Origin of the sequence: Pseudomonas sp. NPDC089408, assembly GCF_044749445.1 — a bacterium.
Lineage (GTDB): Bacteria > Pseudomonadota > Gammaproteobacteria > Pseudomonadales > Pseudomonadaceae > Aquipseudomonas.
Genome location: NZ_JBIVHY010000005.1, coordinates 1 through 57,671, shown reverse-complemented (window position 1 = coordinate 57,671; position 57,671 = coordinate 1). Strand labels below are relative to the sequence as shown.

Annotated in this window: 41 protein-coding genes and 3 pseudogenes (1 of these 44 running past the window's edge); 23 read left to right on the top strand and 21 right to left on the bottom strand. The window is 62.3% G+C overall.

The window, feature by feature from the left end:
* From ACIP02_RS10185 to ACIP02_RS10100, 18 genes are all read right to left on the bottom strand, one after another.
* Nucleotides 1-499: the 5' end (the start) of an MFS transporter gene (locus ACIP02_RS10185; protein WP_400615830.1), read on the bottom strand. It extends 1,151 nt beyond the left edge of the window; the window shows 499 of its 1,650 coding nt (coding positions 1-499); the start codon lies at nt 497-499; its stop codon lies beyond the left edge, outside the window.
* A gap of 117 nt (nt 500-616) precedes the next feature.
* On the bottom strand, nt 617-3,124 hold the full coding sequence (locus tag ACIP02_RS10180) for an excinuclease ABC subunit A (protein ID WP_400615828.1): 2,508 nt from the start codon (nt 3,122-3,124) through the stop codon (nt 617-619).
* 165 nt (nt 3,125-3,289) lie between these two features.
* Nucleotides 3,290-4,387: a type VI secretion system protein TssA gene (tssA, locus tag ACIP02_RS10175; RefSeq protein WP_400615826.1), complete on the bottom strand. Its 1,098-nt coding sequence runs from the start codon at nt 4,385-4,387 to the stop codon at nt 3,290-3,292.
* 94 nt (nt 4,388-4,481) lie between these two features.
* A complete protein-coding gene (locus ACIP02_RS10170) occupies nt 4,482-5,000 on the bottom strand; it encodes a type VI secretion system tube protein Hcp (protein WP_016499518.1) in 519 nt (172 codons plus the stop codon).
* A gap of 143 nt (nt 5,001-5,143) precedes the next feature.
* Complete coding sequence (gene tssM, locus ACIP02_RS10165; RefSeq protein WP_400615823.1) at nt 5,144-7,639, bottom strand: type VI secretion system membrane subunit TssM; 2,496 nt, start codon at nt 7,637-7,639, stop codon at nt 5,144-5,146.
* Entirely contained in the window at nt 7,636-8,544 is a 909-nt protein-coding gene (gene tagF / locus ACIP02_RS10160; RefSeq protein ID WP_400615820.1) for a type VI secretion system-associated protein TagF, read from the bottom strand. Before tagF ends, tssM begins: the two co-directional genes overlap by 4 nt.
* Complete coding sequence (locus ACIP02_RS10155; RefSeq protein ID WP_400615817.1) at nt 8,541-12,344, bottom strand: type VI secretion protein IcmF/TssM N-terminal domain-containing protein; 3,804 nt, start codon at nt 12,342-12,344, stop codon at nt 8,541-8,543. The genes tagF and ACIP02_RS10155 overlap by 4 nt, the downstream gene beginning before the upstream one ends.
* 30 nt (nt 12,345-12,374) lie before the next feature.
* Nucleotides 12,375-13,091, bottom strand: coding sequence for a type IVB secretion system protein IcmH/DotU (gene icmH, locus ACIP02_RS10150; protein ID WP_400615814.1), 717 nt, complete (start codon nt 13,089-13,091; stop codon nt 12,375-12,377).
* Nucleotides 13,088-14,431: a type VI secretion system baseplate subunit TssK gene (gene tssK, locus ACIP02_RS10145; RefSeq protein ID WP_400615812.1), complete on the bottom strand. Its 1,344-nt coding sequence runs from the start codon at nt 14,429-14,431 to the stop codon at nt 13,088-13,090. The genes icmH and tssK overlap by 4 nt, the downstream gene beginning before the upstream one ends.
* Nucleotides 14,428-15,150 (bottom strand): type VI secretion system lipoprotein TssJ, encoded by a 723-nt coding sequence (gene tssJ / locus ACIP02_RS10140; RefSeq protein ID WP_400616427.1) that lies wholly within the window; start codon nt 15,148-15,150, stop codon nt 14,428-14,430. Before tssJ ends, tssK begins: the two co-directional genes overlap by 4 nt.
* Nucleotides 15,151-15,175: 25 nt before the next feature.
* On the bottom strand, nt 15,176-17,773 hold the full coding sequence (gene tssH / locus ACIP02_RS10135; protein WP_400615810.1) for a type VI secretion system ATPase TssH: 2,598 nt from the start codon (nt 17,771-17,773) through the stop codon (nt 15,176-15,178).
* Nucleotides 17,770-18,840 carry a type VI secretion system baseplate subunit TssG gene (tssG, locus tag ACIP02_RS10130; protein WP_400615807.1) on the bottom strand — a complete coding sequence of 357 codons (1,071 nt, stop codon included), beginning with the start codon at nt 18,838-18,840 and terminating at the stop codon, nt 17,770-17,772. The genes tssH and tssG overlap by 4 nt, the downstream gene beginning before the upstream one ends.
* Nucleotides 18,804-20,624, bottom strand: a complete 1,821-nt coding sequence (gene tssF / locus ACIP02_RS10125; protein WP_400615805.1) for a type VI secretion system baseplate subunit TssF — start codon at nt 20,622-20,624, stop codon at nt 18,804-18,806. The genes tssG and tssF overlap by 37 nt, the downstream gene beginning before the upstream one ends.
* Entirely contained in the window at nt 20,624-21,106 is a 483-nt protein-coding gene (gene tssE / locus ACIP02_RS10120; protein WP_400615803.1) for a type VI secretion system baseplate subunit TssE, read from the bottom strand. Before tssE ends, tssF begins: the two co-directional genes overlap by 1 nt.
* Before the next feature lie 26 nt (nt 21,107-21,132).
* Nucleotides 21,133-22,635: a type VI secretion system contractile sheath large subunit gene (gene tssC, locus ACIP02_RS10115; RefSeq protein ID WP_400615801.1), complete on the bottom strand. Its 1,503-nt coding sequence runs from the start codon at nt 22,633-22,635 to the stop codon at nt 21,133-21,135.
* A 14-nt stretch (nt 22,636-22,649) separates the two neighbouring features.
* Nucleotides 22,650-23,189 (bottom strand): type VI secretion system contractile sheath small subunit, encoded by a 540-nt coding sequence (gene tssB / locus ACIP02_RS10110; RefSeq protein ID WP_400615799.1) that lies wholly within the window; start codon nt 23,187-23,189, stop codon nt 22,650-22,652.
* 64 nt (nt 23,190-23,253) lie between these two features.
* Entirely contained in the window at nt 23,254-24,003 is a 750-nt protein-coding gene (locus ACIP02_RS10105; RefSeq protein WP_400615797.1) for a hypothetical protein, read from the bottom strand.
* A 382-nt stretch (nt 24,004-24,385) separates the two neighbouring features.
* Nucleotides 24,386-24,589: a hypothetical protein gene (locus tag ACIP02_RS10100; RefSeq protein ID WP_400616425.1), complete on the bottom strand. Its 204-nt coding sequence runs from the start codon at nt 24,587-24,589 to the stop codon at nt 24,386-24,388.
* 902 nt (nt 24,590-25,491) lie between these two features.
* Between ACIP02_RS10100 and tssI the strand changes: the two genes are divergently transcribed.
* From tssI to ACIP02_RS10030, 14 genes and pseudogenes are all read left to right on the top strand, one after another.
* Nucleotides 25,492-27,348, top strand: a complete 1,857-nt coding sequence (tssI, locus tag ACIP02_RS10095) for a type VI secretion system tip protein TssI/VgrG (RefSeq protein WP_400615795.1) — start codon at nt 25,492-25,494, stop codon at nt 27,346-27,348.
* A gap of 10 nt (nt 27,349-27,358) precedes the next feature.
* Nucleotides 27,359-27,943 carry a hypothetical protein gene (locus ACIP02_RS10090; RefSeq protein WP_400615793.1) on the top strand — a complete coding sequence of 195 codons (585 nt, stop codon included), beginning with the start codon at nt 27,359-27,361 and terminating at the stop codon, nt 27,941-27,943.
* Nucleotides 27,944-27,974: 31 nt separating this feature from the next.
* Nucleotides 27,975-28,430 carry a DcrB-related protein gene (locus tag ACIP02_RS10085; protein ID WP_400615791.1) on the top strand — a complete coding sequence of 152 codons (456 nt, stop codon included), beginning with the start codon at nt 27,975-27,977 and terminating at the stop codon, nt 28,428-28,430.
* Between the two features lie 6 nt (nt 28,431-28,436).
* Nucleotides 28,437-32,654, top strand: coding sequence for an RHS repeat-associated core domain-containing protein (locus ACIP02_RS10080; RefSeq protein WP_400615788.1), 4,218 nt, complete (start codon nt 28,437-28,439; stop codon nt 32,652-32,654).
* Nucleotides 32,655-33,065, top strand: a complete 411-nt coding sequence (locus ACIP02_RS10075; RefSeq protein WP_400615786.1) for an immunity 22 family protein — start codon at nt 32,655-32,657, stop codon at nt 33,063-33,065.
* Nucleotides 33,066-33,871: 806 nt separating this feature from the next.
* Nucleotides 33,872-34,597: pseudogene (locus tag ACIP02_RS10070) on the top strand (RHS repeat-associated core domain-containing protein); the annotation flags it as partial.
* Nucleotides 34,594-35,187: a hypothetical protein gene (locus ACIP02_RS10065; RefSeq protein ID WP_400615784.1), complete on the top strand. Its 594-nt coding sequence runs from the start codon at nt 34,594-34,596 to the stop codon at nt 35,185-35,187. The pseudogene ACIP02_RS10070 and the gene ACIP02_RS10065, both read left to right, overlap by 4 nt.
* A gap of 312 nt (nt 35,188-35,499) precedes the next feature.
* Nucleotides 35,500-35,817, top strand: a pseudogene (locus ACIP02_RS10060) (hypothetical protein); the annotation flags it as partial.
* A gap of 6 nt (nt 35,818-35,823) precedes the next feature.
* Nucleotides 35,824-35,955 (top strand): hypothetical protein, encoded by a 132-nt coding sequence (locus ACIP02_RS10055; RefSeq protein ID WP_400615782.1) that lies wholly within the window; start codon nt 35,824-35,826, stop codon nt 35,953-35,955.
* 244 nt (nt 35,956-36,199) lie between these two features.
* Nucleotides 36,200-37,012: an RHS repeat-associated core domain-containing protein gene (locus tag ACIP02_RS10050; RefSeq protein ID WP_400615780.1), complete on the top strand. Its 813-nt coding sequence runs from the start codon at nt 36,200-36,202 to the stop codon at nt 37,010-37,012.
* A gap of 169 nt (nt 37,013-37,181) precedes the next feature.
* The gene (locus tag ACIP02_RS10045; RefSeq protein WP_400615777.1) at nt 37,182-38,357 is read left to right on the top strand and encodes a M20 aminoacylase family protein; all 1,176 of its coding nucleotides are present in this window, start codon (nt 37,182-37,184) and stop codon (nt 38,355-38,357) included.
* Between the two features lie 82 nt (nt 38,358-38,439).
* Nucleotides 38,440-39,750 (top strand): citrate-proton symporter, encoded by a 1,311-nt coding sequence (locus ACIP02_RS10040; RefSeq protein ID WP_400615775.1) that lies wholly within the window; start codon nt 38,440-38,442, stop codon nt 39,748-39,750.
* Entirely contained in the window at nt 39,747-41,204 is a 1,458-nt protein-coding gene (locus tag ACIP02_RS10035; RefSeq protein ID WP_400615772.1) for an amidase, read from the top strand. Before ACIP02_RS10040 ends, ACIP02_RS10035 begins: the two co-directional genes overlap by 4 nt.
* A 64-nt stretch (nt 41,205-41,268) precedes the next feature.
* Nucleotides 41,269-42,039 carry an IclR family transcriptional regulator gene (locus tag ACIP02_RS10030; RefSeq protein ID WP_400615769.1) on the top strand — a complete coding sequence of 257 codons (771 nt, stop codon included), beginning with the start codon at nt 41,269-41,271 and terminating at the stop codon, nt 42,037-42,039.
* Between the two features lie 120 nt (nt 42,040-42,159).
* On the opposite strand, the gene ACIP02_RS10025 is transcribed toward ACIP02_RS10030, so the two are convergent.
* Nucleotides 42,160-43,032, bottom strand: coding sequence for a helix-turn-helix domain-containing protein (locus tag ACIP02_RS10025; RefSeq protein WP_400615766.1), 873 nt, complete (start codon nt 43,030-43,032; stop codon nt 42,160-42,162).
* Nucleotides 43,033-43,208: 176 nt separating this feature from the next.
* On the opposite strand from ACIP02_RS10025, the gene ACIP02_RS10020 reads away from it, so the two are divergent.
* From ACIP02_RS10020 to ACIP02_RS10000, 5 genes and pseudogenes are all read left to right on the top strand, one after another.
* Nucleotides 43,209-44,036 carry an SDR family NAD(P)-dependent oxidoreductase gene (locus ACIP02_RS10020; RefSeq protein ID WP_400615764.1) on the top strand — a complete coding sequence of 276 codons (828 nt, stop codon included), beginning with the start codon at nt 43,209-43,211 and terminating at the stop codon, nt 44,034-44,036.
* Nucleotides 44,033-45,751, top strand: coding sequence for an FAD-dependent oxidoreductase (locus ACIP02_RS10015; RefSeq protein WP_400615762.1), 1,719 nt, complete (start codon nt 44,033-44,035; stop codon nt 45,749-45,751). The genes ACIP02_RS10020 and ACIP02_RS10015 overlap by 4 nt, the downstream gene beginning before the upstream one ends.
* Nucleotides 45,751-46,074: an NIPSNAP family protein gene (locus ACIP02_RS10010; RefSeq protein WP_400615759.1), complete on the top strand. Its 324-nt coding sequence runs from the start codon at nt 45,751-45,753 to the stop codon at nt 46,072-46,074. Before ACIP02_RS10015 ends, ACIP02_RS10010 begins: the two co-directional genes overlap by 1 nt.
* A gap of 208 nt (nt 46,075-46,282) precedes the next feature.
* On the top strand, nt 46,283-47,632 hold the full coding sequence (locus ACIP02_RS10005; protein WP_400615757.1) for an MFS transporter: 1,350 nt from the start codon (nt 46,283-46,285) through the stop codon (nt 47,630-47,632).
* Nucleotides 47,633-47,734: 102 nt separating this feature from the next.
* Nucleotides 47,735-49,794: pseudogene (locus ACIP02_RS10000) on the top strand (TonB-dependent receptor).
* 33 nt (nt 49,795-49,827) lie between these two features.
* Here the strand turns inward: ACIP02_RS10000 and ACIP02_RS09995 are convergent.
* Both ACIP02_RS09995 and ACIP02_RS09990 read right to left on the bottom strand, forming a co-directional pair.
* The gene (locus ACIP02_RS09995; protein ID WP_201204480.1) at nt 49,828-50,739 is read right to left on the bottom strand and encodes a LysR substrate-binding domain-containing protein; all 912 of its coding nucleotides are present in this window, start codon (nt 50,737-50,739) and stop codon (nt 49,828-49,830) included.
* Between the two features lie 279 nt (nt 50,740-51,018).
* Nucleotides 51,019-51,675 (bottom strand): HAD family hydrolase, encoded by a 657-nt coding sequence (locus ACIP02_RS09990; protein ID WP_400615754.1) that lies wholly within the window; start codon nt 51,673-51,675, stop codon nt 51,019-51,021.
* A 92-nt stretch (nt 51,676-51,767) separates the two neighbouring features.
* Between ACIP02_RS09990 and lexA the strand changes: the two genes are divergently transcribed.
* The 4 genes from lexA to ACIP02_RS09970 are packed head-to-tail and all read left to right on the top strand — an operon-like array spanning nt 51,768 to nt 57,507.
* Complete coding sequence (lexA, locus tag ACIP02_RS09985; protein ID WP_400615752.1) at nt 51,768-52,385, top strand: transcriptional repressor LexA; 618 nt, start codon at nt 51,768-51,770, stop codon at nt 52,383-52,385.
* Nucleotides 52,385-53,005 carry a translesion DNA synthesis-associated protein ImuA gene (imuA, locus tag ACIP02_RS09980; protein ID WP_400615749.1) on the top strand — a complete coding sequence of 207 codons (621 nt, stop codon included), beginning with the start codon at nt 52,385-52,387 and terminating at the stop codon, nt 53,003-53,005. Before lexA ends, imuA begins: the two co-directional genes overlap by 1 nt.
* A gap of 6 nt (nt 53,006-53,011) precedes the next feature.
* Nucleotides 53,012-54,430 carry a Y-family DNA polymerase gene (locus ACIP02_RS09975; RefSeq protein WP_400615747.1) on the top strand — a complete coding sequence of 473 codons (1,419 nt, stop codon included), beginning with the start codon at nt 53,012-53,014 and terminating at the stop codon, nt 54,428-54,430.
* Nucleotides 54,427-57,507: an error-prone DNA polymerase gene (locus tag ACIP02_RS09970; RefSeq protein ID WP_400615745.1), complete on the top strand. Its 3,081-nt coding sequence runs from the start codon at nt 54,427-54,429 to the stop codon at nt 57,505-57,507. The genes ACIP02_RS09975 and ACIP02_RS09970 overlap by 4 nt, the downstream gene beginning before the upstream one ends.
* Nucleotides 57,508-57,671 lie beyond the last annotated feature (164 nt).

Below are 57,671 nucleotides of genomic sequence, written 5' to 3'. Positions count from 1 at the left end.
GCGAGGCACCCAGGCCAAGCACCATGGCCTTCAACCGCCATTGCGCCGGGAAGGCCTGGATCATGTAGTACAGCCCCAGCGAGCTGAGCGCCGCGCCGACCATGCCGTGGGCTGCGCGCACGGCAATGGCCGAGTTGAGGTCGTTGACCAGCAAGTGGGCGAAGGTGACCAGGGCGTACAGCACCAGGAACACCTCGGTGAAGGCCCGCAGGCCGTACTGCTGGCGGAACTTCACCAGCAGCAGGTTGATCGACACGTTGGTCATCACATACGCGGCCGGCAACCAGGCCATTTCCGCCGTGGTCGCGCCCAGTGCGCCCTGCAGAAATACCAGGTTGGCGGTGACCAGTGCATTGCCCAGGCCGCCGGTGATTGCCACCAGCAGGCCGACCACGCCGTAGGCCAGGCGTTTGCCTGGCGAATGCAGGGGCGTGGAAGGGGAGCCCGGCAGGCTGGGCTTTTCGTGGGGGAGCCACTGGCGGGGGGCGTATTTGTCCATGGGCAGACTTTACTTTAGCGTTGGCGGCAAAGAAAACAGTCTACAGCCTGTGCCGACCTCATCGCGGGTAAACCCGCTGTAGGAGCGGGTTCACCCGCGATGAGGCCGGCACAAGCGCTACAAAGCCTTGGCCAAAAACTCCGCCGTGCGACTTTCCTTGCACCCCGCCACCACCTGCGGCGTACCACTGACCACCACCTTGCCCCCGGCATCCCCAGCCCCAGGCCCGATGTCGATCACCCAGTCGCTCTGCGCCACCACGCGCATGTCATGCTCGACCACCACCACGCTGTGCCCACCCTCGACCAGGCGGTTCAATTGCACCAGCAGCCGGTCGATGTCCTGCGGGTGCAGGCCGTTGGTAGGCTCATCCAGCACATACAGCGTGGCCCCACGGGCCATGCGCTGCAGTTCGGTGGCCAGCTTGATGCGCTGCGCCTCGCCACCGGACAGTTCGGTGGCCGGCTGGCCCAGGCGCAGGTAACCCAGGCCGATATCCTGCAGTACTTGCAGGCAACGGCGCGCCGGGGGCTGTTCGGCAAAGACTGCCAGGGCCTGGTCGACGGTCAACTGCAGCACTTGTGCGATGTTCATGCCCTGCCAGCTCACCGCCAGGGTTTCGGGGTTGTAGCGGGCGCCATGGCAGGTCGGGCAGGGCGCGTAGACACTGGGCATGAACAGCAACTCGACGCTGACGAAACCTTCGCCTTCGCAGTTGGCGCAGCGGCCCTTGGCCACGTTGAACGAGAAACGCCCGGCATCGAAGCCTTGCGCCTTGGCCTGTTCGGTGGCGGCAAACAGCTTGCGCACGTGGTCGAACAGCCCTGTGTAGGTGGCCAGGTTGGAGCGCGGCGTACGGCCGATCGGCTTCTGGTCAACCTGCACCAGGCGTTTGATGCTGCCAAGGCCCGAGCTGACATGGCCGCTGCTGGCCTGTTCCGGCTGGTCTTCGAGGCTCTGCTCTTCGGGTTCGCTACGTTGCTCGGCATGGCCCAGGTGCGCCCCCACCAGCTCCAGCAGGGCCTGGCTGACCAGGCTCGACTTGCCCGAGCCGGAAATACCGGTGACCGCAGTGAAGCAGCCCAGCGGGAAGGCAGCGCTGAGGTTATCGAGGTTGTTGCGGCTGACGCCCTCAAGCTGCAGCCAGTCTCGGGGCTGGCGTGGCGCCCTCGTCGCCTGGGCGGGTGCGCTGAACAGATAGGTGCGGGTAGAGGATTGCTCGACATCGGCCAGGCCAGCCGGCGGCCCACTGTAAAGGATGGTGCCGCCATGCTCACCGGCCGCCGGCCCGACATCCACCAGCCAGTCGGCGCGGCGCATGGTGTCCAGGTCGTGCTCCACCACGTACACCGAGTTGCCCGCGTGCTTCAGGCGCTGCAGGGCTTCGAAGAGCGCTTCGCTGTCGGCCGGGTGCAAGCCGGCCGAGGGTTCGTCGAGCACGTAGATGACGCCGAACAGCTGCGAATTGAGCTGGGTGGCCAGGCGCAGGCGTTGCAATTCGCCGGAAGACAAAGTCGGGGTGCTGCGTTCCAGGGCCAGGTAACCGAGGCCGAGGTCGAGCAACGTATCGATGCGCTCCAGCAGTTCGTTGGCAATGCGTTGCGCCGCCAGGCGCTTTTCAAGGGTCAGGTCGTCCTGCGGTTGCGAAAGGTAATCCGCTTTTGCCACATTGCGGAACACCTCGGCCAGCGCCTGCAACGACAGCTGCGACAGTTCGGCAATGTCCAGGCCGGCAAAGGTCACGTTCAGCGCCTCGCGCTTCAGGCGCTTGCCCTGGCACAGCGGGCAGGGGCTGGGGAGCATGTACTGGGCAACGCGCTTGCGCATCTGCGCGCTCTGCGAGTGCATGAACGTATGCAGCACGTAACGCCGGGCGCCCATGAATGTGCCCTGGTAGCTGGGTTCCTGCTTGCGCTTGAGTGCTTCGCGGGTTTGCGCCGGGGTCAGCCCGGCATACACCGGCGCGGTGGGCATTTCTTCGGTGAACAGGATCCAGTCGCGCTGTACCTGGGGCAGGTCGCGCCAGGGTACATCGACGTCATAGCCCAGCGTGACCAGGATGTCTCGCTGGTTCTGCCCTTGCCAGGCCATCGGCCACGCCGCCACCGCGCGCTCGCGGATGGTCAGCGATGGGTCGGGGACCATGGTCGCTTCCGTCACTTCATAGACCCGACCCATGCCGTGGCATTCCGGGCAGGCCCCCTGGGGCGTGTTCGGCGAAAAGTCCTCGGCGTACAGCATCGCTTGCCCGGCAGGGTAGTGGCCGGCTCGCGAATAGAGCATGCGGATCGAGCTGGACAACGTGGTCACGCTGCCCACCGAAGACCGCGCGCTCGGCGTGCCACGTTGTTGCTGCAGCGCCACCGCCGGCGGCAGGCCCTCGATGGCATCCACGTCCGGCACACCGACCTGGTCGATCAGGCGCCGGGCATAGGGCGCTACCGATTCGAAGTAGCGGCGTTGGGCTTCGGCATAGAGGGTGGAAAAGGCCAGCGAGGATTTGCCCGAACCTGACACGCCAGTGAATACCACCAGGGCGTCACGGGGGATGTCGACGTCGATGTTCTTGAGGTTGTGCTCGCGGGCGCCACGCACGCGGATGAAGCCGGTGGGGGTGTGCGGCATGAGGGGGTCCTTGGCGATGAGAACGCTCAAGGTAGCAGTATTTGTGCTGGCTGTGCCGGCCTCTTCGCGGGTAAACGCGCTCCCACATACGCATAACGTCTGACGCTTTGCGGTACCTGTAGGAGCGGGTTTTCCCGCGAAGAGGCCCGCAAGCCTGCTACAAGGTCAGGACCTTGGCTCGCGAGTTCCCAGCACATCGCGGATGTTGTCGACCACGTTGCTGTCCTTGATCACATCGCTCAACCACCCCTCGAGTGGCATGTTGCCCCACTTGATGGCGCGTTCGATCAGGTACGGCACCGGGCTTTGCGGTTCGCTCTGCTTGAAGAACTGGGCAATGCCCGCGAGCATCGTGAAGGCCTCGTCACGCGTCAGTGGTGTGGTCCGCATGGGTGCAGGTGTGCTGCTTTGGACAGGCGTGTTCATCGAGGCACCTGTTTCGTTGGAAGGGGCAGGGGCGGCAGCTGTCTCAACGTCGGGCAATACGGCAGGGTGCAGTTCGACGCCGCGGTCCTTGAGCAGCTTTTCGGCCAGTTGGCTGGCACGTAACAGCATGTCGGCGAGGCCAGCAAAGCTGGGCGCCTCATGACCGAACAGGCGGTCGATACAGGCTTGCAGGCGGTTGCAGGCTTGCAGGCTGGTTGCGATCTGCATGGCCTTGGTGCGCAGGTGCCCGGTGTCGCTCAGGGCCACCGAGCGCTGGAAAATTTCGGCGTTGATCTTGCCTTCGTTCAGCGCGGTCTGCATGGCCTTGGGGTTTTGCAAGGCGAGGTTTTCTACGTGGCGTGATTCGTCATAGCGCAGCACGCCGAAATTCTGCCCTTGGGTAATGGGCAAGCCACCGGCAATGTCGGTGAGTGTGGTCTTGAGCCAGGACAGCCGTGCGGCACGTTCGTCCAGGCCGTCATCAAGCGACGGATAGGCGCTGTCCCAGAAGCTATCGAGGACGCGTTCGGTCAGCGCGAGGCCAAAGCTGATGCCTTCGAAATGTTCGCGCTGGGCCAGGCCTTCGCTGAGCCAGGCGACCAGCATCAGGTCTTTGCTCTGCTGTGCCAGCCCTTGTGCCGAAAGGTGGATGACCTGCTCCCAGTCAGCGGTTTTCAGGTCGGTCTGCCAGTCGCCCTGGGTCAGGTAGTCAGGGTCTGCCCGGCGTGCTTCCTTGATCTGGTCGAACAAGGCAGAGAAGCTCAAGTCTTCGCCGCTACCACCGTTGATCGGTGCGGCCAGCTCGGCCAGCGAAAGGTCGTTGAGGATTTCAGGCATATAACACTCTGATCAGGACAGGAAGGCAGCGTGCCGGGTTACCCGGCACGCTGCAGAACACGGGCCGCCTGTGCGGCCCATGGGCAAGCGCTGCTTAGGCGAAGACTTTGTTCGCGGTACGATCCCAGCCACCGACAATGTTGCCGCCAGCCTGGCCGTCGGTGCGGTTCTGCTGGGTGTAGGTGGTCTTGATACGGGCGAAGTTGAAGCTGATTTCTTCGATCGGCAGGTCGCTGACAGCCTTGTCTTCGCCACCCTGGTTGCCACCGGCGACGAATTTGACCGACGACACCACGACTTCTTCCATGTCGATGGTCAGGTAGGTGACCTTGTCGCCACCGGCGCGGTTCACGTTCAGCTTCAGTTTGGCAATGTGCTTGCCGGTGCAGCAGTGTTCGAACAGCTTGGCCGAAGCTTTGTCGACAGCCTTGCGGATCTTGAAGTCGCTCAGGGCAACACGCTCGGAGGACGCACCGCCCGAGGAGCTGGCAGTTGCCGAAGTGGCCTGGGTGGCGCCGTACTCGTAGCCCAGCACTTCGATCCAGTCCTTGTGCTTGTCGTCCAGTACTTCGCCTGGGATGCCGTCGATTTGGATATACGCGTCAAATGCCATTGTGAAACTCTCCATTAACATCAAGTAAAGGGTTGCTCATGCGCCCCTTGGTTTTGACCTCGCCGGGCACGCCGGCAGAGGTAGCTTTCCGTCGCCCGTGCCTCCTCCTGTGAGGCACGGGCGACCGGTTATTGCGGCGTGGTTCAGTTGAGCCCACGCACTTCGATTTCTACCCGGCGGTTTGGCTCCAGGCACTTGATCAGTTGCGCCCGCGGCTGCTGCATGTCGCAGTTGACCAGCGGCTTGCGGCTACCCTCGCCTTGTGCAACCACCAACTCGGCGGGGACGCCCTTACCGACAAGATAGGTGCGGATGGTCTGTGCGCGTTGCTTCGAAACCTGCAAATTGCCCTGGCTGTCACCGAGCTGGTCGGCGTGGCCTGAAATGACGATCTTGCCGATATTCGGCGTGTTGAGCAGTTTGCTGGCGATTGCGCTTAGCTGGCTCTGGCCCTCGTTTTTAAGGCTCTGGAAGTCTGCGCGGCCAAAGGCGAAGAGGGTGTCGGATTCCAGCGTGATGGTCTCGATCGAACGCAGCGACTGGGCGCGCAAGCTGTCGATGTAATTGCGCGAGCTGGAGATCAGGAAGGCGTTGTCGAGAATGCGTGGTACATCTGGCTCATGGATCTGGTCGCTGTAGAACGTAATCTGGCGGCTGGCGTACACGTAGTCCTGATTGCCGCCGGCCTCGCTGGCGGACGCCGCCATGCTTTTGCCTGTATGGCGGGCAATGGCCGGGTACCAATAGTCCGGCAGGCGCGCCTTGAGCACCGCCGGGTCGGCCTTTTCGCGTTGGGCCGGCGAAAGCATCACGTAGGTGTCCAGCGCCGCCTTGCCGAAATCGGCAATCGACTGCGCGCGGTTGTCATGCGGCAAGGCTTCCGCCTCGACGCTGTCGATACCGCGTACGGGCTGCAGCTCACGGGTGTTGCGCTGGTAGACCTTGAGGGTAGTAAGCAGGTACAGGGTGCGGGTCAGGTTGTCCGCCGTGGGCTTGAGCATCACGTCCTGCAGGGTCGCGAAGTAGCGGGTGCGCAGCACCGGTTCTATTTGATGGCCTTGGTACAGGCCCAGGCGCATGCCAAGCGGCACGCCGTGTTCATGGTGCTGCCCGTAGTAGTGGGCGGCCCAGAACCGCAGTCGGTCAAGGCTGCGCCAGGCGGCGTACTGGCCGCTGGCAGCTTTGTCTTCGGCCTTGGCCTGGGCCAGTTCGCTGGAGATGCCGGCCAGGCTGGCGTGGTTGTTCAGGTATGACCAGCCCCACAGGCTGCACAGCACCAACCCGCTCAGGCTGGCAGCGCCTACCCAGGCTGCCTTGCGCCGGCGTTCACGGCGGTTGCTGGTGTACAGCGCCACCAGGTGCTGGTCAGGAATGATCACTTTGCGGAACAGGCTGTTGATGAACAACGGCGCTGGCTGGCAGGCATGGGCTGCCGCCGCCTCAGCGTGTTCCAGGGCGAAGCGTTCGGCGACATGTTGGCCATGGCTACCCCACTGGGCCTCGTCAGCCTCCAGCGCGGCGGTGAAATAGAAGCCGCGGAGCATCTCGGCATTCTGGTAGGGGTTGGCACGCAGCAGGCTGTCGACAAACTGCTGCAGGCGCGGTTTGAGCGCCGCCAGCTCCAGTGGAAAGCGGTAGCTGGCGTTGTTTTGCCGGGTTACCTGGATGTCCTGCTGCACCAGCTGCTGGCTGGCCACCCGCTGCCAGTAGCCGGTCAGCTCGTCCATTGCCTTGCCGAAGCGCTGGCCCCAGTCGGCCTGCTGGTAACCTTTGTGCGAGAAGGTCTTGCCCATCACTTCACCGCGTGCAGCATCGTCCAGCTGGCGATAGAACGGGGTAAAACCGGGGATCAGGTCGCATTTGGTGAACACCAGGTAGATCGGCAGGCGCACCTCCAGCAGCGCGCAGCTTTCCTGGATACGTTCGCGCAGGCGCTTGGCCACCCGCCCACGGTCTTCGGCTGAGTTGTGCAGGATGTCGGCGATGCTGACGCTGACGATCAGGCCGTTGAGTGGTCGGCGCTGACGGTGCTGGCGCAGCAGTTGCAGGAAGCCGCGCCACTTGCCGGCCTCTTCGGGGCTATTCATGTAGCGCCCCGCGGTGTCCAGCAGTACCGCTTCGGAGCTGAAGAACCAGTCGCAGTTGCGCGTGCCGCCCAGGCCCGACACCCGCGCGCCTTCGCGCTCGGGATAGGGGAAGTTCAGGCCCGATTGCAGGATCATGGTGCTTTTGCCAGCCGCCGGCTGGCCGATCACCAGGTACCAGGGCAGGGCGTATAGCGCATCCTTGGCTGGGGTGCCGCGCGGCTTGTTGCTGTGCAGGCGCTCGATGCTCTGCAGCAGGCGTTCGCGCAGCAAGCTGATTTCTTCACGGTCGGCCGGGGTAGCGTTCAGCACCGCTTGGTCGGCGTCGTCGCGCAGCAGGCCCTCGAGGTTGTGGTGCTGACCGGCACCGCGGTACAGCAGCAGTACGTAGCCTGCCGACAGCAGCAAGAACACGCCGATGCCTGCCAGCAAGCCGTGCAGCGAAGCGAAGCCCAGGGCGCGGCCTATGGCCCAGACCAGGAAGATCGCCAGGAAGAACGCCACCCCCAGCAGGTAAGGTTGATAGCGCAGGCAGTAGTACTTGATCTTGTTCATACAGGCATCGCATCCAGCGCATCGACGAACTGGTCGATGACGTGTTCAAGAGGTCGGTCGTCGTCATGTGTGCGCGGTGCCGCAGGCGGCGTGCCGAGCAGTTGCAGGTGCTGTTGCGTTTCGGCGCAGGCACAGAGCAGGCGATAGGCGCTGCTGGCATGGCGCGATGGGAAGCAATAAAGCCGTGGATGCATGAAGTCGTCGGCCAGCAGGCTCACCGCGGGCACGCTCGGGTGCCCGCTCATGCGCGTCAGCCAGGTGAGCCAAAGGTCGGCCGTGGGGTTTTTCAGGCCCCGTTCGGCCGGCAGCGGCAATTCGATACCGCCCTCGAAGTCGCCGTGCAGCGCCGGCCAGAAGCTATGCAGCGCGGACAGCGCTGAAGCACTGTCGAAGCTCGGCCAGGAACCCTGCAGGGCCCGGCTGATGTCAGCGAAGCTGAAATCATGGAGGAACTTGGCGTGCACCCGGCGGAACAGGTCCAGGTCCTGAACCTGCAGCGGTCGCAGCGCCTTGACCCGTTCGAACAGGCTGGCGCGGTCGGCACCTTGCACGGCCTGGTGCAACAAGGGCTTGATCTGGGCGCTGAACAGCTCGGCGAGGGTGAACGGGTTGACCAAGCTCGCCCCTTCCTCGCCCCTGAGCAACTGGAAGATGAAGAACGGGTAGCGGCGCTGACTGGCGTCGCGCGAGCTGAGCAGGCCACCCAGCAGCCAGTTGCCATTGCGCGCCCGGTAGTTGAAGAAGCACATCGGCAACGCGTCGAACAACGCCTGCCAGTCTTCGCGGTGGCGCATCGCCGCCAGCGAAGACTGCAGCCAGGCGTCGAACTCGCAGACTTCCTCGGCCGCGCCATGCAGGCTGACGAAGTCCGCGCTCGACGGCAGCTTGCCGAAGCAACCAATCATTGCGCGCCTCGGTCATTGAGAGCGCTGAGGGCCTTGACGTCACTCAGGTCGGTCAGCTTGACCCCACCGAAGTTGCGCACGACCAGGCTCACACGGCCGTTGGCAGTGTTCCAGCTGAAACGCTGCTGGATGCCATCGAGGTCTTCGACCCGGGCGCTTTCGTTCATGCGCAGCAAGCCCCAACGCCCGGGGAAGTCGAATACGGTGACCCTTGCGCCGCTCAGGGTGACCACGTCCAGGCGAGCACCCGGCGCGTTACTGGTACCCGGCCAGGCAAAACGGCTCCAGCTGCTGCGGCCGTTGCGGTAGTGCTGCTCCTGGCCATCGAGGGTGAACACGATGTCGGTGAAGGTAGCCGAGGGCTCGAGCATGATCTCGAAACCGTTGTCGCGGTCCGACAGGCTAGCGATTACCTGGCCTACGGAGCTGGCCCTGTCGATACTGCTGAGCATGCGCGGGTTGACCAGCGCCGGCCCCTTGCCATCGCCGGCACCCAGCCCCTCACCGCCTGCCAGGTTACCGATCTCGTTGCGTTTGAAGGCCGGCAGCAGGCCGCTGTCGGGGTCGACGAAGCGCTGCAGGTCTTTTACCGATGCTTCGTTGCGGCTGCTGCCGGCGATCGGGTAGCGGTGCGCCATGACCTGTTCCCAAGGCTTCGCGATCTGCTGCGCCCATGCCTTGGCGATCTGCTGGCCGGCCGGGTCGCGCAGCGTTGCCCAGGCATACTGGATCGGCAAGCTGAACAGCCCCTGTAGCGAGCGTGACAGGCCGTCCTGGCTGGTCTCGACGCTGCTTTCCACATAGTTGCGCACGGTGGTGACTTCGCTCGGCTGGCCTTCCAGGGTCTCGCTGATCAGCTGCTTGCTGCTCTTGCCAACGTCCTGCGAGCGCTGGATGTTGTTCATGCGCACCTTGAGCTTGCGCAGCGCGGCCAGGTAACGGTCCATGATGGTGCTGTCGGCACCTTCGGCATTGTTCTCGGCGAACACCCGCGCCACAGGCTCGAAGCGCTTGGCCAGGCTGCCGTCATCGACCGCGGGCAGGGCCGGGCCGACGTTGGCGGGCAGGGCGTCCTTGCTGTCGAACAGCCCGGTAACCTTGCTCCAGAAGCCGTCTTCGCGAGCCGCCCCCGGGGACGGAAGCGGGTGTTTGACTGGCAGGTCCCACTGGGTATTGTCGTTGACCGCTGCCAGCAGGTTCTTTACCGGCGAGTTCTGCACGTCGCTGAGCAGGCCCAGTTGTTGGGTGGCCGCGGCCAGGTCGGCAAAGTGGCGTACGCCGACGCTGCCGACCATCTTGTACCAGGCCTGTGTGTAGTCCCGTTTGTAGCGGGTCATGAACTCGCGCACGAAGTTGGCCTTCTGCACGATGGCATCGCCGCCTTCGCCGTCCAGTACCCAGTCCGAGTCGTTGTGCAGGTTGCCCGACACCAGCTTGATCAGCTCAGGCTTGACGAAGGTTTCCCAGCCCTGCCGGGTGTAGATCGCTGGCACGCCAGCGGAGCCGTAGAGCAGCGCGCGGCCTGGTTGGGGCACCAGGTCGTTGAGGCTTAACGCAGGGAACTGGCGGCTCGATTCGAGCTGCAAGCGCAGGTATTCGCGATCGACCAGCGAGCTGGAGATCATGAACGCCTTGAGGTTTTCGCGGGTTTCGCTGATCAGCTGTTCATTGCGCGGCAACGACGGTGCCTGGCCCTGTTCCAGCAACTGCACGTACAGGGGGGCGTTTTCTTCGATCACGCCGACATCGGCAGGGCTGCCTTCACCGGTTGCACTGGCCCAGGCCTGGGGCAGGCTGGCAGTGATGAACGCCGCGTCCGGGTGGGCCTGGGGCTCGGTCAGCAGCAGGTACAGCTTAAGGGTGTTGTAGGCATCGATGATCGATGCCACCTGCTGTTCGTCGAGGCGCCCGAGCATTTCCTCGGACAACGACAGGCCGCCGGTGGTGGCAGACAGCTCGGCGGCGTCGCTGGCGGTAGCCAGGTTGACTTTGGCGGCATAGGCGCCGCCACGAGTATTGCCCAGCGCCGCCTGGGCCCGGGCCGCGACAGCCGGGGCCAAGGGTTTGCCATTGCGCTTTTTCGGCTGCGCCGCCGGGGTGAATTCCAGCTGCTGGTTAATGCCGCTGGCAAAGGTATTGAACGCGCGCATCTGCACTTGCAAGCTGCGGGCGATAGGCTCCAGCGCCTGGCTGCGCAGTTGTGCCAGGTAAGCGGTGCGGCTTACCTGGTGGATTGCCTCGCCATGGTACAGGCCGGCACTCAGTTGCAGCGGCACACCTTGCTGGCGATGGGCTTCGACAGTGGCCATCTGCCCGCGCAGCACTTCCAGCCCCTTGCCGGCGGCCAGCAGCTGCTCGCGGTCTTCTGCCTGCTCGATCTGCGTCAGTTGCCCGCGCAGGCTTTCCAGCCATTGGCGGTTGTTGGCGAACGACAGCATTTGCCAGCCGATGAACAGTACGCCGGTGGCAGCTGCCAGGCTTAGCAGCAGCGGACTGAAGCTGGCCTGGCGGCCCAGGCGCGACTGGTACAGGGTCAGGTCGCGGTCGGGGAAGATCACCCGGCGGAAGGTGTCGGTGATGAAGTAGCTGCGGCTGCCCACGGCCTTGCCGTCGTTCTGCGCAACGTCATCATAGGCGGCCTTCAGGCCGAACTCGTCGGCGATGGCGTCTTCGTATACCTGCCCCAGATGCTGGCCAGTCTGCAGTGCGCTGGTGAAGTACAGGCCGCGTAGCAGCAGCGGAGCGCCGCCGCGGTGGCCACGGGTAAAGTGTTCAAGGAATTGTTCAAGCACTGCGCCGAGGGCGGCGAAGTACTGCGGGAAGTTCAGCAAGGTGCTGTCGGCGGCGGCGCCGAGCGCGATCATCTGCGCGTCGACGTGCTGGCGGATATGCCCCTGCAGGCTTTTCAGGCGCGCCTGCAGCACGGCATGCAGGCCGTTGTTGCGGATCTCCGACAGGCCGAAGGTCATGCCTAGCGGCTGCTGGCGATCGTGCAGATCGAGGCCATCGAAGGCCTGGCTGAAGCCCGGCAATTGGTCGGTCTTGCTCAGCATCAGGTAGACCGGCGGGTTGGCGTCCAGGCATTCGGCGTATTCATCGACCCGCGCCACCAGCTGGGCGGCCAGGGCATTGCGCTCTTCATTGTTGGCAGCCAGCAGCTCGGGCAGGCTGACGACCAGTACCAGGCCGTTGATCGCGGCCTTGCCGCGTTGTTTGCGCAGCATGCGCAGGAAAGCCGAGAATTCGCCGGCCGACTGGTCGTCGCGCAAGTAGCGGCCGGCCGTGTCGATCATCACTGCGTCAGGGCTGAAGTACCAGTCACAGTGCTGGGTACCGCTTTCGCTGTCATTGGCCGTGGCGATGCTGGCCGACAGGCCCGAGTGGGTCAGCAGCGAGGTCTTGCCGGCAGCCGACATGCCGACCACCAGGTACCAGGGCAGGTCGGACAGCGCCGCCTTGCCGCCACCGCCAGCGGAGCGGTCAGTGCGCAGCATGGCGATGGCGTGCTTGAGGCGTTCGCGCAGCACCTGCTGGTCACGGAATTCGCCGGTGGCGTTCCACGAGCGGTCGACTTCGATCTGCAGCAGGTTCTCAAGGTTGTGCTCGGCGCGGATGCGTTGGTACTGGCGCAGTACGATCACCAGCAGGAAGCAGGCGCTGATGATGGCCAATGCCTCGGGCACGTGCTGACGCAGCCACGGCAGCAACGGTGCGACCAACCAGCAGATCAACAGGCTCGCCAGCCACAGCAGTGGAAGGAGAATCCAGAAACTTTTCAACAGGCGCAGTAATGTTTTCATGTCTTCCTGACTCGGCTACCTGAGCGTTGCTCAGGCACTGAACAGCTGGCGGATTTGTTCGGAAAGGGCGGCGACTTCTTTGTCCAGCAGCCAGTCGAGCGTCAGGTACACGCCGACGCAGACCAGCGCGATAAGCGCCATGTATACCCACAAGGGCACTTCGTGACGCAGCATCTGCGACACTTGGTCGGGCAGCGCCCAGTCCGGCGACAGGGCCTTTGGCGCCTTGCGGTAACGGGCGATATCCTGGCCGAGGGTGTTGGCCAGGTAGCGCAGCTGGTCTTTCTGGCCGAGGCTGAACTTGCCTTCGAAGCCCAGGGCCAGGCACAGGTGGTAGACCTCGAGCACGTCGATGTTCTGCTTGACGTCGGCACGCAGCGCATCGACCTTCTCGAAGAACCCTTCACCGGCCAGGTGTACGCCGAAGTAGCGGAACTGCAGCGGCTGCAGCTCGAAATGTCGGCGCAGTTCGTTGTCACCGGAGCGCAGCACGCTCTCGTCAAGGAAGGCGCACAGCGCGTACTGGGTATCCTTGACCTGGTCGACGCTGTAGTTGGCGGCGCGGGCATCGCGCTCGAGGTTGTCGAAGAAACGCTCGACGCTGGCCTCGAAGGCCTGCACCGAGGTGACTTGGCGGCCACGGCGCACGATCAGCGCCATGCTGATGAAGTCCTGAACCAGGTCCTTGAGGGTCGGTTTGTCGTTGGCGGCCGCGTCGGCGCCCTGTTGCAGTACGGCTTCGGTCATTTGAGCACCGCCATCAGTTCCAGCTTGAGGTTGGTAAAGGCGCTGGGCGCGTAGAAGCAGACGGTCTGGGCGTTCATCATCCGCTCATACACATGGCCGTGCGGCTCGATGGCGAAGTACTGATTGTCCAGGCGCACCGGGATCGCGTTGGGCAACCGCGCGGCGTGGTTGAGGGTGACGCCGGGCATGGCGCTGTTGACCACCACTTCGATGTCTTCCGGCGAGCCGACCTTGAACGCCCGCGGCACCAGTTCCAGCAGGCTGGCACCAGGCATGTCGGCTTGCACCGAGACATAGAAGTCGGCTTCGGCCAGGCGTGGGTCGCGCAGCTGGCCCTGCCAGTACGACGGTTTGGTCTGGGTAAGGTTGATGACGATGCACTGGTTAGGCACGACATTGTCGAGCATCACCCGGATCATCTCGTCGAGCTTGACCAGCGCCGCTGCCGGATCGTGGTGGTCGTACTCCGGGATGTCGCTGAGCTGGGTGTCCAGGGTAAAGGTCAGCAGGCCGCCGGCCAGGTCGGCGAGGAACAGATACAGGCGCTCCGGGTGCAGGCGTGGGTGGGCCAGCAGGTGGGCCAACTGCGGGTGGGCGCGGTTGACCGTGTTCAACAGCCAGAACAGGGTGACGTCGCTGGAGCCGAACTCGGCAATCTGGTCGGCGCGCTCGCGGCGACGGCCCGACAGCGCCTTGCTCTTGGCCTGCAGCGCGCCCAGCAAACGCTTGCCGATGCCGGCCAGGGTCTCATGGTTGCCCAAGTGCAGGGTCGGGTGGACAAAATGTGGGTCTAGGTTGAAGCCACCCATGCTGTTGCGCGTGAGCTTGGCCAGCGCACAATGGCTGTAGCCGTCGAGGCTGTCACCGTCGACCAGCAGCACCACGTTCAGGCGCAGGCTGGTAATTTCATTTTCCAGCTCGCCTTCGTTGAGATCGGGCAGGGTATCGAACTGCTTGCGAAAGCGCCGTGCAGCCTTGTGCTCCTGGCCGTCCTCGACATAGTTGAGGCCGAACGGTTCGGGCAGCTTGAGCGCGGCGTAGACCTTCAGCTCGTTGGCCTTGAGCAAGTCCTTGAGGTCGCGCGCGGCCGGCAGCGGGTCGTGCTGCGGCGCGTCGTAGAGGCTGCCATCGGGGAACACCAGCTTCAGGCGCTTGAGCTGCAGCGAACCGTTGGCCAGCGCATCTTCGTCCACTTGCAGCACCTGCACGCCCCAATGGAACGGGGTGCCGCGCAAGGTCGCCTCGGCCAGCTGGTGCTGGTGGAACTCATCCTGATACTGGAAATGCTGGGGCAGCAGGAACATACCTTCCGACCACATCACCCGGCTCTGCTTGCTCATTTAACGCTATCCACTAAAGAGTTGAAGGTTCTGTCCGTGGCGTTCTGTGCCGATTGGCCGGCAACATCCGTAGCCTTGTCGAGCACCGCGCCCTGCACCTTGTCGGTCAGGGCCGGTGCGGCTTCTTCGGCCTTTTGCGCGGCGGCCAGCTGGTCTGCGGTCGGCGGCTTGTTCAGTACGTCGAAGCCACGCATGGCACTGATCTCGGTCTTGTCCACCAGTACCCGCAGGCCGTCGGAGGAAAACCAGATACCGTCCTTGCGCAATGAATTGGCGTCGAAGGCGACTTTCCAGCGCGCGTCCTGCTCATCGCGGAAGAACGCCGCCACGCCGACGTAGCGGGCGCTCTTGGCCAGCGGCCACTGGTCGATCTGGCCGATACCCGGCAGCAGGGTGATTTCGCGTGCTTCCACCAAGGTGTTGCCAAGGGCCTTTTCCGGGGTGTCCCAAAGGGTCTCGGCATCGGTTGCGGCGAAGCGTTCAAGGTCGGTCAGCTGGTACACGCGCATCACCACCGACAGCGGCTTGCCCTCGACATCGGGGTTGAGCTGGTTGCCGCCGTCGGAGGTGAGGATGACCTTCTCGCTGTCGGCCAGCATGTCGGCTGCCCAGCTGTCTTCCATACGCTTGCCGATACGGTCGGTGACCCCGCAGCCGGCGAGTGCCAACAGCAGGGCGGCGGCGGTGAGGCGCTTGAGGATGGTGTGCTTGTGCTGCATGACGGCAAAAACCTCCGGGTACTGGTCAGGCCAGGCGATAAGCAAAATCGCCATCGCTGCCTAGCTCGATCACAAGGCGCTCGATCGGCGTGTCCTGGGCCATGCGCTCGAGCACGCGCTGGGCGAGTTCGGGCATCAGGGTCTGGGACAGGATGTTGTCGATGTTGCGCGCACCGCTGTCGACCTCGGTGCAGCGCGCGGCAATGGCCTTGACCAGTGCTTCGTCGTAGCTGAGTTCGGCCTGATGGTTGCGGGCGAAGCGCTTGGCAATACGGCCAAGCTTGAGGGCGACGATGCGCTCGAGGATCTGGTCCTGCACCGGGTAGAACGGCACGATGCTCAGGCGGCCGAGGAAGGCCGGCTTGAACACCTGGTTGAGCTCGTCACGCAGGCCTTCGATGATGGCGCCCGGCGTAGGCAGTTCGGCGGCGTTCAGGCAGGTCTGCATGATGCGCTCGGTGCCGGTGTTGGACGTGAGAATGATCACCGTGTTGCGGAAGTTGATCTCGCGGCCTTCGCCGTCGTCCAGCACGCCCTTGTCGAATACCTGGAAGAACAGCTCGAGAACGTCGGGGTGAGCCTTTTCCACTTCATCGAGCAGCACCACGCTGTATGGCTTGCGGCGCACGGCTTCGGTCAGCACACCGCCTTCGCCGTAGCCAACGTAGCCGGGTGGCGAGCCTTTGAGGCTCGACACGGTGTGCGCCTCTTGGTACTCGGACATGTTGATGGTGATCAGGTTGCGCTCGCCGCCGTACAGGGTGTCGGCCAGGGCCAGGGCGGTTTCGGTCTTGCCGACGCCGCTGGGGCCGAGCAGCAGGAACACGCCAATCGGCTTGTTCGGGTCTTCCATGCGCGCGCGGGAAATCTTGATGCGTTTGCCGATTTCTTGCAGGGCATGGTCCTGGCCCAGCACGCGTTCGCCGAGCAGGGCTGGCAGGCGCTGCACGGTGTCGATCTCGTCACGCAGCATTTTGCCCAGCGGGATGCCGGTCCAGCCGCTGATGACCTGAGCGATGGCGCCGCTGTCGACCAGCGCGTGGACCAGTGGCTGGTCGCCTTGCACTTGGGCCAGCTCGGCACGCAGTGCGTTGAGCTGTTGGGCATCAGTGTCGTTGGCGGCATCCAGTGCCTTGAGCTGCTCGACCAGTTCCAGCTCCTGCTGCCACTGCATGTTCAGCCGCTGTTCCTGCTGCTGCTCGGCCTGCAGGGTGGCCTGCAGCTCGGCCAGGCGGCGGGCATGGTCGTGGCCCTTACCGGCTTCGTGGCCGAGCACGGCAATTTCTGCCTGCAGGTTGTCGATCTGTCGGCGGCAGTCTTCGAGGGCGCCTGGCTGCGACGATTGCGCCAGGGCAATGCGTGCGCAGGCGGTGTCGAGCACGCTCACGGCTTTGTCCGGCAGTTGCCGGCCGGTGATGTAGCGGTTGGACAGGCGCACCGCCTGCACCAGTGCTTCGTCCATCACTGCCACCTTGTGGTGCTCGCGCATTTTGCCAAGCAGGCCACGCAGCATATGAATAGCCTTGTCTTCGTCGGGCTCTTCTACCTTCACCACCTGGAAGCGGCGGGCGAGGGCGGCGTCCTTCTCAAAGTACTTCTTGTACTCGGCCCAGGTAGTGGCGGCGATTGTGCGCAGTTCGCCACGGGCCAGGGCTGGCTTGAGCAAGTTGGCGGCATCGTTCTGCCCGGCCTGGCCACCAGAGCCGATCAGCGTGTGGGCCTCGTCGATGAACAAGATGATCGGGTGCAGGCTGCGCTTGACCTCTTCGATCACTGCCTTCAGGCGGTTTTCGAACTCACCCTTGACCCCGGCGCCGGCCTGCAGCAGGCCGAGGTCGAGGGTATGCAGGGCGACATCCTTGAGCACCGCGGGTACATCGCCCTGGGCGATACGCAGCGCCAAGCCCTCGACCACCGCAGTTTTGCCCACCCCGGCTTCACCGGTAAGGATCGGGTTGTTTTGCCGGCGACGGGTGAGGATGTCGACCATTTGCCGTACTTCGAACTCGCGGCCCAGTACCGGGTCAATGCGGCCGTCACGTGCGCTTTGGGTAAGGTTGACGGTGTACTGGTCCAGCGCCGGGGTCTTGCCCCCGGCCTTGGCACCGTTGGCCACGGGGGCCGACGGGCTGGGCAATGGGCTGGCCTGTTTCGACTCGGCGCTGGCCTCGACCAGGGCGGCGAGGTTCAGGCGCAGGTCGTCAGTGCTGATTTTCTCCAGCTCTGGCGCCGAAGCGACCACCACGCGGCGCAGCTCGGCATCATCGAGCAGGGCCTGCAGCAAATGGCCGCTGCGCACCTGGCTGACGCCATATTCGATGGAAGCCAGCAACCAGGCTTGCTCGATCATGCGGGTGATATGCGGGGACAGCGCCGGGGTGCGGGTATTGCCTTTCTTGAAAGTGCCCAGGGCGGTGACCAGCTGCGCCTGCAAGCGCTCTGCAACAACGTCGTAGTGGCGCAGGATCGGTGCCAGGTCGCTGTCGTTGTTTTCCAGCAGTTGCAGCAGCAGGTGCTCCACCTCGACGTCGTAGTGGTGCTCCGACAGGCACAGGGCCGCCGCGCTTTCGGTGGCTGTGCGGCTGGTTTCATTGAGCTTGGCGAACAGAGACTTCAGGTTCACAAGGCGACCCCATCGTAAGGAATATGGAAAACGGCGCAACGCGAAGGCTCCGCGTCATGGCCAGGGCGTTTCAGCCAGCCCAGCCAGCCCAGGGCGACATTGCCGCTGCGGCCCAGCCGGGCGGGAGGCACTGCCTCGCGCTTGAGACGCGGGGCGATTTCGAAATCCAGCTCGGCACCTATATAGAAGCGCACCAGTTCGACCAGCTTGCGGTAGCACTCGGTGCCCGGCAGGAACCGCTGGTAATCGGCCAGGTCCAGTGGCCCCAGCTCGATACGGATACACGACTGGTAGTCCCAGACCCGGCTGCCGGCGACTGCGCTGTGGCCCAGCTGCGCGTTCTTGCGCCCCAGCTGGGTACATTGCCCGGGCTCCAGGTTCAGCCAACGCCCGGCGAACTGCCTGACCTTGATCGGCAGCGAGAAATAGAAGCCGAGCATCACCTCGAGATTGAGCGCGTTGCGCGGCTTCTGGCTGAGCAGCCCGGCAAAGTAGCTGAACAGCTCGCGACGCAGCGCCGAAGGCTGCTCTTCGAACTTGAGCTTTTGCGCGCGCGGGCCCAGGCCGACCAGGTTGAGCAGGTAGCCATCGAAGCCCGAGGTGCCATTGCGTTCGTGCTCGATATGGAATTTGTACTTCTGCCAGGCTTCGTAGAACAGCGTGGTCATGCGGTGCGAGAAGATGTCGAGAAACGCGTGGGCAGCATCGTCGCGGTATTGCACGTGGCGTTCGAGTAGCAGCTCGGTGTACGGACGCGGCAGCACGCCCGATGGCCCGACCAGGCCCATGAAGGTGACCTGCACCTCCGACAGTGGCAGGCCGGCCGGGGATACCTTGCCTTCGCGTTCGAAGTGCAAGTCGCTGACCTCGCTGGCCGGGAACGCCAGCGACAGCTGGGTGCGAAAACGCAGCGGGTCTTCGTGCGGCCGGGTCGCCAGGTCCATGCGCCCGGTACGGCTGTAGTGCAGGCGGAGCAGGCGCACCAATTGAAAGAATTCGAATCGGTGCGGCTCGGCTCGGGCCTGATCGATCAGACCAGGGGCTGATCGCCAGTGCGTGCTGGCCATTGGACGATTCTCTTTTCTCGTTGTTGGGAGCGCAGGCTCAGTCGGGTGAAGCTGTTCATCGAGCAGTACTGCCCGAAGAAGTGGTCCAGTACCATGCCGAACAGGTACACGCCGCTGCCGGTGAACTGGTTTTCGTCGAGGGTCAGGGTAATGCTCACGCCACGGACGAAGTTCGGCCGTGGGTGGCCGATGCGCGCAACTACCGGCTCGCTGCTGATTGCCTTGATGCCGTTGATCTGTTTGCGAATGGCCGAGACGTTGCGGTAGTTGTACAGCGACAGCAGCTCTAGCAGCACCTCGCGCCCCTGGCTGACCAGCGACAGGTGGTTTAGCGACAGGTGCGCGATGAGCCGCCAGATCAGGCCCTTGCCTAGTGGCACGCGTACGGTGGCTGTGGGTTTGCGCAGGCAGCGGATGTCTTTGATCACCGAGTTGGCGGGGATGGTGAAATCACCCCGTTCGCCGCCGAACGGCAGCATCAGCGGCACATCGCGATTGCTGCAGGTCAGGCCGATGCTCAAGGTGTCGCTGCTGGCGTCGATCAGTTCCAGGTTGCGGTCGACCACGCGGATACTCATGGCCGTGGCATCGCCCTGATTGCGCCGGCGGGCGATCCAGAAACTGGTGTGCGGGTCTTGCTCGCCGCGCGGCTCGAAAAACGGTTGGCAGGTGGCGACCTGGTCGAGGCCGCCGAGTTTGCGCACCCGGCGCACGCGGTCAATCGACACCACTTCGGCGGCATTGTGCAGACGGGTGTCGGGGGTGACCGGGTATTCATGCTGGGTGTGGGTAAGCTTGATCGGCTCGGCCTGCTGGCGGAACAGGTTAATGATCGGCGTGCAATTGAGTTTGAAGTTGTTGCGCCCGATGTTCTGCGTCAGCCGCGCCAGGCGCTCGCTGAGGTCGTAGTCGGAAAAATAGAAGTTGATCTCGACCTGCTCGACCGCCTTGCCTTGCAGGATGCGGGCAAAGCCACTGAGGTCGAAGAACATGAATTTGTCGGGGAACGTGAAGTACTCGTGCAGCAACCGGTAGCCCAGGAACGAGCGCTCCGAGTAGTCCACCAGGCCTTCGTCGCGGGCGTAGCCCACGGCCTGCAGGGCCGTGGTTGGCAGCGCGACTTCGCGGCTGCGGCCATCGTCCTGGAAGCTCAGGGTGGCTTTGGCCAGGTTGTTGAAGAGCAGCTCGTACAGCTGCAGCATCAGCGTCGCTTCGCCATCGAGGAAAAACCGCAGGCGGTCGATTTCCATCTGGCCGAACAGGGCATCGCTGGTGGCTTGCAGGCGGATACGCAGGCGCGCCACCAGGTCAGCGCTGTGGCCGTTGAATGCCGAACGCTCCATTTCCGCGAACGATGCCTGTTGCACGCTGACCGGCCACAGCTCCACCGGGTAGCAGGTGCGGAACTTGCACACCACGCCTTCCACGGCGTTGGCATGCATCTCGGTATGCCGCGCCACGCGATAAGCCTCGGTGACTTTCTCGTGCCTGCCCAGGCTCAGCTCGGCGATCGACATCGACGGCGTCGGACGCAGGTAGTGCGGGTACAGCACCTCGAGGAACGACTCGACGATTTCCGGGAACTCGTCATCAAGCTTTTTGTGCACCCGCGCAGACAGGAACGAGAACGCCTCGATCAGGCGCTCGGTATGCGGGTCTTCGCAGTTGTCGCCCTCGATCAGCAGCCGCGAAGCGATCTTCGGGTACTGCGCGGCAAACTCCTGGCCGAGGAAGCGCAGGTGCGACAGTTCCTTTTCGTAGTAGGGCAGCAGTTCGTCGAGCATCAGTTGAGGTTCTGCACTTTGTATTCCTGGGTGTTGACCTGCAGCACGGCGTCGAACGACACCTGGCGGCTGATGTCCTGCAGGCGCAACACGGCGTCCACGCGGAAGGTCAACATGCGGTGGCCGTTTTCCTGGGCCAGCAGTTGCACCCGAACCCGGCGAAAACGCCGGTCACCGGTGCTGATCGCCCGCTCCAGCTGTTGCTGGATGAGCCGGCGATCATGGGGGTCGAGCACGCTGCGGCTGATGAAATCAGGCATGCCGTATTCAAGGATGGAACCACCGAGCTGGCTGAAGCCGTTGAGCTCTTCGGCGACCAAGGACTGGCGAGTGTTCACCAGCACCTCGAGGTCGCGGACGATGCTCGCCTTGTACTCGGCCAGCGAGCAGGTGCGCTGCGCGGCGGCTTCAACCGACTGGTACGGACGGTCGTCCAGCAGTCGGTCTAGCAGCGAGGGCAGCAGGCGGGCCTGGTTACTCATGTGTCATCCCTGTACACACCGGCCGTTCAGCCGCGCGCGCCTTGCGGCAGTTCGGCGACCAGCCGCAGCGACGCGGTCAGTTCGTCGAGCTGGTAATGCGGGCGCAGGTACGTCACGGCCTTGTACACGCCTGGCTTGCCCGGCACTTCGAACACTTCGGCACGGGCTTCACGCAGCGGGAACTTGGCCTTGGCTTCCTGGCTGGCCGTGTCGTCGAGCAGCACGTAGCTGGCCAGCCACTGGTTGAGGAAGCGTTCAACATCCAGGCGCGAAGCGAAGCTGCCGATCTTGTCGCGCATGATCGCCTTCATGTAATGGGCGATGCGCGAGGTGGCGAAGATATATTGCAGCTGCGCCGACAGGCGTGCGTTGGCGTTGGCAATGTCGGTGTTGTACTGCTTCTGCTTTTGCGCCGACTGGGTACCGAAGAACGCAGCGTAGTCAGTGCCCTTGCAGTGCACCAGGGGGATGAAGCCGAGGTCAGACAGCTCTTTTTCGCGGCGGTCGGTGATGGCGATTTCGGTCGGGCACTTGAGGGCGATTTCGCCGTCATCGGTCTTGAAGGTGTGGGTCGGCAGGCCTTCGACCAGGCCGCCACCTTCCACGCCGCGAATCGCCACGCACCAGCCGTAGCGAGAGAACGCATCGGTGACGCGGGTGCCGAGGGCGTAGGCGGCGTTCATCCACAGATACTTGTTGTGGTCGCGGCCGTCGACGCTTTCGACGAAGTTGAATTCTTCTACCGGGGTGGTATCGGGGCCATACGGCAGGCGGCCGAGCACGTGGGGCAGGGTAAGGCCCACGTAGCGCGAGTCTTCCGAGGCGCGGAACGATTTCCACTTGGCGTATTCGACAGTGTCGAAGATTTTCGCCAGGTCACGCGGGCCGGACATTTCGGTGAACGAGTCCCAGCCGAACAGCTCGGGCGAGGCGGCTGAAATGAACGGCGCGTGGGCTGCGGCGGCTACGTGCGAGACCTCTTCCAGCAGGTACATGTCTTCGGGGTTGCGGTTGAACTCGTAGTCGCCGATCAGCATGCCGAACGGCGCGCCACCGAAGGTGCCGTATTCTTCTTCGTAGACCTTCTTGAACAGTGCGCTCTGGTCGAATTCGCTGGCGGCCTTGAGGTCGCGCACCAAGTCCTTCTTCGAGGCGTTGAGCAGGTGGATTTTCAGCGTGGTGCTGGTCTCGGTCTGGTCGACCTGATACTTCAGGCCGCGCCACGAGGCTTCCAGCTGCTGGAACTCACGGGCGTGCATGATCTCGTTCATCTGCTCGGAGAGCATCGCGTCGATCTCGGCGATACGCGAGTCGAGTACGGCGATCAGGTCCTTGCTCGGGGTCATTTCACCTTCGAGTACCTGGTTCACCAGTTCGCCGATCAGGTCGCGGGTGCGGCTGCGCTCGGTATCGGAGCGGGCCACGCGGCTTTGCGAAATGATACTGTCCAGCAGCGAAGGCTGCGGGGCGAAGTTTTCTACTTCGACCAGGTCGCCGGCCTGTTGCGGTGCGGTTTGCTTGTCGGTCATGTTCGGGCTCCTGCTCAGGCGCGATCGCTGCTGGTTGGGTCTTTCACTTCGGCTTCACGGCCGAATTCCTTGCCCAGGGTCTTTAGCTTTTCGGTGTTCTGCAGCACATCCATCAGCAACTCTTCAAGCTTGTCGTTGCCGCCCATCTTGTTGCGCAGGTCGGCCAGCTTGTTGCGCACTTCCAGTAGCTTGCGCAGCGGTTCCACTTGCTTGACCACGTTCTGCGGCTCGAAGTCTTCAAGGCTGTTGAAGTTCAGTTCGACGCCCAGCTGGGTACCGTTCCTGGCCAGGGTGTTGTCGACGCGGTAGGTCAGGCGCGGCTTGATGCCCTTGAGCACGCCGTTGAAATTGTCGCGGTCGATGAACACGAACTTGCGGTCCTTGAGCTTGGGCAGCGGCTCCAGCGGGTTGCCGGAGAAGTCACCGAGCACGCCGACGACGAAGGGCAGTTCCTTTTTCTCGATGGCATCGCCGATGTCCACGTCGTAGGTGATATGGACCCGGGGTGCGCGAACGCGGTCGAGTTTGTGCTGGGTGCTTTCCTTCTTCGCCATCGTGTTCTCCAATGCAAGCAATTCGCTACGAATCTTGGCGCGGCCCGGTAGCGGGCACCGCGCGTTACAGTCCTTCGATCGTCAGCAGCAGGCGCTGACGGATTTCGTCGTTCATTTCCAGGATGTTGTCGCGGCCCACCAGTTCTTCGAAGCGGGTGCTGCCGGCAATTTGCGTGCTGCTACGAATGACCGAGTCGTCCGGAAGTTCCGAGCGCACTGGCGCGCTGAGGACGCAGAACGGCAGGTCGCCCAAGCCCTTGAGGCGTTCGAAACTCAGGCCGAAGCGCAACCCTTCGAACAGCCGGCCAACGCCTGGCGACTTGCTCAGGCAGTAGAACAGCACCAGGTAGTGCACCACGAAGCGGTACAGCTCGGCGCTGCTGCGGTTGGGGTCATTGATGACTGCGCGAAAGCGCGCCAGTTCGAAGCCCTGGAAACCGACCACCCAGCGCACCGGGCTGGTGATGCGGATGACTTGGCCGCTTTGTGCGAGGACCTTGTCGTATTCCAGTGGGTACAGTTCCGGGGTGGTGCTGATCAGGGTGAGCGGCACGTCCAGTTCGCTGACCAGCTGGAATGGCGCAGCCGAGCCAATGCGCTCGTAGAGCTCGATCAGCGACTGAAAATGGCCCTGGGTTTCGCGCCCGCTGCTGCGCTGGGCGCCTTGCAGGTACTCGCCAAACAGGGTCTGTGGACGGATCAGCGGTGCCACGGTGGCAAGGTAATCCGCCGCCTGCGCCTTCAGCGCATCGGAGATCGCCCGCGTCTGGCTACGCAGCTTGATCAGTGCTTCGACATCGAATGTCTGTGTCATCGGTGCATCGTCCATGTGCCTGCTTGATCGTCCTGAAACGCCAGTGGCGAGGACCTGAAAATGCGCCTATCGAAGGCGTCTGATTGGGTGCTGGCACATGAATATCGTGTTGCCAGCAATGCCGAGTAGGGCACCCCGCTGCGGAATAAGTTCCGGCGAGGGGAGCGATTTTTTCCCTGTTTTGTGATGCGACGCAATGATGGCGCCATGCCATTGGCGGTGGGTTTCGGGCGCGGGAAATGGGGGTTTGGCCCCTAAAGTCAGGGGGCCGAAGTGCTAAGGAAACGGTAAAAATTGGCGTAAAAAGATTTTTAAAAAAAGTGAACCGGGTCTCTTTTTGCCGCGCTGAGCCGTTTGCATTCGGCGTCTACTGTGGCGACCATCAATGATGGCAATGCGACGGAATATGCCGCGCAGAAGCGGCTTGCTGCGGTCTCTTACAGCGGCTTTGCGCCCACCACTCGACCCTCGATTCCCCACTCCCGCAACCACCCAAGCAAGGCATCCAATTCATCGGTGGCCTCGACCGACAGCCTTGTGATTCAAAGTAACTTGCCGCCTTGGCCTTGTTGCCGCGTATGTAGATGTCCTTGAGGACATCGCCTGTGCGGCCGAATTTCTCATTGAGGTATTCCCGGCGCGTTGCTGCAGCTTGCGGAGGATCAGCAAGGGTTGGGGGCGCAACCTCAGCTTTACGGGGGGCTGGTAAAACGGCTGCTCGGGTTCGGCTTTCTTGAGGGGCGTCGCTTCTTTTGCCTGCAGTTCCGGATGCGCCAGTAATTTCTGCTCATTCTTCGACAGCCAGGCAGCCAGGCAGCCAGTTGCCGATTGGAGATATCCGTCTGTAGCCTCGCACTACGTGTGGCAATGTTTTCCATGCTGCTCATGACGCCGGCCTGATGACGGCAATTAAGCATCGTCGCCCCGCATCATTGCTGTTCGCTTGCCGCAAGTGCCAGTATGGCCAGGGTCCACGCTAGCCATTTGCCAGAATGGATGAATGACGAAAAATTTGAACCCATCCACGTTATGAAACATTTTTCTCCGCGAGCGCCGTGGACGTAGAGGTAGCGTACGGCTCGAATTGGCGTGGTCAGGTATAGGCTCCGCTCACCACTTGTAAAACCTTCTGCTACGGGCCATTCGTCGCTGGCTCGTAGCGCCTTGGCGCAGCAGTGACGGTTACGAAAAGTGGCAATGTGATATCGCCTTGCGGGGTTCTAAGCTCAGCATTACAAGGCTTGCGATGTGTTGACAGGGCATCATTTGCCGGTGTCTCCTTTTGGGCGCTTCTGCCTGCCTGGCATTCGGAAATGTGAACCAGGTCGCATTAAATTCAATGCATGATGGCACTTTCCATCATGCCGGCAGTCGCATGATTCCGCAGGGCACGCGCGTGATGTGCGCATGCCGAATTACGCCCGCAAGAACAGAGTTGTAGCTGAGCATCGCAAGCGCGTGCTGGCCGTGTTTTCAAGGAGATTTCGCATGATCATGGACCTGGCCTCCGCGCTGCTGTCGCCGCAGAACCGCCGCCTGTTCAAGTTCCACAACCTGGCCAACCCCGAGCAGGAACTGCTGCTGGAAACCTTCAAGGGCGTCGAGGCTTTGTCGCGGGCGTTCAACTACGAACTGCTGCTGGTCTGCGAAGATTCCGGCTTGCCACTGAAGTCGATGATGGGCCAGCATGTCAGCATCGAGATTGAACTGGCCGAAGGCGGCCCGCGGCACATCACCGGTTACCTCACGCGCTTTGCCAGCATCGGCAGCGACGGTGGCATGGCGCGCTATACCGCCACGCTCAACCCGTGGTTCTCGATGCTAAAGAACCGCTTCGATACGCGGATCTTCCAGGGCAACACGGTTGAGGAAGTAATCACCGAAGTGTTCGCCCTGTGCCCGGCGTTCTCCCGCCACGAATTCCGCCTGACCCGCCCGCAGAAGCGCTACACCTACATCACCCAGTACCGCGAAACCGACTTCAACTTCGTTCAGCGCCTGCTGGAGGAAGAGGGGATGTTCTATTACTTCGAGCACACCGCCGAAGGCCACACCATGATCATCTGCGATGACTCAAGCACCTTGGTGGACATCCCTGAACAGCCACAGATCCGCTTCCACAGCGCATCGGTCACCGAGACCGCCGACTCCATCACTCAGTGGAGCGGCAACCGCCAGCTGCAGTCCGGCAAGATGGCCACGCAGACCTTTGACTACCGCCAGCCCAACAACCGTTTGCCGGTGGCGATGAACAGCGTGAACAAGCAGGGCGACGTGGAAAACTTCGAAATCTACGACTTCCCCGGCCAGTACACCCACGGCACCTACGACGAAGGCGAAACCCTGCTGCGCCTGCGTATCGAGGCGCTGGAACTGCGCGGCAAGAAGTTCGAAGGCGCCAGTAACTGCCGGGCCATGAAGCCCGGCTATACCTTCGAACTGCTGCAGCACTATAGCCACGACCAGGGCGCCGTCGAAGACCGGCAGTTCCTGCTGATGAGCGTGGAAAGCGAAGGCCACAACAACTACCTCAGCGGCCAGCAGGCCAGCTACTTCAATACCTTCAGTTGCGTGCGCAAGAAGATCCCGTTCCGCCCGCAGCTGAGTACCCCAAGGCCAACCATCGCCGGCCCGCAGACCGCGATCATCGTCGGCCCGCCTGGCGAAGAGATTTTTACCGACGAACTAGGCCGCGTGAAGATCCAGTTTCACTGGGACCGCAAGGGCCAGCACAACGACCACAGCTCGTGCTGGGTACGCGTGGCCCAATCCGGTGCCAGCGGCGGCTTCGGCAGTATCCAGATCCCACGCGTTGGCGACGAAGTGGTGGTGGTATTCCTCGACGGCAACCCCGACCGCCCGCTGATCATGGGCAGCCTGTACAACAGCAGCAACACGCCGCCTTGGGCGCTGCCGGCGAACAAGACCCAGAGCGGCTTCCTGACCCGGTCGATGAAGGGTGACGGCGGTACGGCCAACTTCTTCCGCTTCGAGGACAAGGCCGGCGCCGAGCAGATCATCATGCATGCCGAGCGCAACATGGATACCGAGATCGAGCTGGATGAGACCCATGATGTGGGCAAGAACCGGACGATTACCGTTGGCGGCACGCATACCGAAAGCGTAAAGAAAGATACGGTGGTGCAAGTCACTGAAGGCTCCTACACCTTGCAGGTCGACAACCAGTTCATTCAGGTGTCCGCCAAGCAGCACATCATCCTGCAGGTGGGTGAAAGCAGCATTACGTTGACGCCGGAAGGCATCGAAATCAAAGGCAAGGCCATCGTAACAACGAGTACCGACACTACCCAGATCACTGGCGCGGCAGTGCGAATCAACGACTGAGACACGGTTCATGTACAAGACCTCGATCTACGACCGCCTCTCTGCCAAGCGCGAAGCGCAAGAGGAAGCTGCGCGGCAGGCCAGGCTAGCGGAAGCCGCCAACCTGCCTGAGCCTGTGCCCGAGGCGCAGCCGGTGCCGACAGCACTGCTGGATGTGGCCAGCGGTTTTACCTTCGCCGGTCTCAACCTGCAATTTCCGGCCGGCTTTCGCTTTCGCGATATTCAAACCACCCTTGAGCATGAAGGCGAACCGGTCAGCCTTCGCATCCGGCGTCGCGACGTTCGTTCCAGGCAACCTTTGCAGCTGCTGTTCGAGGACGCGGTCCAGGCCCTGCGCGAATCTACCCCACAGCTGCGCTTGATTCGTCAGCGTGATTGCCACATGGCTGGCCACCCAGCCAAGGTTTTGGACTTCCACTTCAATACCGGCCATGAGCCCCGGCACGGTCGCCTGGTCGGCGCGTTGGTGCCCGTGGTCGGCAGCGACTCGCAGCAATGGCTCGACATCTCCACAGTGATCGACCCGAGCAAGCCTGGCCTGAGCCAGTGGCTGGCAGAATTTGACCGCATGCTCGATGGCTTCGCGCTGGGCTGACTCCGTTCTCTTTATCAGGAATTTTCATCGCATGGATTACGAGTTGCAGGAAGGCAGCATGGCGCTGCCGGCAGGTTTCGAAGACCGCACAGTCAACATGTTCGTCCTGGGTGCCAGTGTGCCCGCACCTTTGAGCATTACCGTCTCGCGTGACACTTTGCTGCCGGACGAAGCGTTGCAGGCTTACGTGGATCGTCAGGTCAAAATGCTCACGTCCAAGCTGCGCGGCTACACCCGCATGGGTAACAAGGCCGTCTCGCTTTCGGCTACTGCGCCCATCGCCGGTATCCAGATCGACGCTTACTACATGAACCAAGGGCGCCCGTTGTACCAACGCCAGGCCGCCTTCATCATCGCCCCCGGGCGTGCGCTGATCTTCTCCACCACGGCTCAGGCCGACTTCAGTGCACAGCAGAACCAGGACTGGGACAACCTGCTGGCCAGCTTCACCCCGCGTTCCCCGGCCGTAACCAACGAACAGGAGTAACCCTTCATGTTCGAAGCGGCCAGGTTCGGCGACGATATCTCGCACACCAGCGCGTTGGGGGGCTTCCTGATCGGAGCTGCCCTGGGTATCGCGCTGGTGGCCACGGTGGCTATCGCCACCTTCACCTGCGGGTTCGGCGTCGCATTGCTCGCCGGCCTCGCAGCCGGTATCGGGGGCAGCTTGCTGACCGCTGCCGGAGAGGCGATAGGCAGTATGTTCTCGTCCCCCTCAGGGACGATAACCACTGCCTCACCCAACGTGTTCATCAACAGCCGCAAGGCCGCCCGCGTCGAAAAAAGCATCGGTGCCTGCGACAAGCACCCAGGGCCGGTGCAGATTGCCGAGGGCTCGACCAACGTCTTCATCAACAGCGTTGCCGCGGCACGCAAGGGCGACAAGCTGACCTGCGGTGCTACCATTTCCGGTGGCTCGGACAACGTCATCATCGGCGGCGGCACCTATCGCTACCTGCCAGTGGATGATGAAATCCCGGAATGGCTGCGTACCACCGTGGATGTGCTGATGGCCATCGCTGGCGCTGCCGGCGGTATTGCCCAGCTGATCAAGGCCGGTAGCCAGGCAGGCATGAAAGCCATCATGCCCTGTGCCCTGAAATTCACGGCAGGCTTTGTCGCCGGTGAAGTCGCCAGCCGCTATGTGGTCGAACCGGTGGCGCGCAAGGCGATCGGTGGCCTGGTCGGCAACCCGGTCGACCTTACTACCGGCCGCAAACTGATCCCTGATGAAATCGACTTCAGCCTGCCCGGCCTGATGCCCATCGAATGGTCGCGTTTCTACGCCAGCGACCTCACCGTCGACAGCGTGCTTGGCCGCGGTTGGGTGCTGCCCTGGGAGCAAAGCCTGCGCCGCCAGGGTTCGTTCATTTACCTCACCGACAACCAGGGCCGCGAAGTCCCGTTCGTGGCCCTGCAGCCGGGCGAGCGCATCTACAACCCGCACGAGCAGGTGTACCTGGTATGCACCGAGGGCGGCCACTACATCCTGCAGACCCTCGACAACCTGTTCTTCTACTTCGGTGAAGTGCCCGACAGCAACACCGAAGTGCCGCTGCAACGTATAGAGAATGCCCTCGGCCACTTCCTGCATTTCACCCGCACGCCCGACGGCACCCTGACTGACATCAGCGCCACCGGCGGTACCCGTGTGCATTTGCACTACGACAACCCACTGGGTCGCCTGACCGACATCAAGCGCGTGGTGAACAATGAAGCGGTTGAAACACTGACCCAGTACCGTTACGACGAACACGGCCAGCTGACTGCGGTAATCAACCGCAACGGCGACACCGTGCGCAGCTTCAGCTACGCCGAAGGCCTGATGGTCACCCACAGCAACGCCCTGGGCCTGGGCTGCCATTACCGCTGGGAAACCCACGGCGGCAGGCCGCGGGTGGTCGAGCACTGGACCAGTGACGGCGAGCATTACCATTTCCGCTACGACCTCGACGCCCGCACCAGCTGGGCCACCGACGTGCTCGGCCGCGAGCTGGAGGTGCAGTACAACGCCGACCACCGCGTCATTGCCAGCCGTGACTACGGTGGCGAGCGCTATGCCATCGCGCTGGACGAAAACGGCAACATGGTCGGCCTCGACCTGCCAGACGGCAATCGCCTGACCTTCAAGTACGACGAATACGCCCGCCTGCTCGAAGAAACCGACCCGCTGGGGCGCAAGATCGCCTATGAGTATCACCACCTGACGACGCTGGTGACCAAGGTCAGCTACCCGGATGGCAGCACCTGGACGGCGCGTTACGACGACAAGGGCAACCTGCTCGCTGAAATCGATGCGCTCGGCCAGATGACCGAATACCTCAACAGCGACGACGGCCTACCGCACACCATCATTGATGCGACCTACAAGTCCAAGTACCTGTGGTGGAACACCCTGGCCCAGGTCGAGCGCTACCAGGACTGCTCAGGCAAGAGCACCTACTACCGCTACGACGAGCGTCAGCACCTTATAGCGGTGACCGATGCGCTCAACCAAACCACCTCGCTGGAGCGCAAACCGGACGGTGAAGTACTGCGCATCAAACACCCGGACGGCAGCACGGAAACCTTCACCTACAACGTCTATGGCCAGGTACTCAGCCACACCGACGGCAAGGGCCAGACCATACGCCTGATGCGCACCGCCCGCGGCCTGCCCAGCAGCCGCCAGGACGCCAAGGGCCAGCGGGTGCGCTACGAATACGACAAGGCCATCCGCCTGACCGCGCTGGTCAACGAAAATAATGCGACGTATAGCTTTGCCTACGATGTGTCGGACCGGCTGAGCGAAGAGGTGCGGGTCGATAACCTGACCCGGCGCTTCAGCTACAACGTCGGCGGCCATCTCACCCGGTTGGATGAAATTGGCTACGGCGAAAATGCCGAACGCCCAGAGCGGCATACGCTGTTCGAGCGTGACACCATTGGCCGCCTGATCGGCAAGCTGAATAACGACGCACAGCAGCAATTCACCTATGACGACGGCGACCGGCTGCTGAGCATCGAGCGACAACCCAGCGGGATCGGCAAGCAGCTGGGCATCACCGAAGAAAAGCTGGAGTACACATACGATCTGCTGGGGCGGCTGACGAAAGAAATCACCCCCGACGGCACGCTCGGTTATGAGTACGATCCACTCAGCAATTTGACTACATTGACCCTGCCAGACGGCCGCAAGGTCAACCACCTGTACTACGGCAGCGGGCACCTGCACCAGCTGAATCTGGATGGCCAGGTGATCAGCGACATGGAGCGTGACGACCTGCACCGCGAGGTGTATCGCACCCAGGGCAAGCTCACCAGTTGCTTTGGCTACGACGCGATGGGGCGCAAGGCTTGGCAGTTCGCCTCGACCTTGCCCGCCGACAAGCTTTCGCAGGTGCACAACACCGGCGTGAATACCTCGCTGTTGGTGGAGCACGCTTACAACCCGATTCACCGCCGCTACCAGTACGACCCGGCCGGTGAGTTGGTACGCACGCTCGACAAGCTGCGGGGTGAGATCAAGTACGAGTACGAAGCCAACGGCCAGTTGCGCAGCCGTGATACCGGCTCGCTGGTGGGTAGCGAAGAGTTCCGCTACGACGCGGCGGCCAACCGCCTGGACTTCAATGCGCGGCAGTTCGACAAGGTCAAGGACAATCGGATCAAGCAATGGCGGGATCAGGAGTATCGCTACGATCCTTGGGGCAACCTGACCGAGAAGCGCTCGGGGCCCAGCAAGCTGCAGCACTTCAGCTATGACTGCGAAAATCGGCTGGTGCGGGCACAGACACTGGTTAACGGCAAGCTGGAAAGTACCGGTGAGTATCGCTACGACAGCCTGGGGCGGCGGGTAGCCAAGCGGGCTGAGATCAATGGTGAGGTCGAGCAGAAGCGCTTCCTGTGGCAAGGGTTGAGGATGCTGCGGGAAGAGACGCCTGGGCAGAGCATTTTGTACCTGTATGAGCCGGGTAGCTACGCGCCCTTGGCGCGGGTTGATCAGGCGGAAGGGGAAGAGCAGAAGCTTTATTACTTCCATACGGATCAGATTGGGACTCCATTGGAGCTGACGGATAGCGATGGCAAGATTATTTGGCAGGCTACATATTGCTCTTGGGGGGCAGTAGAGAGTCTGCCTGTAAATGAGATTGAACAGAATCTACGATTCCAAGGCCAATACGCAGACTCTGAAATCGGATTGCACTACAACACATTCCGGTACTATGACCCCGACACTGGCCGATTTTTAACGCAAGATCCAATAGGCATCAGGGGTGGTGCTAATCTTTATTCCTATGTGCCAACGCCGACTCTCTGGGTTGATCCTTTAGGTTGGGTGCCTTGGGAAAAGAATGGGTTTGATGGATGGTTTAACAACGCATCGGTTCAAGATATTGTTGACAATAAAAAAGCCGTAGAGGCCGCGCTGCGCAGTCCAGGAGGCAAACATGAAATGTTTCCGGTGTCCATAGCCTCGAAGGCAAAAGAGCTAGGATTTACGGCTCAAGAGCTTAAGGAAATGACAGTGCCGACTAAAGATATTACTTTTGTCGGCATCACGGACAAGCATGGTAATCCTGTGCCAGACGGTCCGCATCATGGCAGTAGGGCTGGTAGATTGTTCCACAATAATCTAATTAAAGATTTGAATGCCACGCAAAGCAAAACGCAAGCGTTGGGTGTGATTGATTCGCATCATAGTAAACACATGAAATTGGGAGCGTGCTAGATGGATTATGATGATATTGATCGTTACGAAAAAGTTCATGTGTGGATAGGTACAAACTTTTCCTCTGAGGAAGATTACCTGAAATATTTTGAGCTGGATTACACACAAGATTTAGACGATTCATCCTACAAGGTTTGTGGTTTTTGCAAGGATATTGGTGAAAGATGGTATGACGAAGACTTTATAGGGATTATTCCTAGAAAGTCAGAGGAGGTAAGTTTAGAAGAAATTTTAAAAGATGCAGCGGTTGATCGCGACTGTATTGAAGATATTAAGGCTGAGTGCCTCAGGCTTGGAATCACTAAAGCAAATGCCATTTTTTGGTATTCTGACGGTGCGACGGTTATTTCAGAGCCATTAAAAGCAAATTATAATGGCTTGAAATATGTGGGGCTGTATGAAGGGGAGTGAATGCTTGTGTTTTGCAACAGCGTAGGGGTATCGTTTTGGGTCTTGCTGAGTATGAATTTTTTAGCGGCATAGAGAAGTAGCTATAGGCGATGGGGTAATTGGCTTTGCCTCCGAAAAGTCAAAGCCAAAATTCTTCCTGTTCAGATTTGAGGTTAAGGTGAGCTTTTGACGTACCTATCACTGAGCTTTCACTGGATATGCCAGTTTTATATTGTTAAAAGATATTTCAGTTAAATTATGATCGATAGTTCACCTGCTTTGGTTTGCGAGAAACTATTAGTGAGTCTTTGCTTAGCTGTATGCCTGATGGTCCACACTGGTTTAGTAAAATCGTTCTGGATGATGAGGCTGCCTGTCTAGTGATGTGGTAAGGGCTGAAGAGAAAAGCGCTACTATTGTGGTGACCGCTCGTGTCAAGTCTCTTTTTGAAAGCAACTCAGTTCGTGACCTGGAATTCACGCCTTAAATTTCTGTTGGTCTAAGGTCGTCCGGGTTTGTTGTGTAGTTATTTAGAGGGCAGGGTTGGCTGGGGGACTTTAATTGAAAGGGATCCAATCTTTAAAAATTAATGGTTGAATTGGCTCTGCTAGATCTTTGGTGGAGCCATATTTTTACGGCATATGTCACAAGTGTAACCACAAGCCTCCCAAAGAGATGTCTCCGGTCTGCACACAGGACGGCCACTTTCTGCACTTCTCGCACAGCTCAGATTGCACCCGAGCTCACCTGCACTACGACAACCCACTGGGTCGCCTGACCGACATCAAGCGCGTGGTGAACAATGAAGCGGTCGAAACACTGACCCAGTAGATCAGGCGGAAGGGGAAGAGCAGAAGCTTTATTACTTCCATACGGATCAGATTGGTACGCCGCTGGAACTGACGGATAGCGATGGGCAGATCGTTTGGCAGGCGACTTATCGCTCATGGGGCGAGATAGAGCAGCTGGCGGTCAACAAGGTCATGCAGAATATACGTTTTCAAGGTCAATACTATGATCTTGAGACAGGGCTACATTACAATACTTATCGATATTATGATCCGCAGGTTGGGCGTTTCGTAACGCAGGATCCGTTGAGTATCGACGGTGGAATGAATCTGTATGGTTATGCTCTAAATCCGATTCTATGGCTGGATCCACTTGGGCTATCCTGCGGGTCTGACGCAAAGAAACTTGCTGACAGCTTAGGTAGTAAGCCAGTAGGGGGAGGTCAGTATGATGCTCATCACATCGTATTGTCCAACTCAAAGGACGTCAGAATGATTGCCTTGAGGAAACAGATGAAAGAGCTAGGGATCGATATCAATAATAGAAAAAACGGAATCTGGTTACCAAATACAGAGTCTGCAAGGGTCCCCGGCACACTTGCAACGCCACACAAGGGCGCGGGCATACATGGTAATGCCTACAAACAACATGTGTATGATACGCTGACAGGCAAGACAACGAAGAAAGAGTTCTTGAATGGACTTGCTGAACTCAAAGAGCAATTAAGTGGCGGTAAAACATTTGCTGTTAGGAGGTGGTTATGATTCCGGATAAATTCAAGGCCTTGTTCGAAGATTTACAATCTAAGCTTGAAATGGATCCTCCAGGGGTCGTGGGTGCGCAGTGCATCAAAAGTGAAAATGTGAAATGGTCGAAGGGGCCTAGTTTTTCAATATTACCCTATGGGTTGGAGCTGGCTGGAGTGACTCCTTCACCTATCCTAGGAAATGAGCCAAAAAGCAAAAAAAACTGCTTTAAATTTTATTGTAACGAGGCGGGGGAGTTTTATAAGTCAGATATATATGGTGTGAGTTCGACAATAATAGAGACCGAAATATATCAGATAGAGGGTCAATTCAGGTCTTTAGTTCGATTTGACGACGATGGAGAGGCAGTTCGCGCTTCTGGTGTTGTTTTTGAAAACGGAACACCATACATATCATGTCGCCTAGAGGATGATGGTGAGTGCTGGTGTTATGAGTATAAATATGAAGGGCAGCAGGTAGTTTCAATGATTGTTTATGCCACTAATAGCGCGCCTGGTGCCGAGATATTTGTAGAGCGGGAGGGTGATGTTTTGATTGGTCTGTATTTCTTTAATAAAGATTCAAAGATTTACGTTTGCAGGGTTTAATTGGGGCTCGATATGAGCCTCATTTCGACGCTGTGGCTCTTTATTTTAGATACGTATGAGGTGGATCTCTCCAAGGTCGCGATTGCGATGTGCAAGATGAGCTTTTGAGTAAATGCTTGTCTGGGTGGTTTAGGGGGGGGCTTAAAGCCATTAGCAAAAGGCTTGGAAGGTGAGATTTTTTGTTGTCTTGGGAGCGACTGAAAATAAACTCTAAGGGTGGTCGCGCAACTGGCGTGATCACCTGCGATTTGATGATTATTTCTTACTGGCGAAAAATACTGTTAGCGTTAGATCAGCTTCCTCCTGCACTTCACTCCGCTCCGTGACACCGGCAGCCCCCGTGTGCACCTGCACTACGACAACCCGCTGGGTCGCCTGACTGACATCAAGCGCGTGCTGAACAATGAAGCGATCGAAACACTGACCCAGTTCCGTTACGACGAACACGGTCAGCTGAATGCGGTAATCAACCGCAACGGCGACACCGTGCGTAGCTTCAGCTACGCCGAAGGCCTGATGGTCACCCACAGCAACGCCCTGGGCCTGGGCTGCCACTACCGCTGGGAAACCCAGGACGGCAGGCCGCGGGTGGTCGAGCACTGGACCAGTGACGGCGAGCATTACCATTTCCGCTAGATGCGCACGGCCCGCGGCCTGCCCAGCAGCCGCCAGAACGCCAAGGGCCAGCGGGTGCGCTACGAGTACGACAAGGCCATCCGCCTGACCGCGCTGGTCAACGAGAACAACGCCATACAGCTTTGCTTATGACGCCTCGGACCGGCTGAGCGAAGGTACCTGAACAGCGACGACGGCCTGCCGCACACCACTATCAATGCGGCCTACAAGTCCAGCTACGAGTGGTTGAGCACCTGGCCACAGGTCGGGCCATCATCAGGCCTGTGGGCGGCACGCTTGGGTAGGCAACTTTTCCGCCCAGCAAGTTTGAGGGTTATTTGGGGCTGTGCATGAGGGTTAGTGTGGTTTGGCGATCACAACTAACAGGAGCTGTATCATGCGACCGTCATTAATATTGGCTATTGATCAACAATGCACAGTGCATACAGGTAGCCATTTCCCGTTACGGCGCTATACACCGTATGGCCATCACACCATCGAAAGCGGAGGCTGGTTGGCCTTTGCCGGGGAAGCCGATTCGTTAGTCCCTCACTGTTATCTGCTCGGCAACGGCAAGCGCGCCTATGACACAGTGCTGATGCGCTTTCATAGTCCGGACTCATTCAGCCCCTTCGGGCGCGGCGGGATCAACACCTATGCCTATTGTCAGGGTGATCCGATTAACAATGTTGACCGCGATGGCCATTCGCCAAGCCGCATAGTCGGGCAGTCAACCGGCCTGGTATGGGGCTCGGTGGGTATGCTTTCCTCGCTGAACAAGGCATCCAGGACAATTGTCAAACGCTCGATTGCCAAGGCAAACGGGCTAACTGTACCGAAGGAGTTCGATAACGCTAGCCGCACCAACAATGCAATGATCTTTAACGGGGGGCTGATGAGTACCTTGACTAAAGTGCCAGGCGTGGCATTTGCCTACGCCTTTCCAGCCGCCTCGATTGCCAATGAGGCGTTTACTGCAGTGGGTATCTCAGCCGCATCTTTTGCAGGGGCCGGAAAGTTGCGGCAGTTGTATACCGATATGAAAGCGACCTACCGGGAGGCCAGGTTAAACAGGCTGCCCTTGGTTAAATTGACTGTAGAATCAGTAAAAGAAGCCACCGGATGGAATCGGTTCCGCGGCCAAGAGTCAGCCATTCTTGAGCCCCTCCCGGAAAAGGTGCTGTTGGTGCGGTTTCCGAACAAGGCGTGAACGCGGTTAGTCTCCGCTTGGCCACATTGTGTTCCACCGTGTGAAACCAGATTCGATTGTGCTCCATCGCTCCTCGCGTTTTGCTGTCACCCAGCACGACCTGCCTTACCCGTCGTGACCTCAAGGCAAACAACAAGACCGGGAAACCACCCGCGCGAGGAGACTCTACATGTCCCGACATCAGCACATCCTGGCCTGGCTGAACGATGTGGCCAGCGACTTGCACGCAATCCGTCATGATATCCACGCCCACCCGGAACTGGGCTTTGAAGAAAGCCGCACCTCGGCCCTGGTCGCCCGGTTGCTCGAGGCGTGGGGCTACGAGGTGCACACCGGCATTGGCCACACCGGCGTGGTCGGCGTGCTGCGCAACGGCAGCAGCCCACGGCGCCTGGGCCTGCGCGCCGACATGGACGCGCTGCCCATTCACGAAGCCACCGGCGCGGCCTACAGCAGCCAGCACCAGGGCTGCATGCACGCCTGCGGCCATGACGGGCATACCACCATGCTGCTGGGCGCCGCCCGTTACCTGGCGGCAACCCGGCAGTTCGATGGCACGCTGACGCTGATCTTCCAGCCGGCCGAAGAGGGTCAGGGCGGAGCCGAAGCCATGCTGGCCGACGGCCTGCTGGAGCGCTTCCCTTGCGATGCATTGTTCGGCATGCACAACATGCCGGGGTTGCCGGCCGGGCACCTGGGCTTTCGCGAGGGGCCGATGATGGCCTCGCAAGACCTGCTCACCGTTACGCTCGATGGCGTCGGTGGGCATGGCTCGATGCCACACTTGACCGTGGACCCGCTGGTTGCGGCGGCCAGTGTGGTGATGGCGCTGCAAACCGTGGTGGCGCGCAATATCGATGCGCAGGAAGCGGCGGTGGTCACGGTCGGTGCCTTGCAGGCCGGCGAAGCCGCCAACGTGATCCCGCAACAGGCGTTGCTGCGCCTGAGCCTGCGCGCGCTGAATGCCGAGGTACGCGCGCAGACCCTTGACCGGGTGCGGGCGATCATTGTCAGCCAGGCCGAAAGCTTCGGCTGCCGCGCCAGCATCGAGCACCGCCCGGCCTATCCGGTGCTGGTCAACCATGCCGCGGAAAACGCCTTTGCCACCCAGGTCGGGCTCGAGTTGCTCGGCGCCGACGCAGTGGATACCAATACCCGCAAGCTGATGGGCAGCGAAGACTTCGCCTGGATGCTGCAACGCTGCCCGGGTGCCTACCTGTTCATCGGCAACGGCGTTTCGCGGCCGATGGTGCACAACCCCGCCTATGACTTCAACGACGACATCCTGCTGACCGGCGCCGCCTACTGGGGCGCGCTGGCAGAGCGCTGGCTCGCGCCCGCCTGACCTGCCTTTTTGACGACTGCCGCTGGATCCCGGGCGCGACCGCGCCTGGGCGATCACCCAATCATTGTGTGGAGTGTTCCCTATGCAGACTTCGAGTACTGGCATGTCGCGTACCCGGCAAGTGGTGGCTGCCGTTATCGGCAACGCCCTGGAGTGGTACGACTTTATCGTGTACGGCTTTCTGGCCAGCATCATCGCCCGGCAGTTCTTCCCGTCCGACGACGAATACGCCTCGCTGCTGATGGCCTTGGCCACCTTTGGCGTCGGTTTTTTCATGCGCCCTGTGGGCGGGGTGTTGTTGGGCATGTATTCCGACCGCAAGGGCCGGAAGGCGGCAATGCAGCTGATCATCCGCCTGATGACCGTGTCGATCGCCATGATCGCCTTTGCGCCGGACTACCTGGCCATTGGCATGGCTGCGCCGATGCTGATCGTGGTGGCGCGCATGCTGCAGGGCTTTGCCACCGGTGGCGAGTACGCCAGCGCCACGGCATTTCTGGTGGAGAGTGCGCCGGCCCACCGCAAGGGGCTGTACGGTTCGTGGCAACTGGTGGGGCAATGCCTGGCGGTGTTCTGCGGTGCGGCGATGGTGGCGCTGGTGACCCACCTGTGCTCGCCTGCGGCGCTGGACAGCTGGGGCTGGCGTATCCCGTTCGTGCTGGGCCTGCTGATCGGCCCGGTGGGGCTGTGGATTCGCAAGCACATGGAAGAACCCGAGGAGTTTGTCGAAGCACGCCGCCAGGCCAAAGGCCCTTCGCCGAGCCTGCTGCAGGTCCTGCGTGAACACCGGCGCAGCTTGTTGGTGTCGATGGGCCTGGCCTGTGGCGCGACGGTGTCGTTCTACGTGGTGCTGGTGAACATGCCGACCTTTGCCCACAAAAGCCTTGGCCTGCCGCTGGACCAGGTGCTGCTGGTGCAGATGCTTGCAGTGGGGCTGATGACCCTCGTGATTCCTTTGGCCGGTGCGTTGTCTGACCGGCTGGGGCGGCGCCCGGTGCTGATGGCTTTCACCCTGGCGTTCTTCGTGATGGTTTACCCGCTGTATGTGTGGGTGGCCGCTGCGCCTTCGCTGGAGCGCCTGTTGGTCATGCAGCTGCTGCTGTGCACGGCCATCGGCGGTTTCTTCGGCCCGGCACCTACCGCGCTGGCCGAGCAGTTCCCGGTCGAGGTACGTTCCACCGGGGTCTCGGTGGCCTACAACGTGGCGGTGATGGTATTCGGCGGCTTCGCCCCGTTGATCGTGACCTGGCTGACCAAGGTGCTCGGCACCCCGGTGGCGCCCTCGTTCTACGTGTTGTTCGCCTGCCTGCTGACGCTATTGGGTACCTATTGCCTGAAAGAAGCACCCCGGGCGGGCAAGCGTGCCGCCTTCCACCTTGGAGTAAAACCGTGAAGCCGCTAGCCATCGACCCCATCGTGGCCCTCGACGCCGAGGCGTTGTCCCAGGCCATCCATACCCGCCAGCTGTCCTGCCGGGAGGTGATGCAAGCCTACCTGGCGCACATCGAGCGCTGTAACCCGCAGGTCAATGCCCTGGTCTCGCTGCGCCCGGCCGACGTAATGCTGGCCGAAGCCGACGAACGCGACCGCGAACTGGCCCGGGGTCATTCACGCGGCTGGATGCATGGCATGCCCCAAGCGATCAAGGACCTGGCCGCCACTGCCGGGCTGCGCACCACCATGGGCTCGCCACTGTTTGCCGAACAGGTGCCTGAGCACGACGCGATCAGCGTGGCGCGGGTACGGGCGAGCGGGGCGCTGATCGTCGGCAAGAGCAATGTGCCCGAGTTCGGCCTGGGTTCGCAGACCTACAACAGCCTGTTCGGCACCACCAACAACGCCTACGACCCTGGCCGGGTGGCGGGTGGCAGCAGCGGCGGGGCGGCAGCGGCGCTGGCCATGCGCTTGCTGCCGGTGGCCGACGGCAGCGACATGATGGGCTCGCTGCGCAACCCGGCGGCGTTCAACAACGTGTTTGGCCTGCGCCCGTCGCAGGGGCGGGTGCCGCATGGGCCGGCACCGGAGCTGTTCGTGCAACAACTGGCCACCGAGGGGCCAATGGGCCGCAGTGTCACCGACGTGGCGCGGTTGCTGTCGATCCAGGCTGGCGTTGATGCGCGGGTGCCCTTGTCGATCAGCGAGGGGCGGCGCGATTTTGCCGCCGGGTTGCAGCGAGACTTGCGCGGCGTACGGGTCGGCTGGCTGGGTGACTACAACGGCTATCTGCCGATGGACGATGGGGTGATGAGCCTGTGCGAGGCTGCGCTGGCTGACTTTGCCGAGTTGGGCTGCCGGGTCGAGGCCTGCCAGCCGGCATTCGACCTGGCGCGCCTGTGGCAATGCTGGCTGACGCATCGCCACTTTCTGGTGCACGGCAACCTTGGCGCGGCTTATGCCGACCCAGGCAAGCGTGCATTGCTCAAGCCCGAAGCGCAGTGGGAGGTGCAGCGTGGCTTGCAGCTCGGCGCGGCCGCGCTCTACCAGGCCTCGCTGGACCGCAGCGACTGGTACCGCGCCTTGGCCGGCCTGTTCGAACGTTACGATTTCCTGCTGTTGCCGTCGGCCCAGGTGTTCCCTTTCGATGTACAGCAGGCTTGGCCGAAGGTGGTCGGGGGGCGGGCGATGGACACCTACCACCGCTGGATGGAGGTGGTGGTCGGGCCGACCCTGGCGGGCTTGCCGAGCATTAGCGTGCCGGTCGGTTTCAACGCTGCCGGGTTGCCCATGGGCCTGCAGATCATAGGCCCGGCCCAGGCTGACCATGCCGTGTTGCAACTGGCCTATGCGCATGAACAGCTCACCCGCTGGGTGCAGCGTTGTCCGCCACCCAGCCTGCAGGCGCCATAAGGCGCTGGCCAGGCGCGGTTCTTGCTGGCTATCCTGACCATCCCGCTACAAGGAGGTCACACCCATGGGCATCACGGCAGACAGTGGCGGCGTGCGTTCGGTGGAGCGGGCGCTGGCCATCGTCGACTTGCTGGGCGAACACCAGGCACTGGGCCTGGAAGAACTGCATTACCTGACGGTGTTGCCCAAGGCCACGGTGTCGCGCATGCTCGCCACCCTGCAGGTGCAGGGCTGGGTGTACCGTGGCCTGAGCGACCGGCGCTACCGGCTGTGCGCGCGGCGCCTGTATGGTGACCGCCACTTGCGCTTCAAGCGCCGCCTGGTAGAAAGCGCCGCACCGATGCTGCTGGACCTGAGCGAACGCACGGGGTTGGTGGTGGACCTGTCGTGTTTCGATGGCGAGCGGCTCGAAGTGATGGAAAGCGCCATTCCGCAGATACTGCGCAAGCGCTACCCGCATACCTGCCAGATTGTCGGGCATCATGCCAGCCTGTTCCATTCGGCCATGGGCCGGGCCTGCCTGGGTGAACTGGCGGTAGACGAGGTGCAGCGCCTGGCCAGCCATGAGCGGGTGGGTGATGACACGTTGCTGCGCGATATCGAGGAGGAAGCGCACAAGGGCTTTGGCCAGCGCACCGAAGGGCACTGGGAGTACCCGGTACGCCTGCCACACCTGATCCGCGCCATTGCCTTGCCGGTGCATGCCGAGGGGCGACTGGCCGGGAGCATTGCCTTGCACTGGCCGCTGGATCAGGCGCCGGTTGAGCGGGTGCTGAAGCTGCACCTGAGCAGCCTGGAGAGTACAGTAGGCGAGGTGCAGCGGGCTTTGGCCTGAGTCAGCCTGTACTGGCCTCTTCGCGGGTAAACCCGCTCCTACAACGGATTGCGTTGCCTGTGTAGGAGCGGGTTTACCCGCGAAGAGGCCAGTACAGGCTGGCACAATGCTTTACAGGTGTCATTGGCCCTCCCGAAATTCACTAGGGCTCACCCCCGCCTGCTTACGGAAAAACCGGCTGAAATACCCCACATCGACAAACCCCAGTTCATGGGCAATCTCTTTCACACTCAGGCTCGAGTGCCCCAGCATGCGCTTGGCCTCCAGCACCAGCCGGGCATTGATCACGTTCATTGGCGTCATGCCCAGGTGCTCCTGGCACAGCCGCCCCAGCGTCGTCAGGGTCATGCCCAGTTCGGCGGCGTACTGCGCCAGGGGCCAGTGCACGCGGTAGTGCATGTCGACCAGCTCACGAAACGCAGTCAGCTGCTGGCTGCGCCTTGACACCGGGCGCGGTTCAGCCTGGGGCAACTGTGGTTCATGGCGCAGCACCTGGATCACCAGCGTCAGCAACAGCGCCATGCTGCTGGCCACATGCTCGCGCGCGCGGTTGTGGTACTCCTCGCGCAGGGCACGGCACAGCGGCAGCAACGGGTCTTCGTCGGCTGGCCACTGTGGCAGGGCGATGACCTGCGGCTTGCGCAACTGCACCAGCAAGCCTGGGGCCAGCACTTGGGCAATGCTCTCCAGCGGGTGTTGGGCTGCCGTGATGACCAGGCCCTCAACCTGCCCGGCCCAATGAAAACCATGTACCACCTGCGCCGGCACATACACCACACAGGGCGCCTGCACCTGCAGCCGGTCGCTGTCGAACAGCACCTCGCCGCCACCACTTTGCAGGTACAGCAACTGCAGCAGGCCTTCGTGGCGGTGTGCGGCAATTTCCCAGTTGTGCGCGCCAGAGCGCTTGGAGATCTGCTCCACATGCAAGGCTGCGTGCCATACCGGCTGCGCGGTTTCACCGTACAGGGCGTAATTGGGGATCTTGTTCATGTTGTTGTCATTGTTCTGTTCGCAACGGGGCAACTGTGCCATAGCTGCAGGGCAGCATGAGGGCGCGGGGGAAAAATTGACGGGAATGTGGGGCGGGTTGCAGGTTTTGTCCATTCTGCCGGCGTACGCGCCGGCCCTAGGCTGTGTCCAGAACAAGCGACATTCTGGAGAGCAGCATGCACAACAACAAGATCCCCTCTCAGTGGCTGGGCCTGGATTCGGCCGTATGCGTGGTGACCGGCGCGGCCGGCGGCATTGGTGCGGCACTGGCCGCCGCCCTGGTCGAACAGCAGGCCCATGTGGTACTGCTGGACCGCGACCTGGACAAATGCCGCGAACTGGCGGCCACCCTCGGTGAATACAGTGCCGGCGTGGTCAGCGCCCTGGCCTGCGACATCGCCGAGCCGGCCAGCGTGGAGCAAGCCGCAGCCCAGGTACAGGCGCTGCACGGGCGCTGCGATGTGCTGGTCAACAATGCCAGTGTGCTGCGCCCCGGCGCGCTGGACACGCTGAGCCTGGAACTGTGGAACCAGGTGCTGGCGGTGAACCTCAGTGGCTACCTGCTGTGTGCCCAGGCCTTCGGCCGTTCGATGCTGGCCCGCGGCCAGGGGCGCATGGTGCACGTGGCCTCGATTGCCGCGCATTACCCGCAACCCAACAGCGGTGCCTACAGCGCGGCCAAGGCGGGTGTCAGCATGTTGTCGCGGCAACTTGCCGTGGAGTGGGGGCCACGCGGTGTACGCAGCAATGCGGTGTGCCCGGGCTTGATCCGCACGCCGTTGTCGGCGGCGTTCTATGCGGACCCCGAGGTGGAACGCCGGCGTAGCGCCATGACCGCCAACCAACGCATCGGTGAGCCGCAGGACATCGCCGAGGCCGTGCTGTTTTTGGCCAGCCGCCGTGCCGACTACATCAATGGCGCCGAGCTGACGGTGGATGGCGGGCTGGAGAGCATGCCCATGGCATTGATACCACGCCCGGGGTTCGAGGGGGCCGGCCAATGAATACGCGCAATTGCGACGTGCTGGTGATTGGTGCGGGTGCTGGTGGCCTGGCAACAGCGATCACGGCAAAAAAGCTTGGCCTGGAGGTGGTCGTCATCGAAAAGGACGATTGCTTCGGTGGCACCACGGCGTTCTCCGGCGGGGTACTGTGGGTGCCAGGCACCCGGCACGGCAGCAATGACAGCCACGCTGCTGCCATGACTTACCTGCGCAATGAAACCGGTGCCTGCTTTGATGCAGAAGGTGTCGAGGCATTCTTGCGCCATGCGCCGCAGATGGTCGAGTTTTTCGAGCGCGAGACAGCGGTGAAGTTCGTGCCCACGCTGTACCCCGACTATCATCCGCACATTGAGGGTGGCGTTGACGTTGGCCGTTCGATCCTGGCGGCGCCTTACGATATTCGCGGCCTGGGCCCGGACATGGCACGCCTGCGCCCGCCGCTGAAAACCATCACCTTCATCGGCATGATGTTCAATTCATCGAATGCCGACCTCAAGCACTTCTTCACTGTCACCCGTTCGCTGACCTCGTTCGTCTACGTGGCCAAGCGCCTGATGACCCATTTGAAGGAGCTAGCCTTATACCGGCGTGGCACCCAGGTGACCAGCGGCAATGCGCTGGCAGCGCGGCTGGTGCGCTCGGCGCTGGACCTGGGCATACCGATCCTTACCGGTACCCCGGCGCGGCAGTTGCTGCACGAAGAGGGGCGGGTGGTGGGTGCACTGGCCGGGCAGGCCGACAGCGAACTGCGCATCCAGGCCCGGCGTGGGGTGGTGCTGGCCTGTGGTGGTTTCTCTCATGACCTGCAACGGCTGCGCCAGGCCTACCCGCATGTGCGGCGTGGCGGCGAGCACTTTTCGCCTGTGCCGGCGGGCAACACCGGCGATGGCGCGCGAATGGCCGAGGCGCTGGGGGCCAAGGTGGATATCCGCTTGCAGGCCGCCGCCGCGTGGATGCCGGTGTCGAAGGTGCCGGTGGCTGGCGCACGCTTCATCGCCTTTCCGCATTTGCTCGACCGTTACAAACCCGGCGTGATCGGCGTACTGCGTTCGGGCCGACGCTTTACCAACGAGTCGAACTCCTATCATGACGTGGGTGCGGCGCTGATCGAGGCTTGTGCCGGGCAGGCGGAAACCGCCATGTGGCTGGTGTGCGACCGCCGCACCCTGGCCAAGTACGGCCTGGGCTTTGCCAAGCCTGCGCCGATGCCGCTGGGGCCATTGCTGCGTAACGGCTACCTGCTCAAGGGCCAGACCCTGGCCGAGTTGGCTGCCAAGGCCGGGATTGATGCACAAGGGTTGGAGCAGGCCGTGCGCGAGTACAACCTGGGTGCGGTGCAGGGCGAAGACCGCCAGTTCGGCCGTGGCAGCACCACCTTCAACCGCTACCTGGCCGACCCGCAGCAGCGGCCCAACCCCTGTGTGGCGCCCGTGGGCGAGGGGCCGTACTTTGCCGTGAAGGTGATCATGGGCGATCTGGGCACTTTCGACGGGCTGCGTACCAGCGTGGTCGGCGAAGTGCTGACGGCTGATGGCCAGGCCATCCACGGCCTGTATGCGGTGGGCAACGACCGCGCCAGCATCATGGGTGGCAACTACCCGGGTGCCGGCATCACCTTGGGGCCGATCATGACCTTCGGCTACATCACCGGGCGCCATCTGGCCGGTGTCGAGCAAGGGCTTGCAACAGCAGGCAATGCGCGGGAGGTGGCGTGATGGACAAGCCCGTGGTCGATCACCGTATCTACACCATCCGCCCGCGCTGCATGGCGGCCTTTCTCGAAGCCTTCGACCAGTTGGCCATGCCGATCCTGCTGCGCCACCTTGGCGCGCCACTGGCGTTCTACACCAGCAGCATCGGGCCGCTGAACCAAGTGGTGCACCTATGGGGTTACGAAAGCCTCGATGACTTCGAAAAGCGCAGTGCAGCGCGGGACGCCGACCCGGACTTTGCCGCGTACCTGGACGCTACCCGCGACTTGGTGGTGGCGCAGGAGACGCGGATCATCAGGCCTGTGCGCTTACCCAGCCTGGCCTGAGGCGCGGTCTTTGTAGGAGATCGCCCAGCCCTTTGGGCTGCGCTGTCGCGCAGGGAAATGAGTTCGCAAGCGGTCCGCATACCCTGTTGGAGCGGCTTTAGCCGCGAAGAATCCAACGCGATGCATGGCACCGGCTGCGCCGGTGTTCGCGGCTAAAGCCGCTCCTACGGCAGCAGCACCTTCATAAAAACAACAACAGGTGATACCCATGAACAACACGCTCGACGTGCGCCAACTGATCGACCAGCAACCCATCGGCCGTTACCAGAAATGGGTGGTGTTCCTTGGCTTCCTGATCATTGCCCTCGATGGCCTGGACGTCGCCATCATCGGCTTCATTGCCCCGCAACTGAAAAGTGACTGGAACCTGGGTGCGCAAAGCCTGGGGCCGGTGCTGAGCGCTGCGCTGATCGGCCTGGCCCTCGGCGCGCTGATCGCCGGCCCCCTGGCTGACCGCTATGGGCGCAAGGCGGTGTTGCTGTGCAGCGTGCTGCTGTTCGGCATTTTTACCCTGGCCTCGGCCTTTTCCCCTGACCTGGAAACCCTGGTCGCGTTGCGCTTTCTCACCGGGCTGGGCCTGGGCGCGGCCATGCCCAATGCCAGCACGCTGGTCAGCGAATATGCCCCGGCGCGCAGCCGCTCGCTGCTGATCACCCTGGCCTTTTGCGGGTTCTCACTCGGTGCGGCGCTGGGTGGCTTCGTCAGCGCCTGGATGATCCCCAACCTGGGCTGGCGCAGTGTCCTGGCGCTGGGCGGGGTGTTGCCGCTGCTGGTCTTGCCGCTGCTGTACTGGCGCCTGCCGGAATCAGTAACCTTCCTGGTCAGCAAAGGCGCGAGCCGCCAGCGCATCCTGGCCATTGTCCGCCATCTGGCCCCAGAGCAGGTCAACGTCGACACAGCCTTTGTGGTCCCCGGCAAAACCCAGGCATCGGCAGGCGCGATCGCCACCATCCTCTCGCCGCGCTACCGCTTCGGTACCTGCATGCTTTGGGCCGGCTATGTGCTGGCGTTGTTCTTGGTGTACCTGTTCAGCGGCTGGCTGCCCACACTGGTGAAGGAGGGCGGCGGGTTTTCGGTGTCGCAAGCGGCCATTGTCACTGCCTGCTTCCAGATCGGCGGGCCAGTCGGGGCGATTTCAGTGGGCTGGGCCATGGACCGCTGCAACCCGCAGCGCGTGCTGATGCTGACGTTTCTGTTCAGCGGCGCGGTCATCTTCACCATCGGCCAGGTGGCCGGGGATTTTGCCTGGTTGTGCGCCATCGCCTGCGCCGTGGGTTTTGGCCTGAATGGGGCGAGCGTGGGCATGAATGCATTGGCGGCGGCCTTTTACCCGACTGAAGCACGGGCAACCGGTGCCAGCTGGATGAGTGGCATCGGGCGTATCGGCGCCGTGCTCAGTGCCTTTGCCGGGGCGCAGATGCTGGCGCTGGGCTGGAGCTTTGCACAGGTGTTTGCGTCGTTGTTGATCCCGGCCGGGCTGGCGGCGTTGGCGGTGCTGCTGCAAGGATGGCACGCGGGCAGGGCTTCGCCTGTCACAAATGCGATAAATTATCAATAGTATTTACTTCCCATTATCTTTGCCCCAAACTTCGCTGCGCCAGCGCCGAAGTGCGCGCGTGCAGACGGCAATAACAAAAGCAATCAGTCGAAGGAACGGGGCGTGGACGTCAAGAAAAGTACATTGGCGCTGGCGGTGGGCTCTGCCCTGAGCCTGGCCAACAATGCCTGGGCAGCGGCGCCGGTGGCGCCGGTGGAGCTGGAACAGATCACCGTCACCGGTGAAAAGATCAACCGCACCCTGCAGCAGACCCAGTCGAGCGTGGTGGTGGTCACCGAAAAGCAACTGCGCGAGAAAGAAGACCACAACCTGGTCGACGTGTTTGCCCGCACGCCGGGGGTGTACAACCAGTCTGGCAATGAAAATTGGGGGGTTCGCGGCGTACCGGTATCCGGTTTCGATGACCAGGGCCCGGCCACCCTCAATGGCGCAGTGTCGGTATTCGTCGACGGCGCCGTACAGCCCAACCGCGCCCTTACCTTGAGCCCCATGCAGCTATGGGACACCGAGCAGGTCGAGGTCTTCCTCGGCCCGCAGTCCACCACCCAGGGGCGCAACTCGCTGGCCGGTGCGGTGGTGATCCAGACCCGTAACCCAACCTTCGACCCAAGCTTTTCTGCCCAGACCAACATGGGCAACGATGGCGAGCGCGGGGCGGCAGTGGCCGGTGGCGGGGCACTGGTCGACAACAAAATAGCCGGCCGCATTGCCGTTGACTACCAGGAAGGCGATGGCTACATCGACAACACTACCCTGCACGACGATGCCAACCCCACCCGTACCGCCAACGCCCGTGGCAAGTTGCTGATCCTGCCCAGCGACGACCTCGATATCCTGCTGACCTATGCCCACGGTGAAAGCCGCAAGGGCGATAACACGGTGATGCGCGAGAACGGCAAGGTCCGCTATTACAAGATGACCTCCAACACCAAGGCGTTCGACATGCTGGAACAGGACACCGTCAGCGCCAAGGTCGACTACCGCCTTGACGATTACTGGTCGCTGACCAGCCTGACGGCCAACGCCCGCTCGGACTACGACGCTCGCCTGGACTTCGACCAGTCGGCTGATGCCAACGATGTGGTGTTGCGCAAGCAGGAGGGCAACCTGTTCAGCCAGGAGCTGCGCCTGAACTATAACGGCGATACCGTTAAGAGCTTTGTCGGTGCCTACTATGGCCACAACACCAACGATTTCCATGACCGCCTGTTGTTCGACAATGAGCTGTTCGGCGTCGCCAAAGGCGACACCACGATTGAAAACCAGGCGCTGTTCGGTGAAATCAACTGGACTTTCGCACCGCGCTGGACACTGATCACCGGCCTGCGCTACGACCACGAAACCAACGATACCGACATCGACCAGGACGACTTCTCCAGCCCCGGCAAGGTCATAAGTCGTTCAATGCCGTATTGCCCAAGCTTGGCCTCGATTACCAGTTTGCCGAGGGGCAGTACCTGGGCTTCATGGTGCAGAAGGGCTATCGCGGCGGCGGCGTGAACATGCGTGCCGGTGGCGGGCACGAAGCCTATGACCCGGAATACACCACCAACTACGAGTTGTCCTACCGCGGCTCGTTCTACGACGATACATTGCGCACCCGGGCCAACCTGTACTACACCGACTGGAAGGACCAGCAGGTCAGCGTGCTGGACCCGAATACCGAGTTTGTCCATGTGTTCAACGCCGGTAGCAGTGATATCAAGGGCCTGGAAGTGTCGGTCGAGAAAGACTTCGGCGAACAGTTGACGCTCAATGCCGCCGCTTCGGTTACCGACGGCAAGTACAAGGACTTTGTGACCGGCGATGGCCGTGACATGAGCGGCGAAGCCTTCCTTTACTCGCCCAAGTACAAGATGTCGTTGGGCGCAACCTACCGCTGGAACGAGCGCCTGATCCTTAACACCGACCTCGTCTACCAGAGCACTTCGCCTTCGGAATATGAGTTCAATGGCGCCGGTCAGGTCACTGACGAGCGCCGTAGTGACAATTACTGGCTGGTCAACTTCAACGCCGAGTACAAGCTCACCCGTAATATCGCCGTGTCCGGTTTTGTGAAGAACGCCTTCGACAAGGAATACATCACCAACAACCGCAGCGGCGACATCCTGGATGTGGGCGCGCCGCGTACCGTGGGCCTGGCCTTGCGTTACGACCTTTAAGCCGACCGAGCCTGCGCCGGCTCCGGCGCAGGCTCAATTGTCGCGGCTGTACATCCGGCATTCTGCCAGCAGCGCCAGCAAGTTGGGCTCGCGCTCCCGCGCCTTCAGGAACACTACGCCAATGTGCTGCTGCAGGCGGTATTGCGGCTTCAGGGCAATCAACCTGACGCGGTTCTCGTACACTGCGGCAATGCGCCCGGGCAACAGGGCAAAGCCCACCCCCGAACTGACCATGCTCAGCAGGGTGAAGATGTCGTTCACCTGCATGGCCACCTTCGGCTCGAAGCCGGCCTGCTGGAACACCCGGGCGCCATCGCGGTGGGTGGCAAAGCCCTGGGTCAGGGTAATGAAGGTGGAATCGGCGAGGTCGGCCAGGTCCACTTCGGCCTGTTCGGCAAAGGGCGAGTCGGTGGGCACGGCGAGGAAGATGTCGTCTGAGAACAGCGGCAGTTGTTCACAGGCCGGGTCGCTGACGCTTTCGTCGAGGGAGACGAGAACGGCTTCCAGTTCGTGGTTTTTCAGGCGCTGCAGCAGGTCGACGTTGGAGCCCAGGGTCAGGTCGATGTTCAGTTCGCTGCGCCGCAGCTTCAGGCCCATGACCAGCTTGGGCACGGTTTTCACCGTCAGCGAGTAGAGCGCGCCCAGGCGGAAACGCTCGGCATAGAAACCGGCGGCTTCGCGGGTCTGGCGCACCATCTGTTCAGCGTCCTGGATCAACTGTCGGGCTTTCTTTTCCAGTACGTAGGCACTTTCCAGCGGGATCAGCTGGCGGCCTTCGTGCTTGAACAGCGGGCAGCGCAGGGCGCTTTCCAGTGAGTGAATGGCGCGGTGTACGCTGACTGCGCTGGTGGACAGCTCGGCGGCGGCGCGGCCGAGGTTGCCGGTACGCATGAAGGCGAGGAAGGTTTCCAGCTTTTTGAGGGTCAGTTCTTCGTCGATCAGCATGGGGGCCTTGGGTGTATGGCTTGGGGTTTGTGAGGGTATTGAGATCGAGCGCCGCCCGCGCGGCGCTTCGCGGCACAAGGCCGCTCCCACATCTGTTTCGGGCCAGTCACTCCTGTGACATTTTCGCGGCCCCCTCGTGCATGACGCGATATCGAGTCGAACAAACAAGGCGGACAGCGGTAGCCCCACAGGATAGATTGGCCCGAAACAGATGTGGGAGCGCCCTTGTGCCGCGAAGCGCCGCGCGGGCGGCGCTCGATCTCAAACTCACCACATTCCTCAAGCCATACGCTCGATCAACCCCCACAATTCAGGATCATCAAAATCAGCTATCACCAACCCGGCCCCCGCCGCCAGCAACCGCTCCGGTGTCTGCGTGGTGGCCACGCCCACGGTAAAGATCCCTGCACCACTGGCCGCCGCCACTCCCGGCAACGAATCCTCGAACGCCAGCGCCTGCCCGGCCTCGACGCCCAGTAACTGCAGCCCGGTGAGGTAGGGCAGCGGGTCCGGCTTGGGGCGCGCCAGTTCTTCGGCCACCAACACATGTTCGAACTGCTGGCCAAGGCCCATGGCGTTAAGCATGTGCTCGGCGTTCAGCCGCGGTGCGTTGGTGACCACGCACATGCCGATATCACGCTGCCGGGCATGTTCCAGCAGGCGCAACAGGCCCGGCATGGGTTCCAGCGACGGCGACATTTCACGGAACAAGGCTTCCTTGCGATCAGCCAGCGCCTGGCACTGTTCGTTGCTGGCACCGGCAAACAGTTCGGCGAACAACTCGCCATTGGCGCGGCCACTGACCTGGGCGTCGAATTGCGCCTGGCTCAGTTCGCGGCCGTCGTGATCACGCAGCAGTTGGCGAAAAGCCTGCAGGTGCAGGGTGTCTGTGTCGGTAAGGGTTCCGTCAAGGTCGAACAGCAGGGCGGTCAGCATGGGATATCCAGATCAAGAAAACACAAGCCAAGGGATCATAACCAAAGCCGACGACAAAGGGGGCTGTTCAGCGTGCGCCAAAGAGAGTACAAATGTGCTCCATGGACAATCTTACCCCCAAACGCCGCGCGATTTTCGAATTCATCCGCGAGCGCATTGCCGACCATGGCCAGCCACCGAGCCTGGCCGATATCGCCACGCGCTTCGGTTTCGCCTCGCGCAGCGTCGCGCGCAAGCACATTACCGCCCTGTGCCAGGCCGGCTATATCGATGTCACGCCCAATCAGGCGCGGGGCATTCGCCTGGCCGAGCAGCTGCGCCGACCGGAAATCCTTGAAGTGCCCGTGCTGGGCCAGGTGGCGGCGGGTGCCCCCATCGGCCCGGACCTCGATATTCACGAACAGTTGCTGCTTGACCCCAGCCTGTTCCGCCGTACCCCCGACTACCTGCTGAAGGTGCGTGGCGATTCGATGATCGATGACGGCATCTTCGACGGTGACCTGGTCGGCATCCTGCAACAGGCCGACGCCCGCGACGGGCAGATCGTGGTTGCGCGCCTGGACGGCGAAGTCACCATCAAGCGCCTGCAACGCCAGGGCAAGCAGTACCGGCTGTTGCCGCGCAACCCGGCCTATGCGCCCATCGATGTGCAGCCAGGGCAGGCGTTCTTCATCGAAGGCGTGTTCTGTGGCTTGCTGAGGCGCGACTGATGGGCGCGGTGGTCGACCTTGACCGGCTGCTCGACCAGCGCCGGGTATGGCGTGGCCGGCAGGCCCCGGCGCGGCCACTCGGCTTGCAGCCGACCGGCCATGCGGCCCTTGACGAGCGCTTGCCGGAAGGCGGTTGGCCGGCGGCAGCACTGAGCGAACTGTTGCTGGCCAGCCCGGGTTGTGGCGAATTGCAATTGCTATGGCCAACCCTGGCGCGGCTGAGTGCCGAAGCCAGCCGCATCGTCCTGGTGGCACCGCCCTTCATTCCGTATGCACCGGCCTGGCAGGCCGCAGGCGTGGACCTGCGCTGGCTGGTGCAGGTAGACGCCGAACCTGCCGATGCCCTGTGGGCCGCCGAACAGTGCCTGCGCTCGGGCAGTTGCGCGGCGGTGCTGTGCTGGCCGGAGCGTGCCGATGACCGCGCCCTGCGGCGCTTGCAGGTGGCCGCCGAAACCGGCCAGGCGCTGGCCTTTGCCTGCCGGCCGCAGCAGGCGGCGCACAACCCTTCACCGGCAGCACTGCGCATTGCCGTCGATACTCACCCGGCACAATGGCGCGTGCTGAAAAGCCGCGGCGGCATGCCGCCGGCGCTGCCCATTGCCTGCCCGGGGCGGGGCTGATGCACCATGCTTTGGGCCTGCATTCTGCTGCCGCAGCTGGCGCTGGACACCGTCCTGCGTGAGCGCGACGACCCCGATACACCCCTTGCACTGATTGGCGGGCCAACCCAGCGGCGCGTGTTGCAAGCCGTAAACCCGGCCGCAGCGGCGCTTGGCCTGCGGGCCGGGCAGACGCTGACCGCAGCGCGTGCCCTGGCGGATGGCTTTACCTGCGTCGAAGCAGACGCCAAGCGCATAGACCAGGTGCAGCAATTACTGGCAGCCTGGGCCTACCGCTTCAGTGCCCAGGTCAGCCTGCATTACCCACGGGCGCTGCTGCTGGAAGTGGGTTCGAGCCTGCAATTGTTTGGCCCATGGCCGTTGTTCGAGGCACGTTTGCGCCAGGAACTGGCGGAACTGGGCCTGCGTCAACGCATAGTCCTGGCCAGCAACCCGGTGGCGGCACGCATGCTCGCCAATGCCCATGATGGCCTGGCCGTGAGCGATGCCGATGCCACCCGTGCTGCGCTGCTGGGTATGCCCATCAGCCGTGTCGGCCTGCCCGCAGAGGCTGCCGAAGCCTTTGCCCGCATGGGCCTGCTCCAGCTGAGCCAGGTGCTGGCCTTGCCCCGCGACACCCTGGCCAGGCGCTTTCCCTTGCAGGTTCAGTTGCACCTGGACCAGTTGCTCGGCCTGCGCAACCTGGGGCTGGACTTCTACCAGCCACCGGACCGTTTCGAGGCCCGGTTGGAACTTAATTTTGACGTCGAGTCGCACCAGGCACTGCTGTTCCCGTTGCGGCGCATGCTCAACGACCTGGCCGCCTTCCTTGCCGGGCGCGACTGTGGCGTGCAGCGTTTCTGCCTTCACCTGGAGCACGTCGAGGGGCCAGACACTGTGCTTCAGGTAGGCCTGCTGGCGGCCGAGCGCGATGCCGCAATGTTGTTCGAGCTGGCCCGTGGGCGGCTGGAGCCGCTACGCATTCCGGCTCCGGTACGCAACCTGCGGTTGGTTGCCGAAGACTTGCCAGCCTTCGTGCCGCAGCACCAGGCGTTGTTCGACCCGCGCGCGCAACAGGCGCAACCCTGGGCGCAATTGCGTGAGCGGCTGCGTGCGCGCCTGGGTGATGACGCCGTGAAGGGGCTGAGCGCGGCCGCCGATCACCGCCCCGAATGCGCCTGGCAGCTGGCCGAGCAGGGCGCCCAAGGCAGCATGCCGGTTGCCCCGGGTAGCCGCCCCGGCTGGCTGCTGCCGGCCCCGGTGGCGCTGGAGGACAGTGCCTACCAGGTGCAAACCCAAGCCGAACGCATCGAGTCGGGCTGGTGGGATGGCGGTGATGTACGCCGCGACTACTACCGTATTCAAACCCGAGACGGCCTGCGTGGCTGGGCCTACCGCGACCTGAGCCAGGCCGGCCCGCTGTGGCTGCAAGGCTGGTTTGCATGAACGGCCCGGGTTATGCCGAGCTGCATTGCCTGTCCAACTTCAGCTTCCAGCGTGGTGCATCGAGCGCCGACGAACTGTTCCGGCGTGCGCACGAGCAGGGTTATCAGGCCCTGGCGATCACTGACGAATGCACCTTGGCCGGAGTCGTGCGTGCGTGGCAGGCTGCCAGGCAGCATCAGCTGCGGCTGATCGTTGGCAGCGAAGTGCAGTTGCACGATGGCCCAAAGCTGGTGCTGCTGGCAGAGAACCTGGCCGGCTACCAGAACCTCTGCGCGCTGATCACCCGTGCCCGGCGGCGGGCAGAAAAGGGTGACTACCGGCTGTTTCGTGATGACTTGCAGCTTCACCACCAAGGGCTGCTGGCCTTGTGGGTGGCAGAAGACAGCAGCGATACAGCCACCGGCGAGTGGTTGCGCAGTGTGTTCGCTGAACGCCTGTGGCTGGCCGTTCACCTGCACCGGGGCAGTGACGATGCCCGGCGCCTGCAACGCTTGCAAGCGCTGGCGGTGGCCCTGGGCATCCGCGCCGTGGCCTGTGGCGATGTGCACATGCACGTGCGTGGCCGGCGTGCCTTGCAGGACTGCATGACTGCTATCCGCCAGCATTGCCAGGTGACTCAAGCCGGGCGCTTTCTGTTTGCCAACGGCGAGCGCCACCTGCGCAGCCAGGCGCAACTGGCCGAGCTTTATCCGCCCGACCTGCTAGCCGAGACCCTGGCCATTGCCGAGCGCTGCCAGTTTGACCTGAGCGAGCTGAACTACCAGTATCCACGCGAACTGGTACCCGAGGGCCATACACCGGCAAGTTGGCTGCGTAACCTGTGCGAGCAGGGCTTGCCATTGCGCTGGCCGGGCGGGCCGAGTGACAAGGTGCGGGAAGTGCTGGCCAAGGAGCTGGCGCTGATCGAAGAGCTGGGTTACGAAAGCTACTTCCTGACTGTGCATGACATTGTCGCCTTCGCCCGCAGCCAGCGCATTCTGTGCCAGGGCCGTGGCTCGGCGGCCAACTCGGTGGTGTGTTTCGTGCTGGGCATCACCGAACTCGACCCCATGGAGCACCGCTTGCTGTTCGAGCGTTTCCTCTCACGCGAGCGCAACGAGCCGCCCGATATCGACGTGGACTTCGAGCACGACCGGCGCGAAGAAGTGATCCAATACGTGTTCCGCCGATATGGTCGACATCGTGCGGCGCTCACCGCAGTGGTCAATACCTACCATGCTGCCGGTGCAGTGCGCGATGTGGCGCGTGTGCTGGGTTTGCCGATGGACCAGGTAGATGCCCTGGCCAAATGCTGTGGCCGCTGGAGCGACCGCATTCCTGATGACCAGCGCCTGGCCGAAGCCGGTTTCGAAGCAGGCAGCCCATCGCTGCGACGGGTGCTGGTGCTGGCCGGGGAACTTATCGGTTTCCCTCGGCACCTGTCGCAACACCCGGGTGGTTTCGTCATTTCGCAGCAACCGCTCGACCAGTTGGTGCCGGTGGAAAATGCCGCCATGGCCGAGCGCACGGTAATCCAGTGGGACAAGGACGACCTGGACATGGTCGGCCTGCTCAAGGTCGACGTGCTGGCGCTGGGCATGCTCAGCGCCTTGCGCCGTTGCTTCGACCTGTTGCAGTACCACCGTGGCCGGCAGTTGACCCTGGCGACCATTCCCAGTGAAGACCCGGCCACCTACGCGATGATCAGCCGCGCCGAGACCATGGGCGTATTCCAGATCGAGTCGCGCGCGCAAATGGCCATGTTGCCCCGGCTGCGGCCCAACACGTTCTACGACCTGGTGATCGAGGTGGCCATCGTTCGCCCCGGGCCGATACAGGGCGACATGGTCCACCCTTACCTGCGCAGACGCCTGAAGCAGGAGCCTGTGACCTACCCTTCAGAGCAGCTCAAGGAAGTATTCGAGCGTACATTGGGGGTGCCGCTATTTCAGGAGCAGGTGATGGAATTGGCCATGGTTGCCGCCGACTATAGCCCAGGCGAGGCGGACCAGTTGCGCCGCAACATGGCCGCCTGGAAGCGCCATGGTGGCCTGGAGCCGCACCGCGAGCGGCTGGTGCAGGGCATGTTGCGCAATGGCTACGAGCTGGCCTTTGCCGAACGTATCTTCGAGCAGATCAAGGGCTTTGGCAGTTATGGCTTCCCGGAGTCTCACGCCGCCAGCTTCGCCTTGCTGTGTTATGCCAGCAGTTGGTTGAAGTGCCATGAACCGGCAATCTTCACCTGCGCGCTGGTCAACAGCTGGCCCATGGGTTTCTACAGCCCGGACCAGTTGCTGCAGGAGGCACGCCGCCAAGGCATTGAAGTACGGCCGGTAGATGTCTGCCACAGCGAATGGGACTGCACCCTCGAGCCTGATGCGCAGGGCATATTGGCCATTCGCATGGGCTTGCGCCTGGTACGCGGCCTGGCCGAAGCCGATGCCCGGCGCCTGCAGCAGGCGAGGGCGCAGCGGCCGTGGCGCGACGTCGAAGACCTGTGCCTGCGCGCGGGGCTCGACACACGCGCCCGTGCCTGCTTGGCAGATGCTGGCGCGCTGCGCGCCTTGGCCAGCGACCGGCATCAGGCCCGCTGGCAGGTGGCGGCGGTGCAGGCGCAACTGCCGCTGTTTGCCGATGTGCAAACCTTGCCTGAAGTGGCCGTGGCACTGCCGGTGCCGACCGTAGGTGAGGACCTGGTGGCCGATTACCAGACCTTGGGAACCACCTTGGGGCCGCATCCGTTGGCCGTGTTGCGCTCACGCCTGCGGGCGCTGGGTTGCCGCAGTTCGGCCGAGCTGCACGGTGTCGAGCACGGCGACAGCATTGCCATCGCCGGGCTGGTGGTGGGGCGGCAGCGGCCACAGACCGCCAGCGGGGTGACCTTTGTGACCCTGGAGGACGAACACGGCATGGTCAACGTGGTGGTGTGGCGCGAGCTTGCCGAGCGGCAAAGGCGGGCGCTGGTGGGCTCGCGGTTGCTCAAGGTCAGTGGGCGGCTGGAGCAGGAAAATGGCGTGCGGCACCTGATTGCGCGGCGGTTGGAAGATGTGAGCCCGCTGTTGCAGGGGCTGGATGTGCGTAGCAGGGATTTCCACTAACCAAGAGCACAAGTCTTGCGAGGGCCCTATGGCAACTGTCTTTCAAATCTATCCTGACCAGCACGGGCCCTTGTAGGAGCGGGGGGGGGGGGGGGGGGGGGGGGGGGGGGGGGGGGGGGGGGGGGGGGGGGGGGGGGGGGGGGGGGGGGGGGGGGGGGGGGGGG

Excerpts from the sequence above, each read along its gene's own strand:
- ACIP02_RS10025 (WP_400615766.1), bottom strand. The coding sequence starts at position 43,032 with ATGAACAAGATCCCCAATTACGCCCTGTACGGTGAAACCGCGCAGCCG.
- ACIP02_RS09970 (WP_400615745.1), top strand. The coding sequence starts at position 54,427 with ATGAACGGCCCGGGTTATGCCGAGCTGCATTGCCTGTCCAACTTCAGC.
- ACIP02_RS09975 (WP_400615747.1), top strand. The coding sequence starts at position 53,012 with ATGCTTTGGGCCTGCATTCTGCTGCCGCAGCTGGCGCTGGACACCGTC.
- ACIP02_RS10180 (WP_400615828.1), bottom strand. The coding sequence starts at position 3,124 with ATGCCGCACACCCCCACCGGCTTCATCCGCGTGCGTGGCGCCCGCGAG.
- ACIP02_RS10030 (WP_400615769.1), top strand. The coding sequence starts at position 41,269 with ATGGGCATCACGGCAGACAGTGGCGGCGTGCGTTCGGTGGAGCGGGCG.
- ACIP02_RS10105 (WP_400615797.1), bottom strand. The coding sequence starts at position 24,003 with ATGACACAGACATTCGATGTCGAAGCACTGATCAAGCTGCGTAGCCAG.
- ACIP02_RS10015 (WP_400615762.1), top strand. The coding sequence starts at position 44,033 with ATGAATACGCGCAATTGCGACGTGCTGGTGATTGGTGCGGGTGCTGGT.
- tssM (WP_400615823.1), bottom strand. The coding sequence starts at position 7,639 with ATGAACAAGATCAAGTACTACTGCCTGCGCTATCAACCTTACCTGCTG.
- tssG (WP_400615807.1), bottom strand. The coding sequence starts at position 18,840 with ATGGCCAGCACGCACTGGCGATCAGCCCCTGGTCTGATCGATCAGGCC.
- tagF (WP_400615820.1), bottom strand. The coding sequence starts at position 8,544 with ATGATTGGTTGCTTCGGCAAGCTGCCGTCGAGCGCGGACTTCGTCAGC.
- ACIP02_RS10055 (WP_400615782.1), top strand. The coding sequence starts at position 35,824 with ATGCGCACGGCCCGCGGCCTGCCCAGCAGCCGCCAGAACGCCAAGGGC.
- tssC (WP_400615801.1), bottom strand. The coding sequence starts at position 22,635 with ATGACCGACAAGCAAACCGCACCGCAACAGGCCGGCGACCTGGTCGAA.
- tssA (WP_400615826.1), bottom strand. The coding sequence starts at position 4,387 with ATGCCTGAAATCCTCAACGACCTTTCGCTGGCCGAGCTGGCCGCACCG.
- tssK (WP_400615812.1), bottom strand. The coding sequence starts at position 14,431 with ATGAGCAAGCAGAGCCGGGTGATGTGGTCGGAAGGTATGTTCCTGCTG.
- ACIP02_RS10170 (WP_016499518.1), bottom strand. The coding sequence starts at position 5,000 with ATGGCATTTGACGCGTATATCCAAATCGACGGCATCCCAGGCGAAGTA.
- tssF (WP_400615805.1), bottom strand. The coding sequence starts at position 20,624 with ATGCTCGACGAACTGCTGCCCTACTACGAAAAGGAACTGTCGCACCTG.
- ACIP02_RS10050 (WP_400615780.1), top strand. The coding sequence starts at position 36,200 with ATGCGACCGTCATTAATATTGGCTATTGATCAACAATGCACAGTGCAT.
- tssI (WP_400615795.1), top strand. The coding sequence starts at position 25,492 with ATGATCATGGACCTGGCCTCCGCGCTGCTGTCGCCGCAGAACCGCCGC.
- ACIP02_RS10080 (WP_400615788.1), top strand. The coding sequence starts at position 28,437 with ATGTTCGAAGCGGCCAGGTTCGGCGACGATATCTCGCACACCAGCGCG.
- ACIP02_RS09995 (WP_201204480.1), bottom strand. The coding sequence starts at position 50,739 with ATGCTGATCGACGAAGAACTGACCCTCAAAAAGCTGGAAACCTTCCTC.
- ACIP02_RS10075 (WP_400615786.1), top strand. The coding sequence starts at position 32,655 with ATGGATTATGATGATATTGATCGTTACGAAAAAGTTCATGTGTGGATA.
- ACIP02_RS10040 (WP_400615775.1), top strand. The coding sequence starts at position 38,440 with ATGCAGACTTCGAGTACTGGCATGTCGCGTACCCGGCAAGTGGTGGCT.
- ACIP02_RS09990 (WP_400615754.1), bottom strand. The coding sequence starts at position 51,675 with ATGCTGACCGCCCTGCTGTTCGACCTTGACGGAACCCTTACCGACACA.
- ACIP02_RS10010 (WP_400615759.1), top strand. The coding sequence starts at position 45,751 with ATGGACAAGCCCGTGGTCGATCACCGTATCTACACCATCCGCCCGCGC.
- ACIP02_RS10005 (WP_400615757.1), top strand. The coding sequence starts at position 46,283 with ATGAACAACACGCTCGACGTGCGCCAACTGATCGACCAGCAACCCATC.
- tssB (WP_400615799.1), bottom strand. The coding sequence starts at position 23,189 with ATGGCGAAGAAGGAAAGCACCCAGCACAAACTCGACCGCGTTCGCGCA.
- tssJ (WP_400616427.1), bottom strand. The coding sequence starts at position 15,150 with ATGCAGCACAAGCACACCATCCTCAAGCGCCTCACCGCCGCCGCCCTG.
- icmH (WP_400615814.1), bottom strand. The coding sequence starts at position 13,091 with ATGACCGAAGCCGTACTGCAACAGGGCGCCGACGCGGCCGCCAACGAC.
- ACIP02_RS10155 (WP_400615817.1), bottom strand. The coding sequence starts at position 12,344 with ATGAAAACATTACTGCGCCTGTTGAAAAGTTTCTGGATTCTCCTTCCA.
- ACIP02_RS10085 (WP_400615791.1), top strand. The coding sequence starts at position 27,975 with ATGGATTACGAGTTGCAGGAAGGCAGCATGGCGCTGCCGGCAGGTTTC.
- ACIP02_RS10065 (WP_400615784.1), top strand. The coding sequence starts at position 34,594 with ATGATTCCGGATAAATTCAAGGCCTTGTTCGAAGATTTACAATCTAAG.
- lexA (WP_400615752.1), top strand. The coding sequence starts at position 51,768 with ATGTGCTCCATGGACAATCTTACCCCCAAACGCCGCGCGATTTTCGAA.
- ACIP02_RS10045 (WP_400615777.1), top strand. The coding sequence starts at position 37,182 with ATGTCCCGACATCAGCACATCCTGGCCTGGCTGAACGATGTGGCCAGC.
- tssE (WP_400615803.1), bottom strand. The coding sequence starts at position 21,106 with ATGAGTAACCAGGCCCGCCTGCTGCCCTCGCTGCTAGACCGACTGCTG.
- ACIP02_RS10020 (WP_400615764.1), top strand. The coding sequence starts at position 43,209 with ATGCACAACAACAAGATCCCCTCTCAGTGGCTGGGCCTGGATTCGGCC.
- imuA (WP_400615749.1), top strand. The coding sequence starts at position 52,385 with ATGGGCGCGGTGGTCGACCTTGACCGGCTGCTCGACCAGCGCCGGGTA.
- ACIP02_RS10090 (WP_400615793.1), top strand. The coding sequence starts at position 27,359 with ATGTACAAGACCTCGATCTACGACCGCCTCTCTGCCAAGCGCGAAGCG.